Source organism: Streptomyces sp. Ag82_O1-12, from assembly GCF_900182715.1.
GTDB classification, from domain to species: Bacteria; Actinomycetota; Actinomycetes; order Streptomycetales; family Streptomycetaceae; genus Streptomyces; species Streptomyces massasporeus.
In genome coordinates, this window is sequence record NZ_FXUW01000001.1 from 5407483 (window position 1) to 5464705 (window position 57223).

Genomic DNA, 57223 nt, shown 5'->3' on the forward strand with positions numbered 1-57223 from the left:
GCCAGCAGCCACCACTTCACCAGGACCAGCCCGCGGGACAGCCGCTCGGGGTAGACGACATCGAAGTGCGCCGGGTAGTCGGGCACGTCGGCGAGGGTGAACGGCGGGTACCGGTCGGTGCCGAGGGCCGTGTGCGCGTAGTAGCTGACGCGCCAGTTCCAGCGCAGCACGCCGACGTTGTAGTCGAACAGGGACCGCGGGTACCGGGCGGTGAACAGGATCGCGAAGAAGGCGATCACGGTCACGACGACGAACCCGATCCACAGGAACACCAGCACGATGTAGTGCGGGATGGCGAGCAGCCATTTCACCAGCCACATCCACCGGGACAGGCGGGGATCGACGGACGCCTCCAGACGCACGGGTGACGTGGCGACAGGAATCATGAGGCGGCTCTCCTTTCGCCTGCAGACTCGCAAGCGAGGAGCGGCCCCGCGACCTGGGCGGGGCCGTTGGTGCGCCGGACGCCGCCTGCGCGCCCCGCGGCTGTGCCGTTACGACGGGACGGCGGCTCCCGCGTCGGATTCGTCGGTCCCCGCCTCGCCCGCCGGATCGACGAGCTGCTCACGCACGTAGTTCCAGACCACCGCGATCAGCGCCGCCACGGGCACGGCGAGCAGGCTGCCCACGATGCCTGCCAGGCTGCCGCCCAGGGTCACCGCGAGCAGCACCACCGCCGCGTGCAGGCCGAGCCCGCGGCTTTGGATCATGGGCTGGAAGACGTTGCCCTCGAGCTGCTGCACCACGACGATGATGGCCAGCACGATCAGCGCGTCCGTCAGACCGTTGTACACGAGCGCGATGAGCACCGCGACGAAGCCGGCGAACAGGGCGCCGATGATCGGCACGAACGCCGAGACGAAGGTCAGCACCGCCAGCGGCAGCACCAGCGGCACACCCAGGATCCACAGGCCCAGGCCGATCAGGACGGCGTCGAGCAGACCGACGGCCGCCTGGGACCGTACGAAGGCACCCAGAGTGGCCCAGCCGCGATCGAACACGGTCGGGACGTCGGTGGCGAGCCGGCCGGGCAGCTGACGGGACAGCCACGGCAGGAACCGCGGGCCGTCCTTGAGGAAGAAGAACATCAGGAAGAGCGCGAGGACGGCGGTGACGACGCCGTTCACCACGGTGCTCACGCCCGTGACGACAGCGCCCACCATGCTGCCGATGCCTTCCTGGGCGCGGGAGACCGCGCTGTCGAAGGCCTTGTTGATCTGCGCGTCCCCGATGTTCAGCGGCGGCCCGGCGGCCCACTCGCGCAGCCGCTGGATGCCCTCCACGACACCGTCCGTCAGCTCCCCGGACTGGGATGCCACCGGTACGGCGATCAATGCCACCACACCGGCGGCGACCAGCAGGAACAGCACGGTCACGGCCGAGGCGGCCAGCGCGGGCGGCCACCCGCGCCGGCGCAGAAACCGGGCCGCGGGCCAGGTCAGCGTCGTCAGCAGCAGCCCGACCACCAGCGGCCACACCACGGACCACATCCGGCCCAGCAACCACAACGTCACGGCGGACATGGCGAACACCAGCAGCAACTCGGCGGAAACCCGCGCGGATATCCGCAGCGCGGCACGGGACCTGTCAGAACTCAGGGGCGCAGTCACGCAGGCACCCTACGGGCTGACGGGGCGCCCGCAGCAGCCCCGTACCTCAGGAGCGGGCTCTCACCCCGCGGCCGGGGCCACGCCGACCGGGCAGGACACTCCCGTCCCGCCGATGCCGCAGTAGCCCGCGGGGTTCTTGTCCAGGTACTGCTGGTGATAGCCCTCCGCCGGGTAGAAGGGGCGGCCCTCAGTCGTGACGATCTCCGTGGTGACGGTGCCGTAGCCGGAGGACGTCAGGACCTTTTGGTACGCCTCGCGGGAGGCCTTGGCGGTGGTCTCCTGCGCGGGGGTGTGGGTGTAGACGGCCGAGCGGTACTGCGTGCCCACGTCGTTGCCCTGGCGGAAGCCCTGCGTCGGGTCGTGCGACTCCCAGAACGTCTTCAGGAGGCGCTCGTACGAGATCCGCTCCGGGTCGAAGACCACCCGTACGACCTCGGTGTGGCCGGTCAGGCCCGAGCAGACCTCCTCGTACGTGGGGTTCTCGGTGTGGCCGCCCTGGTAGCCGACGAGGGTCGTCCACACACCGGCCGGGAGCTGCCAGAACGTGCGCTCCGCGCCCCAGAAGCAGCCCAGGCCGAAGTCGGCGGTCTCCAGGCCCTCGGGGTACGGGCCGAGCAGCGGGTTGCCGAGGACGGTGTGGCGGTCGGGGACCGTGAACGCCGGCTCCGGGCGCCCGGGCAGCGCCTGCTCGGCGGTCGGCAGCTGGGGCGTGCGGTTGTGCGGGAACATGCGGTCTCCAATCGGTGCGACGCCCCCCTCAACGCGCCGCCACCGCCCGGAATTCCGGCGGGGTCCGGGCGGGCAGGGGCCGGGTTCGGGCCCCGGTCGGGGCTCAGTGCGGCAGGCTCGCCGGGCTGCCGCCGTTCGCCTCGTAGCCCGCCACCGCCAGCGCCCGGTACACCGCGAACTCCGCCGCCGGATCGGCCGACAGGGTCCAGGGCAGGGCGCCCACGTGGCCGTCGATGTGTATCAGCTGGTTCATGGCCTCCGACCAGCGCTCGCCCCGGACCAGGAAGAAGACCAGCATGTGCCGCACATGCGCCAGCATCGGGTCGTCGGCGCGGGCCGAGTGCACCGCGTGCAGGGCGCCGTGCACCGCCTTCGTGACGACCTCGCTCTGCCAGAAGTTCGCCACGAGGGTCACCTCGGGGAGGTGCTCGAACACCGCGAAGAGGGGCATCGCCGAGAGGAGGGAGCCCCGGGGCGCCCGGGCCGCGGCGGCCTCGGCGAACGCGTACGCCTCGGCACGGGAGCCGTGCCACTTCTCGCACCAGTAGTGCAGCGCGGACAGGTGCGCCCCCATGTGGGCCGGGGCGCGGTCCAAAATCTTCAGCCAGACCTGCTCGAAGTCCTTCTGGGAGTAGCCGAGCCCGCGGGCCACCGACAGCTCGACGATGTACGGGATCGGGTCACCGGGGGCGAGCAGCGCCGCCTCGCCGCACGCCGTCCTCGCCTCCTCCATGATGATCCGGAACTCGTCCGTCCCCGGCGTCGCCGTCCGCCACGCCTGCTGCACCAGGAACTCGGCGTGCACCGCCGCACCGCCCGCGTCCTTGGGTGCCTCGGCCCGCCACACGCGCAGCCACTGCCCGCCCGGCGCCTCGCTCACCCCGCCGGGCCGCCGCGACAGCTCCAGCGAGGCCGCGCCCGCGAAGGCCTGCACGCGCTGCCAGCGCCGCTCGCCCTCCGTCTCCGTGCCCGCCAGGAGCTGCTGTGCGGCGCGGTGGTCCTGCGTGCGCTGCACCACGTCCAGGACGTCCAGCAGGTCCTCATCGGCGCCCGGCATGCGGATGTCGAGCTCCTCCTCGCGGACGAAGCCGTAGTTCGCCGGGTCCGCCGCGTCCGGGTGGTCGGGGGAGACCAGCCCGATCGCACCACCGCGCCTGCGCCGCAGGAAGGGGAGCAGCACGAAGCCCAGCATGACCAGCGCGATCAGGACCCACAGAATCTCCATGCAACAAGCGAACCAGACCGCGCCGACAATTGGCCAACCTGCTCCCGGAACCTGTGGAAAACGCGGGGCCCGAGCCGTCCCGCGGCCTGTGGAAAACCCTGGCTCGCCCCCCGTACCCCGGCACGCGTCGCGTCGGCGCACTACCCTCGGTGCTCATGAGCGACAGGCACATCAGTCAGCACTTCGAGACGCTCGCGATCCACGCGGGCAACACCGCCGACCCCCTGACGGGCGCGGTCGTCCCGCCGATCTACCAGGTCTCGACCTACAAGCAGGACGGCGTCGGCGGACTGCGCGGCGGCTACGAGTACAGCCGCAGCGCCAATCCCACCAGGACCGCGCTGGAGGAGAACCTCGCCGCCCTGGAGGGCGGCCGCCGCGGGCTCGCGTTCGCGTCCGGGCTGGCGGCCGAGGACTGCCTGCTGCGTACGCTGCTCGCCCCCGGGGACCACGTGGTCATCCCGAACGACGCGTACGGTGGCACGTTCCGCCTGTTCGCCAAGGTCGTCGCCCGCTGGGGCGTGGAGTGGTCGGTCGCCGACACGAGCGACCCCGCCGCCGTGCGGGCCGCCCTCACCCCGAAGACCAAGGTCGTCTGGGTGGAGACCCCCTCCAACCCGCTGCTCGGTATCACCGACATCGCCGCGGTCGCCCAGGTCGCCCGGGACGCCGGCGCCCGCCTCGTCGTCGACAACACCTTCGCCACGCCCTACCTCCAGCAGCCACTGTCGCTGGGCGCGGACGTCGTCGTGCACTCGCTGACCAAGTACATGGGCGGCCACTCCGACGTCGTCGGCGGCGCCCTGGTCACCGCCGACGCCGGCCTCGGCGAGGAACTGGCCTTCCACCAGAACGCGATGGGCGCGGTCGCCGGGCCCTTCGACTCCTGGCTGGTGCTGCGCGGCACCAAGACGCTCTCCGTGCGCATGGACCGGCACAGCGAGAACGCCGTCAAGGTCGCCGACATGCTCACGCGGCACGCGCTCGTGACGAGCGTGCTGTACCCGGGCCTGCCGGAGCACCCCGGGCACGAGGTCGCCGCCAAGCAGATGAAGTCGTTCGGCGGCATGGTCTCCTTCCGCGTCGCGGGCGGCGAGGAAGCGGCCGTCGAGGTGTGCAACCGCGCCAAGATCTTCACGCTGGGCGAGTCCCTGGGCGGCGTCGAGTCGCTGATCGAGCACCCCGGCCGCATGACGCACGCCTCCGTGGCCGGTTCGGCCCTGGAGGTACCGGCCGACCTGGTGCGTCTGTCCGTCGGCATCGAGAACGCCGAGGACCTGCTGGAGGACCTGCAGCAGGCGCTCGGCTAGAGCCGGTTCCCCTCGCGGGGTCACCAGCCGGTGAGGGGTGGAGTCGTGTCGGACGGCGGCTCCACCCACGGGCGGGCGGTCAGCGCCCACACGGTGAACGCCACGGCCGCCGCGAGCAGCAGCAGCCACATCAGGCGGCGGGCGAGCGTCCTGCGCCGCAGCATGCGTCCGCCGCGGCGCACCGCCTCGGTGTGGATCTCGGGCGGCACGGGCCGCGGCGCCTGCTCCAGGAGCCGCCGTACGGCCGCCTCGCGGTCGTTCCCGCTCATGCCGCTCTCCGATCGCCGGACGGGCTCATGACCGCACCGCCTTCGCGGCCGTCACCGCGGGCGCCGGGTCCCGCGGCCGGTGCAGCAGGATCGACGTCGCCCGGTGGCGGATCGCCCGTACGCGCTCGGGGGACAGGCCCAGCAGGGCCGCCGTCTGCTCCTCGGCGACGCCCTCGTGGAGCCCGAGGACCAGGATCAGCCGTTCCTGGGGGGTGAGCGGGGCCAGGGGGCTCGCGGGATGCGGCCGGGAGCGGCCGAGCGCGCCGTAGTGGTGCCATGTGCCGCGCGCGAATCGGGTGGCCAGGTACTGGCGGGTGCGGTCGTACGGGTCCTCGCCGTGCAGCCGGTCCCAGCTCGCGTAGGTGTGCGCCAGCGACAGCGTCAGCAGGCGCCGCGCGCGAGGGTTGTCGTCGGGCGCCTCGGCGGTGAGCAGTGTGGCGGCGTGCAGCAGCCGCCCGGCCGCGCCCGCGACGAACGCCTCGAACTCCCGGGCGCGACGGGTTGCCCGGGACGCATGCCGCTCCAGCACCGCGCCTCCCGCCTGACGGCGACCCTGAGGATGCGGGCAACCCGGCCGCGCGCGACCGGGGCCCGATCTCATATCAGGCCAGGTACGGCCCCGAGGTCAAGAGCCGCGCACGGCTCGGTCGGCGCCACGCACGCGTGGAGCCCGGGCCGTGGCACCGGATTCCCCGCGGTACGGCGTTCAGGACTCCGGCTGTGCCTCAGGCCCGGGCACCCCCTGCGCCGCCATCCGGGAGGACAGCGCGGTGTTGAAGCGGGTGAGGAGGTCGCAGAACGCCTCGCGCTCGTCGGGCTCCCAGTCGCGGGTCAGCTCGGCCATCAACTGGCGCCGGGAGGAGCGCACTTCCTCCAGCCGGGCCTGCCCGCGCGGGGACAGCTGCAGCACCACCGCGCGTCCGTCCTCGGGGTGGGAGGTGCGCTTGACCAGTCCGGTGTCGACGAGGGGAGCCACCTGCCGGGTGACCGTCGACGAGTCGATCCCCATGCTCGCGGCGAGCGCCTTGACGCCCATCGGACCTTCTTTGTCGAGGCGGTTGAGCAGCAGGTACGCGGCGCGGTCCATGGAGTTGCGCACCTGCCCGACTCCGCCGAGCCGGGTCTGTTCGGCACGGCGGGCGAACAGCGCCACCTCGTGCTGCAGCGTGTCGAGAAGACCGGTGTCACCGACGGTCGTCATGTCCATCGACATTTCAGGTGTTGTGGGCATCGCCGGGGGCTCACTTCGTGGAGGGCTGGCAGATTGGGGGACAGGGTACGCGGCTAGAAGGCAGGCCGTACCGGCGCTGTGCAAAGCGGGTCTCGGAGGTTGGTCACAACGGTCGTTCCCGCCTGTGAACTGCGATGCTGGAGTCATGAGCTACAGCACGGCTGACTCCTTTCGGCCCGTCACCCTCGACGACGTGCGCGGAGCGCAGAAGATGCTCGCGGGTGTGGCGCGGGTGACCGCGATGGAGGGCAGCAGGCACCTGTCCCAGACAGTCGGTGCGCCGGTGCATCTCAAGTGCGAGAACCTCCAGCGGACGGGCTCGTTCAAGCTGCGCGGCGCCTATGTCCGGATCGCCGGTCTGCTGCCGGAGGAGCGCGCCGCCGGTGTCGTCGCCGCGAGCGCCGGCAACCACGCGCAGGGCGTCGCCCTCGCGTCCGCCCTGCTCGGCGTGCGTTCCACGGTGTTCATGCCGAAGGGCGCCCCGCTGCCCAAGGTCAGCGCCACCCGGGACTACGGGGCCGAGGTGCGGCTGCACGGCCAGGTGGTCGACGAGACGCTGGCCGCCGCGCAGGAGTACGCGGCCGAGACGGGCGCGGTGTTCATCCACCCCTTCGACCACCCCGACATCATCGCGGGCCAGGGGACGGTGGGCCTGGAGATCCTGGAGCAGTGCCCGGAGGTGCGCACGATCCTCGTCGGCATCGGCGGGGGCGGGCTGGCCGCCGGGATCGCGGTGGCGGTGAAGTCGCTGCGGCCGGATGTGCGGGTGGTGGGCGTGCAGGCGGCGGGCGCGGCGGCCTACCCGCCCTCGCTGGCGGCGGGCCGGCCGGTGTCGGTCGAGAACCCGGCGACGATGGCCGACGGCATCAAGGTCGGGCGGCCCGGTGACGTGCCGTTCGGGATCGTCGGCGAGCTGGTCGACGAGGTGCGCACGGTCAGCGAGGACGAGCTGTCCGCCGCGCTGCTGCTGTGCCTGGAGCGGGCCAAGCTGGTCGTCGAGCCGGCCGGCGCGAGCCCGGTCGCGGCGCTGATGAGTGCGCCCGGCGCCTTCGAGGGGCCGGTCGTGGCGGTGCTGTCCGGCGGCAACGTCGACCCGGTGCTGATGGAGCGGGTGCTGCGGCACGGCATGGCCGCGCAGGGCCGCTACCTGGCGGTCCGGCTGCGGCTGACGGACCGGCCCGGTGCTCTTGCCACTCTTCTGGGCGTGTTGTCAGTGGTCGACGCTAACGTCCTCGATGTGAGCCACGTCCGAACCGACCCGCGGCTCGGGCTCACGGAGGCGGAGGTCGAGCTGCACCTGGAGACGAAGGGCCCGGCGCACTGCGCCGAGGTGGGTCAGGCGCTGCGCGAGGCGGGTTACACGGTCATCGGCTGAGCGGGCTCCCGTCCCGGTCAGGAGCCTGTCCCCGGCCCGTTCAAGATCCTTTCGTCTCACTGAGCGCAACGCGGAAAAACTCATTGTGAGACGCGATACATCGCGTTATGGTGTGTCGGTGAGAAGCCTCACCGGACGTCTGTCCGGTCATCCCCGAAGACGTGGAGACTCATATGCCAGGCGCCATCTACGCCGAAGGTCTGGTCAAGACCTTCGGTGACGTAAAGGCCTTGGACGGCGTCGACCTCGACGTGCCCGAGGGCACGGTCCTCGGTCTGCTCGGGCCGAACGGCGCGGGCAAGACCACCACCGTCCGCTGCCTGACCACCCTGCTGCGACCCGACAGCGGGCGGGCCGTCGTCGCGGGCATCGACGTGCTCAAGCAGCCCGACGCGGTCCGCCGCTCCATCGGGCTGTCCGGCCAGTTCGCGGCCGTCGACGAATACCTGACCGGCCGGGAGAACCTCCAGATGGTCGGCCAGCTGTACCAGATGCGGGCCAAGGCGGCGAAGCAGCGCGCGGCCGAACTGCTGGAGCAGTTCCACCTCGCGGACGCCGCCGACCGCCCCACCAAGACCTACTCGGGCGGCATGCGCCGCCGCCTCGACCTCGCGGCGGCCCTGGTCGTCTCTCCGCCCGTGATGTTCATGGACGAGCCGACGACCGGCCTCGACCCCCGCAACCGCCAGCAGCTGTGGGAGGTCATCAAGCAACTGGTCTCCGGCGGCACCACGCTGCTGCTCACCACGCAGTACCTGGAGGAGGCCGACCACCTGGCGCACGACATCGCGGTGGTCGACCACGGCAAGGTCATCGCCCAGGGCACCTCCGACCAGCTCAAGGCCCGCACCGGCGGCGAGCGCGTCGAGGTCGTGGTGCACCAGCGCGAGCACATCCAGGCCGCCGCCGAGGTCCTCGCCGGCTTCGGCAAGGGCGAGACCACGGTCGAGGAGCACATGCGCAAGCTCACCGCCCCCGTGACCGGCGGCGCCAAGCTCCTCGCCGAGGTCATCCGCGAACTGGACACCCGGGGCATCGAGATCGACGACATCGGCCTGCGCAGGCCCACCCTCGACGACGTCTTCCTGTCCCTGACGGGACACGTGGCCGAGATCAAGGACCAGGAGAACGACAAGGAGGCCGCCCAGTGAGCGCCGTCACCGACACCGTGCGGGTCGCGCCCACCGCGAACCCGGTCAGCCAGTCGATCCGGGACTCGATGGTCGTCGCCAAACGCAACCTGATCCGCATGTCCCGGATCCCCGAAATGATCATCTACGGGCTGATCCAGCCGATCATGTTCGTGGTGCTGTTCACCTACGTCTTCGGCGGCTCCATGCAGATCGGCAACAGCACCAGCGCCGCCGACTACAAGAACTTCCTGATGGCGGGCATCTTCGCGCAGACCGTCACCTTCGCCACCGCCAGCTCCGGCGCCGGCATCGCCGACGACATGCACAAGGGCCTCATCGACCGCTTCCGCTCCCTGCCCATGGCGCGCGGCGCGGTGCTCACCGGCCGCACCCTCGCCGACTCCGTGCAGACGGCCCTGACCCTGGTGGTCCTCGCCGCGGTCGCCGTGCTGGTCGGCTGGCGCGTCGGGTCGGACGGCAGCACCAACGCCGCCAAGGTCCTCGCCGCCTTCGGCCTGCTGCTCCTGCTCGGCTACGCGTTCACCTGGATCGGCGCCCTGATCGGCATGTCCGTGCGGACCCCCGAGGCGGCCACGTCCAGCGGCCTGATCTGGCTCTTCCCCGTCACGTTCATCTCCAACGCGTTCGTCGACACCAGCCACATGACCCCGTGGCTGCGCCACATCGCCGAGTGGAACCCGTTCAGCGCCACGGTCCAGGCCTGCCGTGTGCTGTTCGCCAACCCGGGCCAGTCCCCGTCGGACGCCTGGCCCATGCAGCACCCCGTCTGGGCCTCGCTGATCTACTCGATCCTGATCGTGGTGGTCTTCCGGACTCTGGCGGTGCGCAAGTACCGCTCGGCGACGGCATGAGAATGCCCCCGGTGCCGCTGCGGCGCCGGGGGCAGACCAGGGTTCGGAAAGGGCGGGTCAGCCCTCGTACGGCTCGGCCTTGAGGATCTTCACCAGGGCCTTCTTGCCGTTCGGCAGTTCGTACTCCGCGTCCTCGCCGACCTTGTGGCCGATCACGCCGGTGCCCAGCGGGGACTGCGGCGAGTACGTCTCGATGTCGGAGCTCGCGTATTCGCGGGACGCGAGCAGGAACGTCAGCGTGTCGTCCTCGTCGCCGTCGAACGCGATCGTGACGACCATGCCGGGCGCCACCGCGCCGTTCGCGGCGGGAGCCTCGCCGACCTTGGCGTTCTCGAGGAGCTGGGTGAGCTGGCGCACACGGAGCTCCTGCTTGCCCTGCTCCTCCTTGGCCGCGTGGTACCCGCCGTTCTCACGCAGGTCGCCCTCTTCGCGCGCCGCGGCGATCTTCGCGGAGATCTCCGCTCGCGCGGGACCAGTAAGGTGCTCAAGCTCAGCCTTGAGCTTGTTGTACGCCTCCTGGGTCAGCCAGGTGACGTTCTCGCTGGTCTGGGTCACAGGTGCTCCTCGTAGGTACTGGGAATACAAAGCATCGCCCTACCCAGAAGAATGTTCCTTCACGGAAGGGCGAAACCACGAGCCTAACAATTCGGGGGCCCAAGGGGGAGGACATAAGCCACCAGAATCACGTCAACGCAGGTCAGGCAGGACGTATTCCAGGTGATGCCCGGATTGTTGTCAGCCGGTGTGGCAGCCCAGCAGCTCGGCCGTCGTCCCCGGGGAGGTCGTGCGGAGCGTGACGACCTTGTCGATGCGGGTCCCGTTCCCGTCGAAGCGGAAGTCGGCCCGGCCCACCTCGGCCCCGTTCTCGGCCTGCGAGCGCACGGTGCAGTAGCCGTCGGCACCGGCGTCCTTGCGGACCTCCAGATGCACCTGCACGGACTCCTTGCCCGGCTCGAAGCTGATCACCTCGGCGCTGATCTCGTTCTTGGCGACGTAGTGGTAGCCGAACCAGCCGACGAGACCCAGCAGGGCCACCGCGAGGACGGTGCCCACGACCTTGAGTGTGCGGTCGGCGCGCTCGTCCGAGGAGCGGCCGTATCGGCCCTCGGGCGGTCGCGTGCTCGCCGTACTCATGATCGTCCTCCTGGCAGGGCCGGGACGAAGGTCCCGGAAGGGGCTCCGGGGCCGGGCCCCGGAATTATTCGCCCCCCGATTCGGTCACTATAGAAGCCGCTGATTGCGCCGACGCACACAGGGCGCCGACTTACTGAGGATTGAGTCTTGACTGACCAGTTGCGACTGATGGCCGTTCACGCACACCCCGACGACGAGTCGAGCAAGGGCGCGGCGACCATGGCGAAGTACGTGTCCGAGGGGGTGGACGTGCTGGTCGTGACCTGCACGGGCGGGGAACGCGGCTCCATCCTCAATCCGAAGCTCCAGGGCGACGCGTACATCGAGGAGCACATCCACGAGGTGCGCAAGAAGGAGATGGACGAGGCCCGGGAGATCCTGGGCGTCAAGCAGGAATGGCTCGGCTTCGTCGACTCGGGCCTGCCCGAGGGCGACCCGCTGCCGCCGCTGCCGGAGGGCTGCTTCGCCCTGGAGGACGTGGATCACGCGGCCGGTGAGCTGGTGCGCAAGATCCGCGCCTTCCGTCCGCAGGTGATCACCACCTACGACGAGAACGGCGGCTACCCGCACCCCGACCACATCATGACCCACAAGATCTCGATGGTGGCGTTCGAGTCGGCGGCTGACACCGAGAAGTACCCGGAGGCGGAGTACGGCCCCGCCTACCAGCCGCAGAAGCTCTACTACAACCAGGGCTTCAACCGCCCGCGCACCGAGGCCCTGCACCAGGCGATGCTCGACCGCGGCCTGGAGTCCCCCTACGGGGACTGGCTCAAGCGCTGGGAGGAGTTCGGCATGAAGCAGCGCACGCTCACCACGCACATCCCCTGCGCCGAGTTCTACGAGATCCGCGACAAGGCGCTGATCGCCCACGCCACGCAGATCGACCCGGACGGCGGCTGGTTCAAGGTGCCCATGGAGATCCAGAAGGAGGTCTGGCCGACGGAGGAGTACGAGCTGGCGAAGGCCCTCGTCGATACCTCCCTCCCCGAGGACGACCTCTTCGCGGGCATCCGCGACAATGCCTGACATGAGCGCAAGCGCAAGCCTGGCAATGACGCACCTCGTCTCCTTCGCCAAGGAGGTCGACGAGGACAAGGTCACCCCCGGCGTCCTCGGCTTCATCGTCTTCGCGGCGATGGCCCTGGCGGTGTGGGCCCTGATGAAGTCCATGAGCCGGCACATGAACCGGGTCGACTTCACGCAGGTCCCGGACCCGAAGGCCGACCAGCCGGAGCAGTCCCCGGCGGACGCGGACGCGACCGCCGCGGAAGCGGAGCCCTCCGGCCAGGGCGCCAAGAAGCAAGGCTGACGTCCCCCAGGGGGGACACCACCCGTCGGTGGCCGGCACCGATCGCCGCCGACGGGTGCGGGGTGCGCATCGCGGAGCACCTCGACGGTCGCCCTGCCCGTCCTCGGGGAGCGTCGCCGGAAGGACCGCCCCGCGCGCCGCGGGGGTCACGCCTTCGGTTCCGTCCGTCGCCTCGCACCCGTCGAGGAGTGCCGCCGACGGGCACCTCGCGCAGAAGCGGCGCAGGAGCTCCTCGCGCTCGCGCGGAGCACCCTCGGGAGTACCCGGGGCGCCCCCTCGCCGGCGCGTCCGCCGGGGGTCCACCCGTCCCGGGGCTTTCGCTTTCCGCTCCAGCGGCACGCCCATCGCCTCGCGCGCATCGAGGCGTGCCGCCCAGGAGCGCGTCGCCGGCAGCGTGAAGCACCCGGAAGCCCGGCGCGTCCCTCGCACGCCCATCGCCTCGCGCGCATCGAAGAGTGCCGCCAAGAGCGCGTCGCCCGTAGCGTGAAGCACCCCCGGGGGGCCCGGCGCGTCCCTCGCCGGCGGCACCCGGCCGTCGGGAGGCGTGCCGCCGACAGGGGCGGCCGCCCGCCCCGCGCCTACGCCTTCGACTCCACCGCCACCCCCATCACCTCGCGCGCGTGCCGGTTCGGGACCATGCCGAGGCGCCAGGCCTGCCAGCCTGCCTCCAGGGTGACGCCCCGTTCCAGGAGGAGCTGGTACGCGTCGAGGTAGTCGTCCAGTTTCCGGTCGCGCAGGTCGTGGCTCGCGCGGGACAGCTGGGTCAGTTCCTCCTGCGCCACCGCCGTACCCACCTCCATGCCGCCCGGGGCCGCGTAGGGCAGGAGCGTGCAGCGCAGGAAGCGGGCCCAGTCCTCGCCGCGGCGGTCGCCGTAGGAGGCGAACAGCTCGACCGCCTCGTCGCACAGGGCCAGGGCCTGCTGGGTACGGGCGTTGCCCGCGTCCACGATCACCAGCTCCAGGCACGTCCAGGCCTCGCCGTGGGCGACACCGATGCGCTGGAAGTCGGCGCGGGCGTCGACCAGCAGCTGCCGGGCGAAGCCCGAGTTGCGCAGGGAACCCGTCTGGGCCGCCCGCTGGTCGCGGGTGACGCGGGCCGAGTGGTGGCGGGCGCAGGCCAGACCGTAGACGTCCCGCATGCGGGAGAACATCGTGCGGGCGCGCTCCAGCTCGCGCACGGCGGAATCGAGATCGCCCGTCTCCTCCAGGGCCTGGCCCAGGTAGTACAGCGTCCACGCCTCACCGCGCGCGTCCTCGTTGTCGCGGTGCCGGGCGGCGGCCCCGCGCAGCTCCTCCACCGCCGGTGACGCGTCCCCCGCGACCAGCAGCGCCCGGGCCAGCTGGGTCAGCGCCCAGGCCTCGCCCCGGGCGTCGCGGGTGCGGCCGTACAGCTCCAGGGCCGCCCGCAGTTCCGCCTCGGCCCGCGGCACGTCGCCCATGCGCAGGCCCAGCTGACCGAGCTGGAAGTGCGCCCACGCCTGGCCGTGCACGGACTCGCCCGCGCGGTGCAGCACCAGCGACTCGGTCAGCAGGTGCAGCGCCTCCGTCACCCGGGCCCGGTCCCGCTCCACCGCCGCCAGCGCGTGCATCGTCCACGCCCGGTCCGTCGCCAGCTCGGGCGAGGACTGCAATGCCATGGCCTCGCGGAGCTTCGCCGACGCCTCCGTCAGATTGCCCTGGTGGTGCAGGGTGATGCCGAGGGAGCACAGCGCACGGGCGGCACCCGCGTCGTGGTGGGCCTCCCGGTAGAGGTCGACGACCGAGGCGAGGGTGGTGCGGGCCTTGTCGAGTTCGCCGAGCTGGCGCGCCGCGATGCCGGTGCGCCACTGCACGGAGCGGACCAGCAGGCCCTCGTCCACCGCCTGCGCCAGCTCATTGATCTCGCCCAGGCGGTAGAGGTCGCCGCGCAGCAGGCAGTAGTCGCACAGCGCGCCCAGCAGGTTCAGCACCGCCGCCTGGTCCACGCCCTCGGCGTGCCGCAGCGCCGCCGTGATGAAGCTCGACTCGTCGTCCAGCCAGCGCAGCGCCTCGTCGAGCGAGGTGAAGCCGTACGGGCTGAAGCGATTGGTGCGGGTCGACATGTTGCCGTCGACCATCCGCAGCACCGAGTCCGCCAGCTCGGCGTAGTTCACGATCAGCCGCTCCTGCGCCGCTGTCCGCTCGGCCGGGTCCTCCTCGTCGAGGAGGCGGGCCTGGGCGAAGGAACGGACCAGGTCGTGCAGCCGGTAGCGGTCGCCCCGGACATGGTCGATCAGACCGGCACGGGTGAGGACCTCCAGTTGGCGCTTGGCCTCCGCCTCGTCCGTGGCCAGCAGCGCGGCGGCCGCGGCGGCCCCCAGCGAGGCCCGCCCGGCCAGGGCAAGCCGGCGCAGCAGCCGCCGTACGGTCTCCGTCTGGTCGGTGTAGCGCAGCCACAGGGCGCGCTCCACCGGCTCGACCGGGCCGTACGCCTCCAGGTCCGTGGCCAGGGCGCGAGGCGAGCGCGGGCCCAGGCACGAGCCGGCGATGCGCAGCGCCAGCGGCAGTCCGCCGCACAGCTCCCGGACCCGGTCCGCGGACTCCGCGTCGTACGGCCCGGAACGATCCTGCGCCGCCGCGCCCAGCAGCTCCTCCGCACCCGCGGCGTCCAGCGGCGCGACCGCCAGCTGGTGCACCCGGGCGGGCAGGCCCGCCAGCTCCAGCGGCCCCCGCGCGGTCACCAGCACCAGGCTGTCGGACCGCTCCGGGACCAGGGCGCGGATCTGCTCCGCGTCCGAGGCGTCGTCGAGGACGACCGTGACCGGCAGACCCGTCAGATGCTGGTGGTACAGCTCACTCAGCCGCTTGACCTGCTGGTCGGGGGAGGAGCGCTCGCGGAACAGCAACTGCTCGCGGGGCGCGCCGAGCCGGTTCAGCAGATGCAGCAGAGCGTCGCGGGTGGACAGCGGCGACTCGCCCGGCCCGTCGGCGCGCAGGTCGACGACGCAGGCACCCCGGAAGTAGTCCTTCAGCTCGTGCGTGGCGTGCACCGCGAGCGTCGTACGGCCGCTGCCGGGCGTGCCGTGCAGCACGACCACGGTCGGCTGCGTCTCCGTGCTCGCCCGGGCCGACTGCACCCACTGGCGGATCTGCGCCAGCTCGTGCCGCCGCCCGGCGAACGGCTCGGTCGGCCCGGGGAGCTGCGCGAAGGACTGCTCCAGGACATTGCGCCCGCGCGCCGCCGCGCTCTTGTCCGCGCCCCGCAGCCGCGGCGCCGTCTTCTTCGGCCCGGTCGAGGCCGCGAGCACCCGCTGCTGGTCCAGGAACGGCCGGATGCCCCGCACCTCCAGCGCCGTCAGCCACTGGAGCCTCAGCTGTTCGGGCCCGCCGGGCTGGCTCACGGCGCCGGCTCGACGACTCGCGGCCGGCACGTGCGACCCGACCACCTTCACCACCGTCGCCGCGGCCCCCACGACACCCACGGTCACACCCGCCCCGAGAGCGGTCCCGGTCCCCGTGCCCAGCGCCATGTCGGCGACCACGGCCGCGACCGCCGCCACGCCGGCCACCAGCAGCGGTGTCCCGGCACCCTCCCGGGCGTAACGCTGCCCGAAGGTCAGCTGCCCGGCGGCCGCCTCGTCCAGGGCGCGCGTGTAGGCCTCGTACTCCTCGCGCGCGCTCTGTGCCATCGTGTCGAGCCCCCCGCGCGCCCGTGCGAGCAGCACTTTCCCGTCACTGCGCCCGCCCGAGCGGCGCACCTCCTCTTCGACGGCCCGCGCCAACAGCCGCTCGGCCTCCACCCGATGACTGTCCCGCATGTCAGGTCCCCCTCCGGCCACAACTCCTGTGCCTACGAGTGTCCTTGGTGGGAGGCGTGAGCGCGAGGGGGCGACGATCAACGGATGCGGTCCGGTGACCTACGCGTCACTCGCTCGTTGGTGCGAGTGGTGGGCTGACTGTCGAACGGGGGGAATAATGACTGGTCACGCGCAGGGGCAAGGGGACGGCAGGATCCGAGTCGTGTCCTACGCCCGTACGTCCGAAGCCTTCCGGCAACGGGACGGCCATGGTGTGCGTCATCAGCTGCGGATCAACGAGCGGACAGCCGGGGAACACGGTTGCCTGATCGTCGCCGCGTACACCGACAACGGTCGCAGTGCTCGAAGGGAAATGCGCCAAGGCCTGGTTTCGACGCCCTGGTTGCCGCGCTGTCGGCCGGATGCACGGCCGGTGGTCAAGCGATCCAAGGTGTCGTTTGCGTCGCGGACGATCGGCTGTATCGCCGCCCGGAGGACCTTGCCCGGTTCTTCGCCGCGCTGACCAGCAGGCCGGGGCGCGTCTACGTGGATCCGCAGGGCATGCGAGACCCGTACTCCCAGGAGGAAATGATGCGGGCTGTGCGGTCGTTGGAGACCGCGATGACCGAGACGCGCGTGAGAAGCCGGTGTGTATCGGACTGGCACTGGGCACGTGCGGTGGAGGGGGCGCCACACAGCGGACCGAGGCCCTTCGGCTGGCAGGAGGACAGGCTCACGCTTCATCCGGTCGAGGCGGCACTGATCCGCAGAGCTGTGGCCGACCGTGTCGGGGGGAAGGCGGTGCGCGCCATCGCACGGGAATGGTGTGATCTCGGAGTGACTGGGACGCGGGGCGGAAGCCCCAACGCCCAGACGGTCACACAGATCATGACGGCGCCCCGAGTGTGTGGTTACCGAGCCAACAGAGGCGAGTTGCTGCTTCTGCCGGAGACGGGGGAACCAGTTCTCGGCCGGTGGGAGCCCGTGGTGACGCCGGAGCAGTGGAGGGCGGCGTGTGCCACGTTCTCTCCCGGAAACCTCTACATGCACCGCGGTAGCGCTGCTCCTAGACGCACCATGAGAACCACCGCTCCCAGCCGTCTCGCCAGTGGCTTCCTGCGCTGTGGTGCACGGCTTCCGAACGGAGAGATCTGCGGAGGCCCCCTGTGTGCCCAGAAGGGGAGAAGCCGGCGGAGTCCCTACGCGTATGCATGCCGCTCCTGCAGGCGGTGCAGCATCAGCGGGCCGCTGGCCGACGAAGCCCTCGAGCGCCTGCTGTTCCAAGAGGCTCCGCCCCATGTGCGGCCGTCGGAGATCACGCGGCGACGCTGGCAGGAAGGGATGACGGATGCGGAGAAGCGAGAGACGATCGCGTCGGTCGTGATCCACTACGTCGTGCGCCCCGGCGTCAAAGGGAGTCACACATGGGACCACAGCCGCCTCGAGCCGGTCTGGCGTGACACCGGCAGCGGAGAGGGGCGAGGGGCGGGTTCCCTGGTCGGGTGGCCGCTGTGAGGCAGGATGGGAGTATGCCGAACCGACTGGCTCATGAGACATCCCCGTACCTGCTCCAGCACGCCGACAACCCGGTCGATTGGTGGCCCTGGTCGGGAGGGGCCTTCGAGGAGGCGCGTCGTCGAGGCGTTCCGGTGCACCTGAGTGTCGGGTACTCGAGTTGTCATTGGTGCCACGTCCTTGCGAAGGAGAGCTTCGAGGACGAGGTGACGGCCGCTTACATGAACGAACACTTCGTCAACATCAAGGTCGACCGCGAGGAGCGCCCCGACGTCGACGCCGTCTACATGGAGGCCGTGCAGGCGGCGACCGGGCAGGGCGGCTGGCCCATGACCGTGTTCCTCACCCCGGACGCCGAGCCGTTCTACTTCGGCACTTACTTCCCGCCCGCTCCCCGCCAGGGCATGCCGTCGTTCCGGCAGGTGCTCCAGGGCGTGCACGAGGCGTGGGGCGAGCGGCGGGACGAGGTGACCGAGGTCGCCGGGAAGATCGTCCGGGATCTGGCCGGGCGGGAGATCTCCTACGGCGACGCGCGGACCCCCGGTGAGGAGGAGCTCGCGCAGGCCCTGCTCGGGCTGACGCGGGAGTACGACCCGCAGCGCGGCGGTTTCGGCGGGGCGCCGAAGTTCCCGCCGTCCATGGTGCTGGAGTTCCTGCTGCGCCACCACGCCCGCACCGGCGCCGAGGGCGCCCTGCAGATGGCGCGGGACACCTGCGAGCGGATGGCCCGGGGCGGGATGTACGACCAGCTCGGGGGCGGCTTCGCCCGCTACTCCGTCGACCGTGACTGGGTCGTTCCGCACTTCGAGAAGATGCTGTACGACAACGCCCTGCTGTGCCGGGTGTACGCCCACCTCTGGCGCTCCACCGGCTCGGAGCTCGCGCGGCGCGTCGCCCTGGAGACGGCCGACTTCATGGTGCGTGAACTGCGCACGAACGAGGGCGGGTTCGCCTCCGCGCTGGACGCCGACAGCGACGACGGGACGGGCAAGCACGTCGAGGGCGCGTACTACGTGTGGACGCCCGAGCAGCTGCGGGAGGTGCTCGGTGAGCAGGACGCCGAGCTCGCGGCCCAGCACTTCGGTGTGACCGAGGAGGGCACGTTCGAGGAGGGCGCGTCCGTTCTCCAACTCCCCGTGCGCGATGGTGTGTCCGACGCGGAGAAGATCGCCTCGATCTCGGAGCGGCTGCTCGCGGCGCGGGCCGAGCGGCCCGCGCCCGGCCGGGACGACAAGGTCGTCGCCGCCTGGAACGGCCTCGCGATCGCCGCGCTCGCCGAGACCGGCGCCTACTTCGACCGGCCCGACCTGGTCGAGGCCGCCGTCGCCGCGGCCGACCTCCTGGTCCGGCTGCATCTGGACGAGCAGGCCCGGCTCACCCGCACCAGCAAGGACGGCCACGCCGGCGCCAACGCGGGTGTCCTGGAGGACTACGCGGATGTGGCGGAGGGCTTCCTCGCGCTCGCGTCCGTCACCGGGGAGGGTGTCTGGCTGGAGTTCGCCGGGTTCCTCCTCGATCACGTCCTGGCCCGCTTCACGGACCCGGAGTCGGGCTCGCTGTACGACACCGCGGCCGACGCGGAGCGGCTGATCCGCCGCCCGCAGGACCCGACCGACAACGCGGCCCCGTCAGGCTGGACGGCTGCCGCGAACGCCCTGCTGAGTTATGCCGCGCACACCGGCTCCGAGCCTCACCGCACCGCCGCCGAACGGGCGCTGGGGGTCGTGAAGGCGCTGGGGCCTCGGGTGCCCCGCTTCATCGGCTGGGGACTGGCCGCGGCGGAGGCCGTGCTGGACGGTCCGCGCGAGGTCGCCGTCGTGGGTACGGCGCTGGATGACGAGGGCACAAGGACCCTGCACCGCACGGCACTTCTGGGAACCGCGCCCGGTGCGGTGGTCGCCGTGGGCGCCCCGGGGAGCGAGGAGTTCCCGCTGCTCGCGGACCGTCCGCTGGTCGGCGGTGAACCGGCCGCGTACGTCTGCCGTAACTTCACGTGCGACGCCCCGACAACCGAGCCTGACCGGCTGCGTACGGTCTTGAGTGGCTGAAGTCACGTATCAACGGAAACATGGTCTTTATCTGAACAGCCCCCAGGTTTCACAGTTCCCCCCTAATCTCTGCACAGTGACGTGGCGGACGAGGCCGCATCGGCCCGCCGTCGCGACTGGGGGTTCTGGGATCTGGGGGGATCTGCTTGCTGACGTCTGTCTTCATCGCTGCCGTTTCACTTGCCTTGTTCTGGATGGCGGCGTTCACCCTGTGGTGGCAGATGCACGCCTGGCGTACGCCGGAAGTGCTCGCCTCCACGCGGTTCAGCAGTCCGGACGGGGACGAGCACGTCTCCTTCTCGCTGCTGCTGCCGGCGCGGCACGAACAGGCGGTGCTGGACCACACGATCCAGCGACTGCTGGAGTCGAGCCACACCGACTTCGAGATCATCGTGATCGTCGGGCACGACGACCCGGAGACCACCGCGGTGGCCGAGTCGGCCGCCGCGCGTGACCCACGGGTTCGGGTCGTCGTCGACACCCACGAGAAGAAGAACAAGCCGAAGGCCATGAACACGGCGCTGCCCTACTGCCGTGGCGACGTCGTCGGGGTGTTCGACGCGGAGGACCAGGTCCACCCCGAGCTCCTCGCGCACGTCGACCACGCCTTCCGCACCACGGGCGCGGACGTTGTCCAGGGCGGGGTGCAGCTGATCAACTTCCACTCCAGCTGGTACAGCCTGCGCAACTGCCTGGAGTACTTCTTCTGGTTCCGCTCGCGGCTCCACCTGCATGCGCAGAAAGGTTTCATTCCGCTGGGCGGCAACACCGTCTTCGTCCGCACGGACGTCCTGCGGGAAGCCGACGGCTGGGACCCGAACTGCCTCGCCGAGGACTGCGACCTGGGCGTGCGCCTGTCCAGCGTCGGCAAGAAGGTCGTCGTCGCCTACGACTCGGACATGGTGACCCGGGAGGAGACCCCCGGCTCGCTGATGTCCCTGCTGAAGCAGCGCACCCGCTGGAACCAGGGCTTCCTCCAGGTGTACCGGAAGAAGGACTGGAAGCAACTGCCCACCCTCGGGCAGCGCCTCCTCGCCCGCTACACCCTGATGACGCCGTTCATGCAGGCCTTCACCGGCCTGATCATCCCGCTCAACGTGGCGATCGCCCTGTTCCTGGACGTGCCCGTCGGCATCGCCTTCATCACCTTCCTGCCGGCCGTCACGGCCCTGGTCACCTTCGTCTTCGAGATCGTCGGACTGCACGACTTCGGCAAGCAGTACGGGCTGCGCGTCCGCTTCGCGCACTACCTGAAGCTGATCGTGGGCGGCCCCTTCTACCAGGTCCTGCTCGCCGGCGCGGCCGTGCGGGCCGTGTGGCGTGAGCAGCGCGGACGCAACGACTGGGAGCTGACGTCCCACGTCGGAGCGCACCTCGACGAGACGGCCACGCCCCGCCAGGACGTCCCCCTGACCCGAGAGGACGTTCCCGCGTGACCTCCACCCTTCCCGCGGTGACCACCGAGACGGTCCCCGCGCAGCACCGTCCTGCGCCCCGCACCGGTGCGCACCGCCGCGTCGAGCCGCCGAGCCGGCTGCGCTCCTCCCGGCCCGACCTGCTCCTGTGCGGTGTCCTCCTCGTGGCGATCCTCGTCGTGCAGGGCTGGAACATCGCCGACTACCCGGCCCTCAGCGACGACGAGGGCACCTATCTCGCCCAGGCCTGGTCGGTCCAGCAGGGCAACGGCCTCGCCCACTACACCTACTGGTACGACCATCCGCCGCTCGGCTGGATCCAGATCGCCGTGCTGACCTGGATCCCCGCGCTGATCAGCCCCGAGTCGATGACGGTGGGCACCATGCGCGCCGCGATGCTCGTGATCAGCGGCATCAGCGCGGTCCTGATCTTCGTGCTGGGCCGGCGCCTCGCGCTGCCCCGCTGGGCGGCCGCGCTCGGCATGGTGTTCTTCGGGCTGTCGCCGCTGTCGATCGTGCTCCAGCGGGAGATCTTCCTCGACAACCTCGCCGTGATGTGGACGCTGCTGGCCTTCACGCTGGCGGCCTCCCCGAGCCGTCACCTCTGGCACCACTTCGGGGCGGGCATCGCTGCCGCCACGGCCGTGCTCACCAAGGAGACGATGCTCGTCGTCCTGCCCGCGCTGTTCCTCACCATGTGGCGCCACAGCCACCGGGACACCCGCAAGTTCGCCCTCACCGGAGCCGTCACGGCGTGCACCCTGATCGGCTTCGCGTATCCGCTGTTCGCCCTGCTCAAGGGCGAGTTGATGCCGGGCGCCGGGCACGTGTCCCTCTGGGACGGCGTCAAGTACCAGATGACCAGACCTGGTTCGGGCTTCGTCCTCGACCAGGGCTCCGGCTCCTGGGGCGTGCTCCAGTCGTGGCTGTACTACGACCGGATCCTGCCCCTCGGCGGCCTCGCGGGCGCCCTGCTGCTGCTCGTCACCTGGCGCTGGTCGGTCACCGCCCGCGCCCTGGCCGGACCGGCCCTGGCCGTGGCGATCTTCGCCGCGCTGGCCCTGCGCCCGAACGGCTACCTGCCCGCGATGTACGTCATCCAGGCCCTGCCGTTCCTCGCGCTGGTCCTCGCCGGAGGCACCGCCTCCGTCGCCCACGCGGTGCTGAGCCGCTGGCGCTCCGAGGCGGAGAAACGGTACGTCAGCGTGGGCCGGTACTCGCTCGCCACCGTCCTCGCCCTGGCCGCCGGCGCCTACGTCGTCCCGCACTGGTACGACGGCGCCCGCACGGCCGTCACCACCGACGCCAACGCCCCCTACAAGGCCGCGTCGACGTGGCTGGCCACGGAGGTCGAGAACCCGGAGCGCACCCGGGTGCTGGTCGACGACGCGCTCTGGCTGGACCTGGTGCACCAGGGCTACCGGCCGGGCCTCGGCGTCATCTGGTTCTACAAGGCCGACCTCGACCCGGCGGTGACGAAGACGATGCCGCGCGGCTGGAAGGACCTCGACTACGTCGTCGCCTCGCCGACCGTGCGGCGCGACGCGGCCGACCTGCCCAACGTCAAGGCCGCCATGGAGCACTCGGACCCGGTCGCCACCTTCGGCACCGGCGAGGACCGCATCGAGATCCGCCAGATCAAGACGCCCGCCGGAGGCACGCGATGAGCCAGGAGTACACCGTCCCCGGTGAGATCGTCGAGACCGAGACCACCGAGGTCCCCGAGCCCGGCGCCGTCACCATCGTCGTACCGACCTTCAACGAGTCGGCGAACGTCCGGCAGTTGCTGCACCAGATCACCGAGGCCGTCCCGGCGAGGTTGCCGTGCGAGGTCCTCTTCGTGGACGACTCCACCGACGACACCCCGCAGGTCATCGAGAAGGCGGCGCAGGACTGCCCGTTCCCGGTGACCGTGCTGCACCGCGAGGAGCCGGTGGGCGGGCTCGGCGGCGCGGTCGTCGAGGGGCTGAAGGCCGCCACGTCCGACTGGATCGTCGTCATGGACGGCGACTGCCAGCACCCGCCGTCCCTGGTGCCCGACCTGGTCGCCACCGGTGAGCGGGCGAACGCCGGGCTGGTCGTCGCCTCCCGGTACATCAAGGGCGGCAGCCGGGCCGGACTCGCGGGCAGCTACCGCGTGCTCGTCTCGCGCGGGGCGACCTGGCTGACCAAGGCGCTGTTCCCGCGCCGGCTGCACGGCATCAGCGACTCGATGAGCGGCTTCTTCGCGATCCGCCGCAGCGCGGTCACGGCGGAGGTCCTCCAGCCGCTCGGCTACAAGATCCTCCTCGAACTCGCCGTCCGCAGCCGTCCGCGCCGGGTCACCGAGGTGCCGTTCGTCTTCCAGGACCGGTTCGCCGGGGAGTCCAAGTCGACCGCGCAGGAAGGCTTCCGCTTCCTGCGCCATCTGGCCGGGCTGCGCACCGCCTCCCCGGTCGCGCGCATGGCCGGGTTCGGCCTGATCGGGCTGACCGGCTTCCTGCCGAACCTGGTCGGCCTGTGGGCGCTGACCGCCGCCGGCCTGCACTACGTACCGGCGGAGATCCTCGCCAACCAGCTCGGCGTCGCCTGGAACTTCCTGCTCATGGAGCATCTGCTGTTCCGCGAGCGGCGCCGGCACCGGCGCTGGTGGGACCGGGCCGGGCGGTTCGCGCTGCTCGCCAACGCCGATCTGGTGCTGCGCATCCCGCTGATCGCGGTGTTCGTGCACCAGCTCCACCTGGGCGTGCTGTCGGCCACCGCGCTCGCGCTGGTGACGACGTTCGTCCTGCGCTTCGCCGGGACCGAAGCGCTGGTCTACCTGCCGCGCCGGGGCCGGGAGAAGCCCGCGCGCGACGGCCGTACAGCAAGGAGAGCCGTGTGAGACCTCGTCGCAGAACGACCGCACTCCTGTCCGTGGCAGCCCTCACCTCGGGGCTGCTCCTGACCGCCCCCCAGCCCGCCTCCGCCGCCAACCTCATCAAGAACCCGGGTTTCGAGACCGCCGGCGCCGACGGCATGCCGTACTGCTGGGAGAAGTCCGGCTGGGGCGACAACGACTTCACGTTCACCACCACGGCCGACGCGCACACCGGCTCCAAGGCGATGAAGGTCGAGCTGACCCGCCGGGTCGAGGGCGACCGCAAGGCGCTGATCACCGAGTCCGCCGCGTGCGCGCCGGTGGTGACGCCGGGCAAGCAGTACGACCTCGGCCTCTGGTACAGGACGACGACCCCGGACGCGGCGATCACCCTGTTCCGGCACGACACCACGGCCGGCTGGCAGTACTGGACCGACCTCAAGACGCTGGACCTGGCCGGGAACTGGACCGAGGCCACCGTCCGCACGCCCGAGGTCCCGGCCGGCACCGACCGCATCTCCTGGGGCGTCTCCGTCTACGGCACGGGCTCCGCCACCACCGACGACTACACCATGGACCAGGTGCCCGACCCGGTCCTGCCGCCCGAGTGCACCGGCACCGCCCAGCAGTGCGCCAACGGCACGTGGGACGTGCTGCCCACGCGGAACCCGGTCCGCTCCATGCACTCGGTCGTCCTGCACAACGGCAAGGTGCTGCTGATCGCGGGCTCCGGAAACGACGAGTCGATGTTCGAGGCCGGCACCTTCACCTCGGCGGTCTACGACCCGGCGAACGGCTCGTACAAGATCATCCCCACGCCGAAGGACATGTTCTGCGCCGGGCATGTGCAGCTCCAGGACGGGCGCGTGCTCGTGATGAGCGGCAACAAGGCCTACCCGGTGCCCGGCGGGCACGGCTACGAGGGCTACAAGGACTCGTACATCTTCGACCCGCAGACCGAGACCTACGCCAAGACCAACGACATGAACGACGGCCACTGGTACCCGTCGGCGACGATCCTCGGCAACGGTGACGTCATCTCCTTCGGCGGACTGCGCGAGGACTCCACCGGCTCGGTCACCGCCGAGCTGTTCTCCGAGGCCGAGCAGCGGTGGCAGCCGCTGTGGAAGGTCAACCAGACCTGGTCGTACTGGGGCCTGTACCCGTCGATGATCCTGATGCAGGACGGCCGCCTCTTCTACTCGGGCAGCCATGTCTTCGGCAACAACATCCCGGGCACGGGCTCGGCGATCTACGACTACGGCGCCAACACCACCACCCAGGTGCCGGGCCTGCGGAACAAGGACGAGCGCGACCAGTCGGCGAGCGTGCTCCTGCCTCCGGCGCAGGACCAGAGGGTCCTCACCCTCGGCGGCGGCAACATCGACTCCAACCCGGACGCGAACCGGCTGACCGACATCATCGACCTCAAGCAGCCGAACCCGTCCTACGTCGCCGGTCCGCCGATCCCGCAGGGCACCGTCGACCTCGGCAACGGACCGGTCCCGCAGACCGGGAACCAGGGCAAGATGTACGTCTCCGCCGTGCTGATGCCCGACGGCAAGGTGCTGGAGACGGGCGGCGCGCTGCACAACCGCGCCAACCCGGTCTACGAGACGTCGATCTTCGACCCCGCGTCGGAGACCTTCGACCCGGTGGCCGTCGACCCCGAGGCGCGCGGCTACCACTCCTCGGCCTTCCTGCTCCCCGACGGCCGTGTGATGACGACCGGCGACAACCCGGGCAACGGCTCCTGGAACCACGACGTGTCGGTCTACAGCCCGCCGTACCTGTTCAAGGGCCCCCGCCCGCAGATCACCTCCGTCATCGACACCGAGTGGAACTACGGCGACACCCAGCGGATCACCGTCGACCGGCCCATCGCCAAGGCCGAGCTGATCCGCCCCGCCGCCGTCACGCACTCCTCGGACCCGAACCAGCGGTTCGTGGACCTGCCGCTGTCGGTCGACGGCGACAACGTCGACCTGAACGTCACGAGCAACCCCAACCTGGCCCCGCCCGGCTGGTACATGCTCTTCGCCGTCGACGCGAACGGCGTGCCCTCGGTGGCGAAGTGGGTGCACCTCCAGGGCCCGCAGGCGCTCAAGGCGACGGACGCCTCGGCCCATGTCCACGACTTCGCGGACGAGCCCACGGGCAAGGTGGCCAAGCCCGGCAAGAAGCGGACGTCACAGAAGGTGAGCCCGACCATCTCCGGCTGCGACCGCCACTACGGCTCGATCAACGTCTGCGTGCCGACGGACTTCCCCGCGGAGGTGAGGAAGACGACGGCGGCACGCTGTGAGTGGCTCAAGGCGAACGACTACGGCCGCCTGAAGGTCAACGGCAAGGACGACCCGCTGGGCCTGGACCGCAACAGGGACGGGATCGCCTGCGGCAAGCAGGATCTGACCAGGCGCTGACGCCCCTCCTGGGGGCGCGGGGGAACCGCGCGACCAGCCACGACGGCAACGGTGGCTGCCCGGAGCGCGATGGCCTGCGCCGCGATCGCCTCCGACCGCACGCCCTCAGGGGCGCGGGGAACTGCGCGACCAGCCACGACGGCGCGCGGTTCCCCACGGCGCTCAATCCTCAACGGTGGCTGCCCGGAGCGCGATGGCCTGCGCCGCGATCGCCTCCGACTGCACGCCCTCAGGGGCGCGGGGAACTGCGCGACCAGCCACGACGGCGCGCGGTTCCCCACGGCGCTCAACCCTCAACGGCGCTCAATCCTCAACGGCGCTCAACCCTCGACGGTGCTCCGGGTGAAAGCGACCGCCTGTTCCACGATCGCCTCCAACTGCTCGTGATGCGCACCCCTCCAATAGGCCCGGCCGCACGCCGCGCACTGCGCGAACACGTCGTACGTCGCATGCGTCCCGTGCTTCAGCTGATCGGCGACCTCGTCCTTGGTCGCCTCACGCAGCACCCCGTTGCAGGCCGTGCACCGCGTCCAGGGAAGCAACTCGGGCCGGAACCGCTCCAGCACGTCACGCAGCTGCTCCTCGGGCCGCGTGCTGTAGACGAACGCCCCCGCCCACAGCTCCCGGCGCCGCAGCAGCCCCCGGTCGCGGCTCAGCATCACCCGCCGCTCGGCGGCCGAACGCGCCGCGAGGGCCGGGTCGCCGATGTCGGTGGACTCGTAGGCCGTGTCCACGCCGAGGAGGCGCAGCCGGCGGGCCAGCGTGCCGAGGTGGACGTCGAGGAGAAAGCGCAGGGGAGCGCCCGGGACCCGCTGGGGGCGCGCGACGGTCCGTACGGCCACCGCCTCGCCGGCCACCGGGACGTGCGCGAAGGGCACCTCGCGGCCGTCCACGAGGAGCACGCCGACCTCGGTCAGCGGCACGCCCAGCGACTCGATGACGTGGCCGAGGCTGGAGACGCCGTCGGTGGTGGCCCGCACGGTGCCCTCCGCTCGGGCCCGGGGCACGAACACATGCAGCTCGGGGGCGAACTCGACCTGGATCTCGGGACCGTTCACCCGGTCAGGATGCCATGGCGCGGGGCGCCGGCCTCAGGGTTTTCCGGCCGGCAGGCCGTGTTCCAGGACGTCCAGGGCGCGGTCGACGAGGTCGCGGATGTCGTCGCGGTGGCCGGTCTCGGCCCAGTAGTGGGAGACCTCCGTCAGTCCGCCCATCACGGACATGGTGAAGACGCGCAGTTCCAGACTGTCGGGGTCGAGTCCGGAGCGCTCGGCCAGGGCGTCGCGCAGCAGTCGGCCGGTGGCCGCGGCGTTCTCCAGCATGCGGGCCCGGACCGCGGGCACCTCGACCCCGAGCCGGGTCCGCAACCGGGTGACGGCGGGCTCCTCGGCCAGGGCCTGGTCGAGGGCCGTGCGCATCACGTGCCGCAAGGTGTCGGCCCAGGGCTCGTCCGCCGGCCGGGCGCGCAGTTCCGCCGTCATCACCGGGTCCCACGCGTCGGTGACGACGATGTCCTCCTTGGCCGGGAAATACCGGAAGACGGTCGACGGCGAGACCTCGGCACGGTCGGCGATCTGCTCGATCGTCGTGGCGTCGTAGCCCTGCTCCTCGATCAGCGCGTAGGTCGCGGTGCGGATCGCCCGGCGGGTCTTGGTCTTCTTCCGCTCCCGGAGCCCCGGTGAGGGCTGGTCGGCGAGGGTGGTGCGTGGGGCCGTCATGGAGGTCATTGTCGGCCATCGCAAGTGGTCCGGGCATGCGAAGGGCCACGGCCGGGAGCCGTGGCCCGAGGGGGGTGGGAGGGGGCTATCCGTGCTGGTACGCCACCAGCGAGATCCCCACGTAGTGGGCGATGAAGGCCGCCAGGGTGAGGGAGTGGAACACCTCGTGGAAACCGAACCAGCGCGGTGACGGGTTCGGCCGCTTGATCCCGTAGACCACGCCGCCCGCGCTGTAGAGCAGGCCGCCGACGACGACCAGGACGAGGACGGCGACGCCGCCGGTCCGCATGAAGTCGGGCAGGTAGAAGACGGCCGCCCAGCCCATCGCGATGTAGCAGGGCGTGTAGAGCCAGCGCGGGGCGCCGACCCAGAAGACGCGGAAGAGGATGCCGGCCACGGCCGCGGCCCAGATGCCCCACAGCAGCCACTGCCCCTTGGCTCCCGGCAGGAGCAGCATGGCCAGCGGCGTGTAGGTGCCCGCGATGATCAGGAAGATGTTGGCGTGATCCAGCCTGCGCAGGACGCCGTCCATGCGGGGGCTCCAGTCGCCCCGGTGGTACAGCGCGCTCACGCCGAAGAGCAGGCATGCCGTCAGGGCGAAGATGCCGCAGGCGATGCGTCCTCTGGTGGAGTCGGCGAGGGCTGTGAGCACCAGACCCGCGATGAGTGCGGCCGGGAACATGCCGAGGTGCAGCCAGCCGCGCAGCTTCGGCTTCACCGGGTGCGGCAGGGAGAGCGCCTTCGGACCGTGGCCGTCGGCCGCCGAGTCCGTGGGCGCGTCGGGGACGAACGCAGTCATGGGCGAATGGTAGCTACGGAACCGTAAGTGACGTATCAGTGCCGCGGATCGCCGGGCGAAGAGTGGCCATCCTCTCATCACGATCCGACGATGGTTACGCAAACGGACGGTCAGATGAACGCAACGTGCACGCAAAGCGAGTGCGAGAAACCGTGGCGAGCCTCACGTCGCTCACCTGTGCGCTCCTCTGGACAGATGGGCGCGTACGTCGGATGATCAAATGAGTGCGGTCGGCACCGGATGAGCGCCAAGATCCACCCAGAAGCATCCGGGTCGCAGCCCCCACGGGGCCTCCACATCACAAAAAATCCCTCATTTAGGAGCAATCGTGGCGCGCGACATCGCGGCTCCCACCGTCCCCACCACCCATCAGGGACTGATCTCGTGGGTCAACGAGATCGCCGAACTGACGCAGCCGGACAACGTGGTCTGGTGTGACGGCTCCGAGGCCGAGTACGAGCGCCTGTGCGGGGAGCTCGTCGAGAAGGGCACCTTCCGCAAACTCGACCCGATCAAGCGCCCCCACTCCTACTACGCCGCCTCCGACCCCACCGACGTCGCACGCGTGGAGGACCGGACGTTCATCTGCTCCGAGAAGGAGGCGGACGCCGGCCCGACCAACCACTGGAAGGCCCCCGCCGAGATGCGGGAGATCTTCCAGGGCGCCGGCGGCCAGGGCGGCCTGTTCCGCGGCTCGATGCGCGGCCGGACCATGTACGTCGTGCCCTTCTGCATGGGTCCGCTCGGCTCGCCGCTGTCCGCGCTCGGTGTGGAGATCACCGACTCGGCGTACGTCGCCGTCTCGATGCGCACGATGACGCGCATGGGCCAGGCCGTCCTGGACGAGCTCGGCTCCGACGGCTTCTTCGTCAAGGCCGTCCACACCCTGGGCGCCCCGCTGGAGCCCGGCCAGGCGGACGTCCCCTGGCCCTGCAACCAGACCAAGTACATCTCGCACTTCCCCGAGGACCGCGAGATCTGGTCCTACGGCTCGGGCTACGGCGGCAACGCCCTGCTCGGCAAGAAGTGCTACGCCCTGCGCATCGCCTCCGTCATGGCCCGTGACGAGGGCTGGCTCGCCGAGCACATGCTGGTCCTCAAGCTGACCCCGCCGCGCGGCGAGGCCAAGTACGTCGCGGCGGCCTTCCCGAGCGCCTGCGGCAAGACCAACCTGGCCATGCTGGAGCCGACCGTCCCGGGCTGGACGGTCGAGACCATCGGCGACGACATCGCCTGGATGCGCTTCGGCGAGGACGGCCGCCTGTACGCCATCAACCCCGAGGCCGGCTTCTTCGGTGTCGCCCCCGGCACCGGCGAGCACACCAACGCCAACGCGATGAAGACGCTCTGGGGCAACTCGGTCTTCACCAACGTCGCCCTCACCGACGACAACGACATCTGGTGGGAGGGCATGACGGAGGAGACTCCGGCCCACCTGACGGACTGGAAGGGCAACGACTGGACCCCCGAGTCCGGCGTCCCGGCCGCCCACCCCAACGCCCGCTTCACCGTCCCGGCCTCGCAGTGCCCGATCATCGCGCCCGAGTGGGAGGACCCCAAGGGCGTGCCGATCTCGGCGATCCTCTTCGGCGGCCGCCGCGCCACCGCCGTGCCGCTGGTGACGGAGTCCTTCGACTGGAACCACGGCGTGTTCCTCGGCGCCAACGTGGCCTCCGAGAAGACCGCCGCCGCCGAGGGCAAGGTCGGCGAGCTGCGCCGCGACCCGTTCGCGATGCTGCCGTTCTGCGGCTACAACATGGGCGACTACATGGCCCACTGGGTCGACGTGGCCAAGGACAAGGACCAGTCCAAGCTGCCGAAGATCTACTACGTCAACTGGTTCCGCAAGGACGACGAGGGCAAGTTCGTCTGGCCCGGCTTCGGTGAGAACAGCCGCGTCCTGAAGTGGATCGTGGAGCGCCTGGACGGCACCGCCGAGGGCGTCGAGACCCCGATCGGTGTTCTGCCGACCAAGGACGCCCTCGACACCGACGGCCTGGAACTGGCCGACTCCGACCTGGAGTTCCTGCTCACGGTCGACAAGGAGGTCTGGCGCGAGGAGGCCGCCCTGGTCCCCGAGCACCTCAACACCTTCGGCGACCACACGCCGAAGGAGCTGTGGGACCAGTACCGCGCGCTGGTGCAGCGCCTGGGCTGAGTCCCACCCGCAGACTCCGCGGCCGGCTGAACCGAGAGTGCCCTGACCAGCAACATCGTCACGGCCGGCCGCGGAACCGACTGGCGGGGCCCGCACAACGGCGTGTGGGGTTCGGGGCCGGTCACCGCGCCCTCCGTCCGCCCCGACGGAAACCAGCGGCGACCGGCCCCCTCCCGCCCGCTTCGGCGCGGCCCGCCCCGCGGGCTCACGAACGTGCCGATGAATGACCGAGCGCTCCGGCCGACCGCCTACGTCGACCGGGGCGCTCGGGCGTTTCCGGAGTGCCGACGGCGGTGACGGCGACGGCTTCGGCGTCGGTGAACAGCTCGCACCACACCGTCTTGTGACCGGCCTCCTGCTCCACGCCCCACCGCACGGCCAGCGCGTCCAGCAGCGCCAGCCCCCGGCCGGATTCCGCCTCGGCCCCGACCGCCGCGACCAGGACGGGCAAGGCCCGGGGATCGGGATCGGTGACCCCGAGCCGGACGCGCCCGCCCTCCTCCGGCCACACCCGCACCGTCACGGGGACGCCTTCCCCGACGTGCCGGATCACGTTCGTGACGAGCTCGCTCGCGCAGAGCTGCACGTCGATCCCGTACGAGCGCAGCGCCCGCCGCACGCCGGACACCGCAGCCGGGGCCGCGAGCAGCTCCAGCGTCAGCACCGGCCGCCTCACGCCGCACCCTTGCGGAGGGCGGCGGCCAGGGCCTGCGCGGTGAGGAGGTTGCAGTTGCCGAGCGCGATCAGCGGCCGCGTGGGGCAGCGTGAGGCGAAGGCCGGGAGATCGATGCCGAGGGACGGCAGGGTGATGCCGTGTGCGGCGAGCGCGGCTCGCAACTCCAGGACGCAGGCGTCGGCTTCGTCGGGGCTGTGCATGGGGTTCACACCTTCCAGTGCGCTGAGTGACGAACGCCTCACACTCTGACGCCGACCGCCGTAGCGTGACAGCCCTTCGGTTTCCCGCTCCTGAACTGCGGCTGCGCGGTGAAGGGGCTGGTAGCGGGCGGTAACGGCACACCAAGGACGGTGAACGATGGGTCAGCGCAAGGACATCGACGGATCGACGGGCGTCCCGACCTTCTACGGCAGCGAGTTGCGCTGGAAGCGGGAGGAGGCGGGCCTGACCCTCCAGCAACTCGTCGAGGGCAGCTTCTACGGCCCGAGCCACCTCAGCGAGATCGAGCGCGGCACACGCCGGATGCCGGCGGAACTCGCCGAGCACGTGGACAGGGTGCTCGGCACGGACGGCTTCTTCCGGCGGCGCTGCGAGGACGTGCGACGGGCGAAACGGCGGGGACACGCGAGCTACTTCGAGCGGGTGCTGGAGGCGGAGCAGCACGCCAAGTCCATCGAGGAGTGGTGTCCGACCTTGATCCCCGGCTTGCTTCAGACGGACGCCTACGCCCGGGCGCTTGTCCAGGCAGCCATGCCGCTGGCTCAGGAAGAGGAGGTGGAGGAGAAGGTCAGCGCCCGACTGGCACGGGCGCGCCTATTCGAGGACAACCACAAGACGCCCATGTACTGGGCGATCCTCTCCGAGGTGCTGCTGCGGCAACCGGTTCTTCCCCCGGAGCAGACCGCCGAGCAGCTGGAGCACATCGCTGCGCTCGCGCGTCGCCGTCGGATCGTTCCCCAGGTGCTTCCGTGGAACTGTGGGCCGCATCCACTCATGATGGGGATGGCCAAGGTCATGACCTTCTTCGACGCCCCAGCGTTGGTCTACTTGGAGTCTCAGCACAGCGGGGACACAATCGACGATTCGGCTCTCGTAGAGGAGTACCGCCGGTCGTACGATCTGCTCAGGGCCGCCGCACTGCCACCCGAGGCGTCCCTCGCCCTGATTCAACAAACGGCTGAGGATGTACGAAATGGCAAGCAGCGCGATTGACTTGAGCACTGCCGTCTGGCGCAAGAGCAGCTACAGCAACGGAACGGGCGGCGACTGCGTGGAGGTAGCCGAGGCCTTCCCCGGCGCGGCCCGCTGGCGCAAGAGCACCTACAGCAACGGCGACGGCGGCAACTGCCTCGAAGTCTGTGACGCCCACACCGCCGTCGTCCCCGTCCGTGACTCCAAGGTCCCCCATGGCCCGGTCCTCACCATCACGGCCCCGGCCTGGACGTCCTTCGTCACGTCCCTCACGTCGGCTGTCACCGGCGTGTGCGGAGACCCTGCACCAGGCAGATGACGGCCATCAGGCCGGAGAGGATCGCGACGAGGGGGAGAGGGCCGCTGTCCGATCCCGGGGTGAGCAGGCACAGGACGCAAGCGACAGCGCACAGGGCCGCAACGGCGAACGCGGCGGCGCGGGACATCGCGTTCACCTCCTCGTTCTCCGGCGGGCCATGGCCATGACGGTCAGAGCCGGCCCGCCAAGAGCGGCAAGTACTCCAGCGCCCATGAGTCCGGACCAACGTGATCTTCGGGGGGGTCGTAGTGCCGTAGTTGGCTGCTCTTTACCGCACCATCGCGAGAGGTGCCCGTCCCCCGGCGCGAAGCAGAAGGACGGGCTGGTTGCTTGTCGCTGTAAGTCAATCGAGAATGTTCAGGATAATTCCGATCACTCCCAATATGATGCCGGTCCAGATGAGAATGGCGAGAATTGATTTCTTGGTCATTGGCGTGCATCCACGGTGTAGGTCGAGCGGTCGAGGGCGAAGACGAGCGCGATCAACACCGCGCCGACGGCCGCCTGGCCGCGCCAGGACCACGTCACGATGTGCTCACTGCGTCTGCGGTCGGGTTCGGCCAGACGCTCGGGAATCGTCTTCTCGAACTCCACCAGCTTGCCGAAGCCCACTCCGCAGCCGATGCCGGCACCTGTCATGCCACCCGCAGTACCCGTGCCTACGACCGTCGCCACGTCCGCGGCAAAGTGTGTTCTTCGGGCACGCCAAAGTGACGTGCTTCCCGCACGTGAATGCATCAGCTTCCCCACGGAAGACAGACAGACAGTCAGAACCGGTGATCACACTGGTCACCGGAGACACACAAGCTGTCATAAGAAGCACACAACTGGGCGCGGCGTGCCCCTGAGACAGACCGCTGCCCGTGGTGATCGATGAGTTTCCCTACCTGGTACGGAACGCCCCAGCCCTCCCTTCCCAGTTGCAGGCCGCCATCGGGGTGCGCTCCGAACGCAACCGCAAGGAGAGGCCCCGGATCCTGCTGTGCGGCAGCGCGATGTCCTTCATGGGCGGGCTCCTCTCCGGGGCTTCCCCGCTCTACGGCCGGGCGGGCCTCGATCTCGAGGTTCACTCCCTCGGCTTCCGCGAGGCCGCCGAGTTCTGGGGCATCCGGGACCCGCGGCTGGCAGTGCTCGTCCACGCGATCGTCGGCGGTACCCCGGCGTACCGACGGGAGTTCGTCGACGACGACGTGCCGGACGGGCCCGACGACTTCGACGCCTGGGTCTGCCGGACCGTACTCAACCCGGCCCGTCCCATCCACGGCGAGGCGCCTTACCTGCTGGCCGCCGAACCGGACCTGCGCAACCGGTCGCTGTACCACTCGGTCCTGGCCGCGGTGGCGGGCGGCAACCGCACCAGCGGTGGCATCGCGAGCGCGGTGGGCCGCAAGGCCACGGACATCTCGCTGCCGCTGTCCGTCCTGAAAAGCTGCGGCCTGCTCACCGCCGAGCCCGACGCCTTCCGCACCAACCGGACGACCTATCACGTCGCCGAGCCGCTGATCACCTTTCACCATGCCGTCGTCCGCCCCGAGACGGCTCTGCTGAGTCGCCGCCGAGGTCCAGCCAGGATGTGGGAACACAGCAGGTCCACGTTCCTCAGCAAGGTCGTCGGTCCGCACTTCGAGCGCTTGTGCCGTGAGTGGGTCGAGTGGCACGCGGATCCCGCGACGTTTGGGGGCATGCCGATCCAGGTCGCCTCCGGGACCGTGGCCGACCCGGTGAACCGGAGCTCACTTGAGGCCGACGTCGTGGTACACGGAGCCATCGGCCAGGATCAGGGCATCCTGCTGTCCGTGGGAGAGGTGAAATGGCACAAGGTCATGCATCTCGGGCACCTGCAACGCCTGCGTCGCATCCTGCAGTTGCTGGAGGCAAAGGGCGTCGACATCCGTCACGCCAGACCCGCCTGCTACGGCGGCGCCGGCTTCGACCCGGAATTGCGGGCGGCCGAGAGTCGGGGTGAGGTGGTCCTCGTCGACCTGCAACGGCTGTACCACGGTTCCTGACATCCCGGCATGCCGCGCGGTTCCGGGGAGGGCCGTCAAACGAGGGATGTGTGGCGCCCGGTCCGCGCGTCGCTGCGGGTGCGCGCGGACCGGGGCCGTCAGGGGGAGCCCCGCAGGGCTCAGTGGGACGCCAGGGCGCGCGGCTCCAGGGCCGCCGTGTGGGCGTCCATCCGCTCGGCGGCCAGGATCGCCGCCGCCGTGTCGGCGCGGGAGGCGGCGACGACCAGCGCGCGGCCCGCCAGGGCGTGTGCCCGCCGGTGCAGGGCCGCGGTGCCGCGATCACGGCGGTCGCTCATCGGGGCGCGCACCGGAGTGCGCCCGCCGCGCAGCCTGCTCACCTGCTCCGCGAGCCGCTCCGCGGCCGTGTCCAGATCGGCCGAGGCCTGCGCGGCACGCAGCTCGTCCGTGACGGCGAGCAGGGCGGCGAGATGGCCCGCGAGCTGGATGTCCAGCTCTTCCTCACGGGAGCGGTGCGGAAAGTCGGGGTTGGGGCCGTCCACCGTGCTGTGGACCGAGTTGGTGCGGATCGGTTCGTACATGGGAAGGCCTCCTGAATTCTTACAGGAAACCATCCTAGCTTAGATTTCGTCTAAAGTTGACTTGCTCACAAAACAGGACTGCCTGCACACGAAGCGTGAGCAGGCAGTCGGGGGCGAGTCGGGGGTGCGCGGTCAGGGCTGGCTGTAGCCGTCCAGGAAGTGCCCGATCCGCCCCATCGCGTCGGTCAGGTCGCCGACCGTCGGCAGGGTCACCACCCGGAAGTGATCCGGCTCCGGCCAGTTGAAGCCGGTGCCCTGGACGACCATGATCTTCTCGCGCCGGAGCAGGTCCAGGACCATGCGGCGGTCGTCCTTGATCTTGAAGACCTTGGGGTCGAGGCGCGGGAAGAGGTACAGCGCACCCTTGGGCTTCACGCAGGACACCCCGGGGATCTGGGTCAGCAGCTCGTACGCCGTGTCCCGCTGCTCGCGCAGCCGCCCGCCCGGCAGCACCAGGTCGTTGATCGTCTGGCGCCCGCTGAGTGCCGCGACGACCCCGTGCTGCCCCGGCATGTTCGCGCACAGGCGCATGTTCGCCAGGATCGTCAGGCCCTCGATGTAGGAGTCGGCGTGGGCGCGCGGCCCGGAGATCGACATCCAGCCGACCCGGTAGCCGGCCACCCGGTAGGCCTTCGACATGCCGTTGAAGGTGAGGGTGAGCAGGTCCGGGGCGATGGAGGCGGTCGGGGTGTGCGTGGCGCCGTCGTAGAGGATCTTGTCGTAGATCTCGTCGGAGCAGACGAGCAGGTTGTGCCGGCGGGCGATGTCGGTCAGGCCCTTGATCATCGCCTCGTCGTAGACGGCCCCCGTCGGGTTGTTGGGGTTGATGATCACGAGCGCCTTGGTGCGGTCGGTGACCTTGCGCTCGATGTCGGCGAGGTCCGGCATCCAGTCGGCCTGCTCGTCGCAGCGGTAGTGCACCGCGGTGCCGCCGGACAGGGAGACGGCGGCGGTCCACAGCGGGTAGTCGGGCGCGGGGACCAGGACCTCGTCGCCGTCGTCCAGCAGGCCCTGCATCGCCATCACGATCAACTCGGAGACGCCGTTGCCGATGAAGACGTGCTCGACGTCCGTCTCGATGCCGAGGGTCTGGTTGTGCATCACGACGGCCCGGCGCGCGGCCAGCAGGCCCTTGGCGTCGCCGTAGCCGTGCGCCGACGACACGTTGCGGAGGACGTCCTCCAGGATCTCCGGCGGGCACTCGAAGCCGAACGCGGCCGGGTTGCCGGTGTTCAGCTTGAGGATGCGGTGCCCTGCTGCTTCCAGGCGCATCGCCTCCTCGAGAACCGGGCCCCGGATCTCGTAACAGACATTGGCGAGCTTGGTCGACTGGATCACCTGCATGTCTGGGAGCTTACGGCCCGGTAATGCCTCTCGGGTCGTGTTTTCCGCCACGTGAGACGCGGGGATTTGGGGCGATATCGCCGCACGCTGCCCCACCAGCGCCTTCGGTCCCTGGAATGCGCCGCGATGTCCCAGCTATTCGATTACGCCGAGGGAGGGACGGGCGGCGAGCCGCGGGACCCGCCGAACGACCTGCCGCGGGAGGCCGCCCCTCCGGCGTACGACGCCTACGCGGATCCGGCGGCGGCACGTGGATGGCAGGACGTGTACGGCCCGACGGTCCCGGCGGCCGCCGGGAGCATCCCGCATGGGGCGGCGGCACGATCACTGTCCCGGCGGGCCGCCCAAGCCCCACCCCCACCCCCACCGCTTCGCCCCCCCGGCAGGTCCGACGGGAAACCCGGCGTGGTCCCGGCGGCGCCAAGGGACCCAAGTGACCTGCCCGTGAGGGCGGTTGAGTAGGGTCGTTCAGGACGCCGGGATTCCGGTTGTGGAACAGGTTCTTGTGCCGCCCCCTTGCGACGATCACAATGCACATGACAACAGTGCGGGCGGCCGGAAGATTTCCGGTCGCCTCCGTCGCAAGAGGGGACCCCCCATGAGAAAACCTCTCGCCGCCGCGTTCTGCGCCCTGGCGATAGCCGGGGCCGGCGCGGCCCCCGCGACCGCTGCCGATGCCGCCCCCACGGGCGTCGGCAAGGCCGCGGACACGGGCAAGGTCACATCCGCCGTCTCGGGTGTGGTCACGTCCGTGGAGCAGACGCTGTCCGGGCTCGGCAGCCCGAAGGCCAAGGCCGTGAACTTCGCCGGCACCGTCGCGCTCAGCAACTGCTCCGGCTCCGTCGTCCGCATGCCGGACTCCGAGGCCGACGACCCGGCGCTCGTGATGACCAACGGCCACTGCCTGGAGTCCGGCTTCCCCGGCCCCGGCGAGGTCCTCGTCGACAAGGCGTCCAGCCGCACCTTCAGCCTGCTCAACGCCTCCGGCTCGCGCGTCGCGACCCTGCGCGCCGCCAAGCTCGCCTACGGCACGATGACCGACACGGACGTCGCGCTGTACCAGCTCACCACCACGTACGCGCAGATCAAGAGCTCGTACAACATCAACCCGCTGACGCTGAACGACAGCCACCCGGTCGCAGGCACCGCCATCGGCATCCCCTCCGGCTACTGGAAGCGGATCTACAGCTGCAACGTCGACGGATTCGTCCCCACCCTGAAGGAGGGCGACTGGACCTGGAAGGACTCGGTCCGTTACACCTCCGCCTGCAACACCATCGGCGGCACGTCCGGTTCGCCCGTCGTCGACCAGGCCACCAACAAGGTCGTCGCCATCAACAACACCGGCAACGAGGACGGTGAGCGCTGCACGGTGAACAACCCGTGCGAGGTCGACGCGAACGGCAAGGTGACCGTCCGCAAGGGCATCAACTACGCCCAGGAGACCTACGGGATCCCCGCCTGCTTCGGGATCGACAACAAGCTCGACCTGAGCGCGAGCGGCTGCACCCTGCCCAAGCCGTAAGGCAGGGTGCCGGCCGGGCGGTCACGCGGGAGGAGTCCTGCGGACCGCCCGGCCCGCCAGCGCGTCCGTGCGCCGGCCGTCCTCGATCACGAACCGGCCGTCGACCAGGACGTGCGGAATGCCCGTCGGGAGCGTGCGCGGCTCCGCGAAGGTGGAGCCCGCCGCGACCGTCGCCGGGTCGAAGAGCACCAGGTCGGCCCGGTAGCCCTCGCGGACCAGACCCCGGTCGGGCAGCCGGAGCCGCGCGGCCGGGCGCGAGGTGAGGTGCGCGACGCACTCCTCCAGTGACAGCACCCCCAACTCCCGTACGTAGTGCCCGAGGTAGTGCGGGAACGTGCCGTAGGCGCGCGGGTGCGGCTTGGCGCCCTGGAGGATGCCGTCCGAGCCGCCGGTGTGCACCCGGTGGCGCATGATCGCCCGGACGTTCTCCTCGTGCCCGACGTGCTGGAGGATCGTCGGGGCCAGCCGGTCGGCCAGCAGCAGCCCGCGCGCGGTCACCCAGGGCGCCTCGCGCCGCCGGTCCGCCGACTCCTGGACCGTCCGGCCGACGAAATCGGCCAGGACCGGATCGCCCACGCCCGAGATCTCGATCGTGTCCCACTCGACGGGCACGCCGTGGCAGCCGTCCGAGCCGGTGACCTCCAGATGGTGACGGACGCGCTCCGCCGTCTCCTCGTCGGCCAACCGCCTGAGGGTCTCCTCCGGGCCGCCCTCGCTCGCCCAGCTCGGCAGCACGGCCGCCAGCGTCGTACAGCCCGGGGTGTACGGGTAGGTGTCGAGGCTGATGTCGGATCCGGCCGCCAGCGCCTCGTCCAGCAGGGCCAGCAGTTCCGGGGCGCGGCCCCTGTTCACGCCGAAGTTCATGGTGGCGTGGGCGAGATGCAGGGAGCAGCCCGCCTCCCGGGTCAGCGCCACCATCTCCTCGTAGGCCTGGAGCGCCCCGGCGCCGTAGGAGCGATGGTGCGGGCAGTAGTAGCCGCCGTACGACGCCACCACCCGGCACAGCTCGGTCAGTTCGGCGCCTCGCGCGTACATGCCCGGCGTGTACGTCAGCCCCGAGGACATGCCGACCGCGCCCTGCTCCAGGCCCTCCGCGACCAGCCGGCGCATCCGGTCCAGCTCGTCCGGGCTCGCCTCGCGGTCCTCCCAGCCGACGACGAGCGCCCGGACCGTGCCCTGCGGGATCAGATAGGCCGCGTTCACGGCGATCCCGCGGTCCAGCCGGTCCAGGTACTCGCCGACCGTGCGCCAGTCGAAGTCGATGTCGTCACCCGGGCCGTTCCACCCGGCGATCGCCCGCCGCACCTCGCCCAGCGTGCGGTCGTCGACCGGCGCGTACGACAGGCCGTCCTGGCCGATGACCTCCAGCGTGACGCCCTGCGCGGCCTTGGCGCTGTGGTCGGGGTCGCGCAGCAGCGCCAGGTCGCTGTGCGCGTGCATGTCGACGAAGCCGGGGGACAGGACGAGTCCCTCGGCGTCCAGCTCCCGGCGTGCCTTCGGCCGCTGGCATCCTGCCGCCGCGGCCTCCTTGACGATCGATGTGATCCGGCCGCCGTCGACCACGACATCGGCCCGGTACGCGTCCGCGCCGGAGCCGTCGACGACGTCGGCGTCCCGGATGACCAGCTCTTCCATCGCGCCCGGCCTCCTAGAAGAACGTGCGGACGTAGTCGACGACCGTGCCGTCCGCCTCCGCGACCGGGATCAGCTGCCACTTGTCGAACGAGGTGCACGGGTGGGACAGCCCGAGCCCCACCCAGTCGCCGACCTCCAGATCCGCCTCCGGCGTGGTGGCGAGCCAGGCGTGCTGGTCCGACAGAGCCGTCACCGACACGCCCGTCGCCGGGCGCTCGGCGCCGCCCCGGCGGATCACCTGGGCGAAGGGCAGGTCGAGGTCGTAGGCCGCGTCCCGCTTGCCCGCGTTGACGAAGGCCTGCTCGGCCGACGGCCGCGACACCACCTGCGTCCACAGGCGGAACGCCGGCTCCAGGGCGCCCTCCTCGGGGACCCGGTTGAACGGGGTCAGCTTGCGGTAGTGGCCGTCGTCGTGCGAGACGTACGCGCCCGAGCGCAGCAACTTCAGCACGGGCAGGGACAGTTCGGGAATCTCCGCGAAGACCTCGGCGACCGCGTCGAACCAGGCGCTGCCGCCCGCGCTGACCACGATCTCCTCCAGCCCGGCGAACCGCCCGGCCTTGTCGAAGTCGGCGGCGAGCGCGACCAGCCGCCGCAGCCACGCCGTCACGCGCTCGGTGTCGGCCTTCGGCACCTCGCCCTCGTAGCCCGCGACGCCGACCAGCCGCAGCGTCCGCGTGCCCGCCACCGCGTCGGCGACCGCCGCGCACTCGGTCTCGGTACGGACGCCGGTGCGGGCGCCCTCACCGGCGGCGAGCTCGACGACGACGTCCACCGGGCGGGTGGCGTCGGCGTCCCGCAGCGCGGCGTCCATCAGCTCGACGCCGCGCACGGAGTCGACGTAACAGATCAGTTCGAAGTCCGGGTCGGCGTCCAGCTCGGCCGCGATCCAGCGCAGGGCCGCCGCGTCGACCAGCTCGTTCGCCAGGAACACGCGCCGGGTCCCGAACGCCCGCGCCACCCGCACCTGGTGCGGGACGGCCAGCGTGATGCCCCACGCCCCGTGCTCGATCTGCCGCTGGAACAGCTGCGGCGCCATGGAGGTCTTGCCGTGCGGCGCGAAGGCCAGGCCGTGCCGGGCCGCGTACGTCTCCATGAGCTTCAGGTTGTGCTCCAGGCGCTCGGCGGACAGCGCGAGCACGGGCGTGGCGAAGCCGCCGGTGAAGAGATTGCGGCGCTGACCGGCCAGCTCGGCGACGGTCAGCCCGTCGGCGTCCGGCGGGAGGCCCTTGAAGCGGTGATCGACGCGCTCGGCGGCGAGCCGGGCGAGGGACTGGGCAGTGTCAGCCGTCATGGAGCCTCCCTGATCTGCGGTGTTGCAACCTCTGCAACCTTCATTGCGCATGTCGCTGAACGCTGTCTAACATCTCGGCCACCCCCGGTCAATGAAACCGCCACCGGCCGCACCGCCACCCCGACACCCGACGCCTCGACGAGGAGCTACGAGCATCGTGACCCCCACCGGACCCTGCAACGCCCCCGACGTCGTGGACGTCGTCGCGCTCGGCGAGTCCATGGTCACGTTCCTGCCGTCCCGCCCGGGCCGCCTCGCCGACGTGCCGTCGTTCGAGCGGGGCATCGGCGGGGCCGAGTCCAACGTGGCGTGCGTGCTGTCGGCGGCGGGGCACTCCGCGCGGTGGGTCAGCGCGGTCGGCGCCGACGGCTTCGGCGACCACCTCGTCGAGGAGATCGGCTCCTACGGCGTCGACGTCGCGTCCGTGCGGCGCGACCCGGCGCGGCCGACCGGCATCTACTTCCGCACGGCGGGGGACCGGGCCACCGACGCCCACGAGGTGGCCTACTACCGGGCCGGATCGGCCGCCTCGGCGATGTCCGCCGGCACCGTGGACCTGACGGCCGCCCGGGCCGCGCGGGTGCTGCACCTGTCGGGGATCACCGCGGCGCTCTCCGGCAGCTGCCTGGACCTGCTGTGGGAACTGACCGAGCCGGGCCCGCGGCGGCCGCTCGTCTCCTTCGACATCAACTACCGGCCGGGCCTGTGGTCCGACCCCGACGGGCCCCGGGTCCTGCTGGACCTCGCCCGCCGCGCCGACCTCGTCTTCGTCGGCTCCGACGAGGCCCTCGACGCCTGGGGACTGCACGGCGCGTCCGCCGTCCGGGACGCGCTGCCCGAACCCGCTCTCGTGGTCGTCAAGATGGGTTCGGGCGGCGCCGTCGCCCTCGACAAGGACCCCGGCGACGCGGAGGACGCGAACGGCACGGCCACCCTTGTGCGCGCCCCGCGCGTGGACGTCGTCGCCGAGGTCGGCGCGGGCGACGCCTTCGCCGCCGGGTTCCTCTCCGCAACCCTGCGCGCACTGCCCGTACGGGACCGGCTGCGGCACGGGCACCTCATGGCCGCCGCCGCGCTCACCGTGCCCGGCGACCTCGCCGCACCGCCCGCGCGGGAGCACGCCGACCGGCTCGTCGCCCTGGACGACGCGGCATGGGGGAGACTGCGACTCGGCCCGGGCTGGACCGATGAGACACAGCGGGCCGCCGAGGAGGTACGAACGCCATGAGCCAGACCGTCGACCGCGCGCTGAGCATCCTGCCGCTGCTCGCCGAGGGCCCCGCCGACCTGGGGCAGGTCGCCGACCGCCTCGACGTGCACAAGTCCACGGCCCTGCGGCTGCTGCGCACCCTGCACGAGCACGGGCTGGTCTACCGCCAGTCCGACCAGCGCTACCGCCTCGGCGCCCGCCTCTTCGCGCTCGCCCAGGAGGCGATGGAGAACCTCGACGTCCGCGAGATCGCCCATCCCCACCTGGTCCGCCTCAACGAGAACTGCGGCCACACCGTGCACCTCGCCGTGTACGAGGAGAACGAGGTCCTCTACATCGACAAGGTCGAGAGCCGCTACCCGGTGCGGATGTACTCCCGCATCGGCAAGCCCGTCGCCATCACCGTCGCCGCGGTCGCGAAGCTGCTGCTCGCCGACCTGCCCGAGCATGAGCGGCGCGGGATCGCCGAGAAGCTCGACTACCCCACCTACACGTCCCGTTCGACACCCAACGCCGGCGCTTTCCTGCGGGAGCTGGAGAAGGTGCGCGAACAGGGCTGGGCCACCGACCTCGGCGGCCACGAGGAGTCCATCAACTGCGTCGCGGCGCCCATCCGCGGCGCCGACGGCCGGGTCGTCGCCGCGATGTCGGTCTCCGCGCCGAACGTCGTCGTCACCGCCGACGAACTCCTCACCCTCCTGCCGCTGGTCCGCCGTACGGCGGACGCCATCAGCGGGGAGTACTCCGGCAGAACACCAGTGAAGGGCACCGTATGACGGACAAGATCGCACTCACCCCCAAGACCCACACCACCCCGCCGGCGAAGTTCTCGCACGGCGTGAAGAAGGGCAACATCCTCCAGGTCGCCGGCCAGGTCGGCTTCCTGCCCGCCGAGGAGGGCAAGGCGCCCACGCCCGCCGGGCCGACCCTGCGCGAGCAGACCCTCCAGACCCTGGCCAACGTCAAGGCCATCCTGGAGGAGGGCGGCGCCTCCTGGGACGACGCGATGATGATCCGCGTCTACCTGACGGACGTTGCCCATTTCCCCGAGTTCAACGCGATCTACGACGCGTACTTCGAGGAGCAGGGCCTGACCCAGCCGCCCGCCGCGCGCACGACCGTCTACGTCGGGCTCCCCGCGGGTCTCCTCGTCGAGATCGACGCCCTGGCCGTCCTCGGCTGACCCCACCCCCACCCCGCCTTACCGAGGCGCGGCGCCACCGATGCGCCGCGCCGCGCTCCCCCCTACCCCGAAACCGCATGCCTTTACGTAGAGGACCCCCGAATGTCCCGTCCGCTCGCCGCGTCCGCCCCTGCCGAGACCCCACCCCACACGGGAGGACTGCTCCTCCTCGTCGACGGCACGGCCGGACTCCTGCTCACCGCCGCGCTCGGCATCGTGCTGCTGCTGTTCCTCATCATCAGGATGAGACTCCAGCCGTTCGTCGCCCTGCTCGCGGTCTCCATAGCCGTCGGCCTCGCCGCCGGCCTGTCGGTCACCGAACTCTTCGGCACGGTGCAGAAGTCGGACGCCGTCTCCACCATCGAGTCCGGCATGGGCGGCATCCTCGGCCATGTCGCGATCATCATCGGCCTGGGCACGATGCTCGGCGCGATCCTCGAAGTCAGCGGCGGCGCCGAGGTGTTGGCCAGGCGCCTGCTCGGTCTGTTCGGTGAGAAGCGCGCCCCGCTCGCCATGGGCCTCACGGGCCTGATCTTCGGCATCCCCGTCTTCTTCGACGTCGGCATCTTCGTCCTGGCCCCGATCGTCTACGCCGCCGCCAAGCGGTCCGGCAAGTCGATCCTGCTCTACTGCCTGCCGCTGCTCGCGGGCCTGTCGGTCACCCACGCGTTCCTGCCACCGCACCCCGGCCCGGTCGCCGCGGCCGGTCTGCTGAACGTCGACCTCGGCTGGGTCGTCCTCATGGGCATCGTCTGCGGCCTGCCGGCCGTGGTGGCCGCCTGGGGGTACGCGGCGTGGGTCGGCCGCCGCATCTTCGTCCCCGTGCCGCAGGACATGGTCGAGGCGGCTGAGGAGGCCAAGCAGGCCGTCGTCGACGAGCAGCGGGCCGCCGGGGTCGCGCCCAGCGAGCGGCCGGTCTCCCTCGGCACGGTCCTCGGCATCATCGGCACCCCCCTGGTCCTCATCCTCGCGGCGACCTTCTCCTCGATCGCCCTGGAACCCTCCACCCTCCGCTCGGTGATCGAGTTCTTCGGCAGCCCCTTCGTGGCGCTGACGATCGCCTTGTTCCTCGCGTACTACCTGCTCGGCATCCGCCGCGGCTGGTCCCGCAAGTCCCTGGAGACGGTGTCCACCGCGTCCCTCAAGCCGGTCGGCAACATCCTGCTGGTGGTCGGCGCGGGCGGCGTCTTCGGCGCCGTCCTCAAGGCCAGCGGCGTCGCCCAGGCCCTCTCGGACACCTTCAACGACGTGGGCCTGCCGGTGCTCGTCCTCTCCTACCTGATCTCCGTGGTCCTGCGCGTGGCCCAGGGCTCGGCGACGGTGGCGATCGTGACGACGGCGGGCATCGTGGCCCCGCTGCTGTCCGAGGGCGACCACTCCCAGGCCTTCGTCGCCCTGGTCATCATGGCCATCTCGGCCGGCTCCATTTTCGCCTCGCACGTCAACGACGGGGGCTTCTGGATGGTCGCCAAGTACTTCGGCATCAGCGAGCGGGACACCCTCAAGACCTGGACGGTGCTGGAAAGTGTGCTGTCCGTGGCGGGGTTCGCGGTGGCGGCGGTATTGAGCCTCTTCGTGTAGGCGTCTGATAACGAAGTCGGGGTCGACTGTGTGCCGCACAGGATTCTCGACCATACTCCTCCCCTGTGGAGCAGCGCATAGGTTCGAGCAGCCAGCCCCTGGAAGGTGCCGGATTCGACCCGGCCTTCATCCCCGGGCTCACGTCACCCGCGTCCCAACGGACGGAGGAGGACGGGCCGGAGAAGGAGCCTGAGGTCGCGGACGCCGCGGACGCCGCGGACGCCGAGGAGGCCGACACGGCCGCCGCCGAGCCGGAAGAGGCGGCGGAGGCGGCGAAGGTGCCCCCCTCCGAGCAGGAGGAGGACACCGAGAGCGACGGTCCCGTCTTCGAGGCGTCCGACCGCCGCGCCAGGATGGTCGCCGACCACAGAGGCGTCCGCCTGTCCCTGGACGACCAGGACTGCGAGTTCCGCTGGGACGAGATCGGCGCGGTGGAGACGGAGACGGCCCGCTTCGGCAAGCGGTACACCGTCACCGTCCACACCCCCGACCGGCGCTGGTACCCGATCGAGATCGAGGCGCCGGCCAGGAGCCACTTCAAGGAGTGGGACGAGCAGCTGGACGCGGTCCTGGACGCCTACTTCGAGACGGAGACGGCGAGCGAGACCGAGGTAGAGACAGAGGCGGACGCGGACTAACCGCAGTACTGGCTCTCCTTGCCGATCGACCGGTACATACAGTCCGCGTTCTCCAGCAGTTGCAGCACCGCGTCGCGGTTACGGGCGGTCTCCCGCTCGATCACCTCGTCGGGCGGGTAGAACCCCCCGCCCCCGGACCGCGGATACATCTCGAAGGTGTACGAGAAGATCTTGTACGTCCCCCAGAGGTAGTCGTCGATCGACCCGTCGGTGATGTACAGGTCGCTGGACTGCTCCGCCGTGTACCCGTTGCTCGCGGCCATCTTCCGCCCGACCGCCTTGAACGCGGCGTTGTCGTCCGCGGTCATCCCGGTCGTCGTGTCGGAGTACGTGTAGCCGAACGGCCACAGCACCAGCTCGCTGTACGTGTGGAAGTCGACCCCCGCCTTGATCTGCTGCGTGCCGCCGACGACCCGGCTGCGCACGAAGTCGGAGACGACCTTCACCTCGGGCGCGGACTCGGCGGAGGCCCCGCGGTACGTCTCTGACGACGTCGAGCCCGAGGAGCCGCCGCAGCAGCCCCAGCGGTAGTTCCAGTTGCGGTTGAGGTCCGTACCGACGTACGACGAACCGGAGTTGGGCTGCCGGTTCTTGCGCCAGGAGCGGTAGGAGCCGGTGGCGATGTCGTACTCGCCGCCGTCCGGGTTGAGGTCCGGGACGATCCAGATCTCGCGGTTGTTCACCATGCCGGTGACGCGCGAGTCGGAACCGTAGCCGGAGGTCAGCTCGCGCAGCAGGTAGAGCGCCATCTCGACGGTCAGATGCTCGCGGGCGTGCTGGTGGTGCGTGAACAGCACCTCCGGCTCGGACTCGTCGGTACCGACGTTGTCACTGATCTTGATGGCGGTGATGTTCCGGCCCTGGTACGACGTGCCGATCACGCGCTGGCTCGCGATGGACGGGTTGGCCGAGACGATCGAGTTGATCTCGCTCGTCATCTCCGCGTAGTTGTGGTACTTCGAGTCGCCCGAGGGGAAGTCGAAGAGCCGGACGTCGTCCACGCCTGCGGAGCGGTCGGGGACCGCGCCCAGCCGGGTGACCTCGTAGCCCAGCGTGCGCAGCTTCTTGATCTGGTCCGCGCGGCCGGAGACCACGACACCGTGGCCGTGGACCTCGTCGACGGTCACGCCCGTGCGCTGAAGTGCCGTGCGGTTCTTGGCCGTCGAGCGCAGATGGACCTCGTACTGCCGGACGTCGTCGGCCGAGGCGGCCGCTTTGCGGGCGCTGTCGGCGGTGGCGTCGCTCGACGTCGCGGACAGGGGCGCCGCGAGGGCGAGGGCGAGGAGGCCGGCGAGGGCGGCGGTGCGTCTGCCGGTGCGGGCACCGGAGCCTCGTATGCGAAGTCGCATGAAATCTCCTTGTGGGAGGTGGGGTTGTTCCGTGCGACGTACGTGGTGCGGGTGGCGCATATCGTTCTGCTAATGGCATGAGCAGGTCAAGACTGAAAGTGGCCGCGCAGTGTACGCGCGCGGTGCCGCGGTCGAGGGGTCCCGCCGGAAGTACACCCACAGGGGTGGCCCTGGCGTGCATATATGTACGCAACGGGGGAGGGTGAGGGTCCGCGCAAGGGGAGCCGGAGTGTCCGGATCCCCGGACCCCCACCCCTTCAGAGGACTGGCTGATCATGGGCGGATCAGCGCCACGGCGGGACCACCACCTGCCGGCCGAGACGACCAGCTTCGTCGACCGGCGTGGCGAACTGACCCAGGGCCGCGAACTGCTGGCCCGCGCACGGCTGGTGACGCTGACCGGACCGGGCGGCGTCGGCAAGACCCGGCTCGCCGCGCGCATCGCGGCCCGTGTGCGGCGGGCCTTCCCGGACGGCGTGCGCTTCGTGCACCTGTCCGGACTGCACGATCCGGCCCTCGTCCCGCTCGCCGCCGCCGACGCGCTGGGCCTCCACGACCGTTCTGCCCAGCCGGCCCTTGACGCCCTCGTCGAGCAGGTACGGGAGAGGCGGCTGCTCCTCGTCGTCGACAACTGCGAGCACCTGGCGGGTGCGTGCGCCCGGCTCGCCGCGGCCCTGCTGCACGGCACCGAGGGCGTCCGGATCCTCGCCACCAGCCGGCACCGGCTCGGACTCACCGAGGAGCACCTGCTGGAGGTACGGCCGCTGCCGGTGCCCGACCCGGACGCCGACCTGTCCGTCGCCGACGGCTACCCGGCCCTCACGCTCTTCGCCGACCGGGCCGCGGCCGTCGTGCCCGGCTTCCGCCTCACCCCCGCCAACCGCGCCTCCGTCGCCCGCCTGTGCCACCGCCTGGACGGTCTGCCCCTCGCCATCGAACTCGCCGCCGTCCGCATGCGCGTCCTCGACGTCGACCAGCTGCTCGACCGCCTCGACGACCGCTACCGCTTCCTCACCACCGGCAGCCCCGCGGCCCTGCCCCGCCACCAGACCCTGCGGGCGGCGGTCGCCTGGAGCCACGACCTGTGCACACTCCCCGAACAGACGGTGTGGGCCCGGCTGTCGGTCCTGGCGGGCAGCTTCGACCTGGAGACGGCGGAGGCGGTGTGCGCGGACGCGACGCCGGAGTCGGTCGCCCGGCCCCCGGAAGACGGGGGGTATCTCGTTCCGCACCCCCATCCGGACCCGCACCCCCATCCGGACCCGGCCGCCCTGCCCGCCCAGCCCACGGACGGCCCCGGTACGCCCGCCCAGCCCACGGACGGCCCCGGTACGCCCGCCCAGCCCACGGACGGCCCCGGTACACCCGTCCGGCCATGGGGCGGCTTCGGCGTGCGCGTCCGGCCCGCCGACAGGTCCGGCTCACGCGGTCACCCCGCGGCGGCACCTGCCGGGGTCACCATCACCCTGCTCCCACCCCCGGGCCTGCGCACCGACGATGTCCTGGAAGCCGTCGCCGGGCTCGTGGACAAGTCCGTGCTGTGTCGGGAGCCCGGGCCCGGCGGGGTGCGGTACCGGCTGCTCGACACCCTGCGGCAGTACGGGCTGGAGCAGTTGAGGCGGGTCGCGGGGGAGGAGGAGGCCGCCTGGCGGCGGCAGTGCGACTGGATGCTGCGGCGGGCCGAGGAGTGCGAGCGCGGCTGGTTCGGGCCCGGGCAGCCGGAGACCGTCGCCCGGTTGCGCGCCGACCGGGACAACCTGCGCGCCGCCCTCGACTTCAGTCTCTCCGCCCCCGGCGAGACCCTCGCGGGATTGCGCCTCGCCGGCACGCTCTGGTTCTACTGGCACGCCTGCGGCGCCTCCCGGGAGGGCCTGTACTGGCTCGACCGGGCCCTGGCCGCCGCCCCCGAACCGACCCGGGAACGGGCCCGCGGCCTGTGGGTCGCCGGGCTGCTGGCCGCCGCCACCCGGGACTTCCCCCGGGGCCGCCGCCACGCCACCGAGGCCCTCGCCCTCGCCCGTGCTCTCGGCGACGCCGCCGAGGCCGCCCACGCCGAGTACGTCATCGGGGTCATCCGGCTGTTCGGCGACGACCTGCCCGGAGCGCTGCGGCACTTCGAGACCACCGTCGCCCGCGGCCCCGTACCCGGCCAGCACCTCAGCCTCGTCGGCCTCGACCAGGTCGAACTCGCCTGCGCGCTGGGCTTCCTGGGCGAGGCCGAGCGGGCCGTCGAGGTCTGCGAACAGGCCCTCGGGCTGTGCGAGCGGCACGGCGAGCAATGGGTCAGGTCCTATGTGCTGCGCATACTCGCCCTCGCGCACTCCGTGCGCCGCGACTGGCCCCGGGCCGAACGCCACGGCCGCGAGGCCCTGCGGCTGAAACTCGCCGTCCACGACGTCATCGGCATCGCTCTTACCCTCGACCTGCTCGCGTCGATCGCCGCCGAACGCGGCGCCCACGAGCACGCCGCCGTGCTGCTGGGCGGCGCCGACCGCGTCTGGGCCGACATCGACACCGGCCGCTGGGGCTCCCACACCCTCAACTCCGTACGCCGGGACAGCGAGGAGCGAGTGGCCCCGGCCCTCGGACGCGAAGCGTTCGCGCGGGCCCACCGGCGGGGCCACGCGCTCCCTCTCGCGGAACTCGTCGGCCACGCCCTCCAGGAGCCGGGCCGCCCCCACCCCGCTGAGGCCGGCGCCGCCCCGCCGCCGCGCGACGACACCACGGTCCGTCTGACCCGCCGCGAGACCGAGGTCGCCCGGCTCGTCGCCGAAGGGCTGGCCAACCAGCAGATCGCGGACCGTCTGGTGATCGCCCGCCGCACCGCCGAAGGCCATGTGGAACGCATCCTCAGCAAGCTCGGCTTCAGCAACCGCAGCCAGATCGCCGCCTGGATGACGGCACAGCGCTGACCCGCCCGCACTCCCGCCCCCCACCCCACCCACCCGAGGGGATCACGTGACCACCGGAGAACCCAGCCCGTTCGACCACCGCATGGCCGTCTTCGACTCCGACGACGGCTTCGTGACCGCCGCCCTGCCCTTCCTCGGCGAAGGCCTCGGCGCCTCCGGCGAGCCGCCGCCGGTGGCCATCGCCGCCCCGCACAACCTGGACCTCCTGCGCGACGCCCTCGGCTCCGACGCGAAGGACGTCACCTGCGTCCCGCACACCGACTGGTACACCGGCTCCGCCGCCAACGCCGTCGCCCAGGCCGCCGCGTACCTCGCCGCGCACGCCGGCCCCGGCGGCCGGCTCCACCTCGTCATGGAGCCGGTGTGGAGCGGGCGCGCCGGCCGCTCGGCTCGCGAGACCACGGAGTGGATCCGTTACGAGGCACTCGCCAACCTCCTCTTCGCACCCATGGCCACGACCGCCCTGTGCGCGTACGACACCCGCACCGCCGGGCCCGCCGTCGTCGCCGCGGCCCGCCGCACCCACCCCGACACGGAGGTCTACGAGGACCCGCTGCGGCTCGCCGCCGAACTCGACGCCGTGCCCCTGCCGTTGCCCCCGGCCGGTGCGCTGTCCCTCGCGGAGCCGCACGCCGCGACCGTGCAGAGCTGGGTGGTGGGGCGGGGACTGCCCGCCGCGGACGCCGAGTTGTTCGCCGCCGCCGTGACGGAGACCGCGGCGGCCCTCGCGCCCCTCGGCGGTGAACTCCTGCTGTGGGGCGAGGCACCCGCCTGCGTCGCCGAACTGCGCTCGGCACGCCGGCTCGACGATCCGCTCGCCGGTTTCGTCCCGCCGGCCGACGGCCCGGACCCGGGCCCGGGGCTGTGGTACGCGCGTCAGGTCTGCGCGTACGTGGACATCCGCGACGACGCCGGGGGAGCGACGGTCCGTCTCCAGTACGCATAGCCCCCTACCTGCACAAGCAGGTAGGGGATCGGGTAGTCCTCCCCCTGTGCCGGACCACCCCCGGGGATCACCCTGGACCCATGCTGCAACTCTCCGGGCGGCACCTCCCGGACCCCGACGCCCACTACGGCCCGTTCCCGCAACCACCTCTGGGAGCAGGCCATCTGAGTGTCGAGTACGCACCGCGGCCCTCCGCCGTCCGCGAGGCACGCGCGGAGGTCCGCAGGCAGTTGGAGGGATGGGGGCTCGGCGAGGACGGTGAGGTCGCGGACGTGGCCGAACTGCTCGTCGGCGAACTGGCCACCAACGCCGTGGTGCATGCCGGGACCCGCTTCCGTCTCACCCTCTTCGCCGCGCACGGCCTGCTGCGCTGCGAGGTCGCCGACGCCGAACGCCGCGTGCCGCGGGTGCTGGACGCGGGCACCGGGGAGAGCGGCCGCGGACTGTTCCTGGTGGACGCGCTCGCCCAGCGCTGGGGCTGCCACCGGGACGGGCCGGGCAAGACCGTGTGGTTCGAGCTCGGCACCTGCGGATCGAACGGCTGCGGTCGGCGACAGCCGTGACGCTCCGCTGGGTGCGGCCATCCCGGCGGCTCGCCCGGCCGCCGGGGGGCCGTTCCCGTCCGCGGGTCCGGTGGGGGCTGGTCGCGCCCACGCGGCGGAGCCGCACATCGACACAACCCCGCGCTCCCAGGACGATTCCGCTCCGGCCCTCTTGTCGGGTCCCGGTCTTTACGGTTTCTTGATCTGTATGGCCGACACCACGGAGCACACGGGTACGCAGCAACCCCGACCGCGGAAGGCGAGTTGGAAACACATCGGTCCGGGCATCGTCGTCGCGGCGACCGGTGTCGGCGCCGGTGACCTCGTCGCCACGCTGATCGCGGGCAGCAACTTCGGCTACACCCTCCTGTGGGCCGCGATCATCGGCTGCCTGGTGAAGATCTCCCTGGCCGAGGCGGCGGGCCGCTGGCATCTGTCCACGGGCCGCACCCTGTTCGACGGCTGGGCGAGCCTCGGCCGCTGGACCACCTGGTTCTTCGCGGTCTACGTCGTGGTGTGGGGCTTCGTCTACGGCGCCGCGGCCATGTCGTCGAGCGCGCTGCCCTTGCAGGCCCTGTTCCCGGACGTGATGGGCCTCAAGTGGTGGGGCATCGCCTGCGGTCTGGTCGGTCTGGTCTTCGTCTGGTTCAACAAGTACGCGGTGTTCGAGAAGGTCATGACGATCCTGGTGGGCGTCATGTTCGTGGTGACGGTGTACCTGGCGATCCGGGTCACGCCCAACATCGCCGACGCCTTCGCCGGCCTCTTGCCGGTGCTGCCGGACGAGAAGGACTCGATCCTCAACACGCTGGGCCTGATCGGCGGTGTCGGCGGCACGATCACCCTCGCCGCGTACGGCTACTGGGTCAACGCCAAGGGCTGGACCGACACGAGCTGGATGAAGGTCATGCGGCTGGACAACCGCGTCGCCTACGCCACGACCGGCATCTTCGTCATCGCCATGCTGTTCGTCGGCGCGGAATTGCTCCACTCGGCGAACATCGCCATCGCGAGCGGCGACAAGGGCCTGATCCAGCTGGGCGACATCCTGGAGAAGGAGTACGGCTCGGCCACGGCGAAGTTCTTCCTGATCGGCTTCTTCGCCACGTCCTTCACCTCGCTGATCGGCGTCTGGCACGGCGTGAGCCTGATGTTCGCCGACTTCGTGGCCCGCCTGTCGGGGACGGGCCAGGCCAAGGGCGAGGAAGTCGCCTCCGGGACCCGCGAACGCTCCTGGCCGTTCCGCGCCTACCTGCTCTGGCTGACCTTCCCGCCGATGATCCTGCTCTTCGAGGGCCAGCCCTTCCGCCTGATCATCATCTACGGCGTCCTGGGCGCGGCGTTCCTGCCCTTCCTGGCAGCCACCCTGATCTGGCTCCTCAACTCCTCCCGCACGCCCCGCGAATGGCGCAACGGGCACCTGAGCAACGCCATGCTCGCCATCGCCGGCCTGTTGTTCCTGATCCTGTGCGTGAAGCAGATCTGGGACCAGCCGTGGGGCGACTTCTTCTGAGGCGGGAGAATGGCCGGATGACCCAGCAGCCGCCACCCGGCCCGGGCTTCGGCCCGCCCCCGCCGCAGTACGCGCCGGCGCCGCCCCCGCAGGCACCCGCACCGTCTCCGTACGCGCCCGCACAGCCGTACGCCCAGGCTCCCCAGCAGCAGCAGCAGCAGCAGCAGCCGATGGCGGCAGGCCCCGACTTCCTTGCCGTCGACAAGCGCAACGCGGTCGTCGTCGACGCGTCCGGCGTGGCCTTCGAGACCTCCGGCCTCACGGTCGAGTTCCGCTGGCCGGAGATCCGCGGCGTCCACTACCGGGCGAGCCCGGACGGCAAGGCGCTGATGGTCGCCGTGGTCCACATGGACGGCAGGTTCTACGAGTGCGTCGTGGAGGCCAGGCCCAGGACGCGGCTCCAGGAGTGGTTCCCGCAGCTGGCCTGGGTCCTCGGCCACTACCGCCCGGTGGGATAGGGGCCGCCGCTACGGCAGCCCGTGCACATGCGGGCCCACCGCGTTGGACCACGCGTTGCCGGCCGTCGCGTCCCAGTTGGTCGACCAGGTCATCGCGCCGCGCAGGCCGGGGTAGGTCCGGGGCGGCTTGAAGGATCCGCAGCCCGTGCCCTTGGCCAGGCAGTCCAGGGCGTTGTTCACCACGGCCGGTGAGACGTAGCCGCTGCCCGCGCCCCGGGTGGAGGCGGGCAGGCCGAGCCCGACCTGGGACGGGGCCAGGCCGCCCTCCAGCTGGATGCAGGCCAGCGCCGTGAGGAAGTCCACCGAGCCCTGGCTGTAGACCTTGCCGTCGCAGCCCAGCATGGAACCGCTGTTGTAGTACTGCATGTTGACGACCGTGAGGATGTCCTTGATGTTCAGGGCCGTCTGGAAGTAGGAGCTCGACGTCGACTGCATGTCGATGGTCTGTGGCGCCATCGTGATGATCAGCGACGAGCCCGCCTTCGCGGAGAGCGCCCGCAGCGCCTGCGTCATGTAGGTCGCGTCGAGGCCGTTCTCCAGGTCGATGTCGACGCCGTCGAAGCCGTACGTCCGCATCACGGAGTACACGCTGTTCGCGAAGTTCGTCGCGGACGCCGCGTCCTTCACCGCCACCGTGCCGCGCTCGCCGCCGACCGAGACGATGACCTTCTTCCCGGCCGCCTGCTTGGCCCGGATGTCGGCCTTGAACTGGTCGACGGTGTAGCCGCCGAGACCGGCCGAGTCGAGGTTGAAGGCCACCGCGCCCGGCGTCGAGGTCGCGTCCGCGAAGGCGACCGCGATGATGTCGTACTGCGCCTGGACGTCGGCGAGTTTCTGGACCGTCGCGCCGTTGTCGAAGTTCTGCCAGTAGCCGGTCACCGCGTGCTCGGGCAGCGCCGGGCCGGGGCCGTTCGGCTTGTTCGTGGTGCCCGTCACCGCCGCCGACTTCGGCGACTCACCGGCCCCGTTCGTCGCCGTGACCTGGAAGGAGTACGACGTCGAGGCCGCGAGCCCGGTCACGGTCGCCGAGGTGCCGGAGACCGCGGTCACCTTCGTGCCGTCGCGGTACACGGTGTAACCCGTCGCGCCGGAGACGGCGTTCCAGGCCAGCGACACCGACGAGGACGTCGTACCGGAGACGTTCAGGCCGCCCGGCGCGGAGGGGATCGTCGGGCCCGGGTCCGTGCCCCCTCCGCCGTCGGGGCCGAACACCGACACGTCGTCCGCGTAGTACGCCGACTGCCCGTACCAGCCGTGCGTGTACACCGTCACCGAGGTCGTCGAGGAGCCCGTGGTGAAGGAAGTCGACAGCTGCTTCCAGGACGAGGAGTCGGGCGTCCAGGTGGACGCGTCCGTCGTGCCCGTGCCGGTGACGCCGAGGTAGGCGTACCCGCCCCGGACCCAGGCGCCCAGCGTGTACGTCGAGTTCGGCTTCACCCGCACCGTCTGGGCGCAGCGGGCGTTGTCCTGCCCCGACGGGGTCGCCCGGAGCGCGGTCGCGCCGGTGCGCACCGGGGAGGAGACCGTCGTACCGCTGCCCGCCGAGCAGGTCCAGTCGCTCAGGCCCGACTCGAAGCCGGCGTTCCTGGCGTTGTTGACGTCGGCGGCGCTGGCCTGGCCGACGGTCGTGACAGTGAGGGCCAGGGCAGCCGTGACGGCACCCGACCAGAAACGCAGGGATCGTCTGTGTGGGGACATGACAAGAAAATGGTCCAGACCAAAGCGGCTGTCAAGAGGTCCAGACCAACCTGTCGAGCAGCAGTCCCACCGCGCATCCCCCCAGCAGCACCACGGCCGACATCCAGAACGCCGCGCCCGCCAGGTCCAGCACGCTCGGCCGCAGGGCCAGCAGCAGCACCTGCGCCGCCGCCGGAACCGCGCACGCCGCGATCAGGTGCCGCACCGGCATGTCCCGCCACGGCTCCGGATGCACTCGCGCCGCCGCCCAGGTGGCCAGCACGACACACACCAGGTTCGGCAGATGCACCAGCGCCAGCGCGGCACCGAACGAACCGACGCCCTCCGGACCGACCAGCGGATCGTGGATCACGGTCATCTGGAGGTACTCGGTGAGGACAAGCACCACGATGCCGACGGCCCAGCAGCGCACGAGCGTCATCGGTTGCCCCCGGTGATCTCGAAGCCGAGCAGGACCGCGAAACCGGCCGCGGCCATGCCGCAGCCCGCGGCCAGGGCCAGCGACTGGAGCACCGGGGACCAGCTGCCCCGGCCCGCCACCGTCGCCGTGCCCTCCGGGTCACGGGGGTCGTAGGTGACGGTGACCGGGCTGCCCTCCGCCGTCGACGCGCCCGCCAGGTCCTCGAACTCGACCCACGCGCCGTCGGCCGTACGGAAGGCGAAGAAGTGCCGCCGGGCGTCGGAGCGCTGGTACGGCTCCGTCTCCACCCGGACGCAACTGCCCTCGGCCCGGACGCCGCGCCGCAGCACCCGCGACACCGTCGCCAGCCGCCGCGCGTACGTCCACGACAGCGCGCCGAACAGCGCGACGAGCAGGGTGAGTACGACGTATCCGGCGCCCGGCACCTCCACGGCTAGTGCACCTCGACCGAGTCGATGATCCGAGCCAGATCCCCGTCCGGCAGGGCTCCCTGCTCGGCGTCGATCCGGATCGCGAACGTGGTGTCCTTCGAGTCCAGCCCGGCCAGGATCACGCCTTCGACCGGGGTGCCCCTGGCCGGTCCGCCGTCCTCGCCGGTCGCCTTGAAGGAGAAGTCGATCCGCTTCGCCTCGTCCGCGCCGGCCAGCTCCACGTCCTTCTGGCCCTTGACGTCCGCACCCATCTGGATGCCCGCCTCGGCGGCGATCGCGGCCTGCTCGGCGGAGTTCGCCTCGGTGAAGGCGAGCTGCACGGTGATGACGGAGACCTTCTTCCCGCCCTCCGTGCGCACCGCCGCCGCCGCGTTGTGCGTGCCGCGCTCGGCGGCGCTCTGTTCCGCATAGCCCTTCGGGTACGACACGTCGACGCCCTTCGTCTTCAGCGTCCCCCAGCCCCCGGGCACCGAGCCCGCGCCGGAGTCGGTGTCCCCGCAGCCGGTCAGGGCCAACGCGGTCGTCAGCAGGGCGGCGGCCAGGCAGGCACGGCGGGTCTTCATCGGCAGGGGCTCCCGTCTCGTCAGTTCGCACAGTAGCTGTAGGGAAGATAGGAGCGTCCGTCTCCGTGGGGCGCACCCAGGAACTGGGCGTCGGTCAGGGTCTCCGCCTTCTTCTCCGTGCTGATCGTCATGCCCAGACTCAGCCCCAGATTCAACTCGAAGCCGTACTCGGCCGCGTTCACCTCGCCGGTGTACGTCATCCGGCTCGACTTGCCCTCGTCGAACATCAGCTGCCCGAAGGGGTCGTCGGCGCCCGGCCGGGCCGTCGGGGCGTGGTCGGCGAACATGTACTGGAAGGGCGTGGCGACCTGCTCGTTGTTGCTGTCCAGCCAGCGCTCGGCGACCGCCCGGTCCTGGTCGCCGGCCGGGCCGGGGT

Annotated in this window: 54 protein-coding genes (2 of these 54 running past the window's edge); 28 read left to right on the forward strand and 26 right to left on the reverse strand. The window is 71.1% G+C overall.

Annotation, left to right across the window (positions count from 1 at the left end; translation table 11 throughout):
- From QOL88_RS24950 to QOL88_RS24965, 4 genes are all read right to left on the reverse strand, one after another.
- Positions 1-386, reverse strand: the 5' portion of a protein-coding gene (locus QOL88_RS24950) for a DUF4389 domain-containing protein (protein WP_097219706.1). 301 nt of this gene lie to the left of the window's left edge; 386 of the gene's 687 nt are visible here — the first part of the coding sequence; its start codon is at positions 384-386; its stop codon lies off the left edge, out of view.
- A 108-nt stretch (positions 387-494) separates the two neighbouring features.
- Entirely contained in the window at positions 495-1610 is a 1116-nt protein-coding gene (locus tag QOL88_RS24955; protein WP_097219709.1) for an AI-2E family transporter, read from the reverse strand.
- A gap of 60 nt (positions 1611-1670) precedes the next feature.
- Positions 1671-2339 (reverse strand): peptide-methionine (S)-S-oxide reductase MsrA, encoded by a 669-nt coding sequence (gene msrA, locus QOL88_RS24960; protein WP_097219712.1) that lies wholly within the window; start codon positions 2337-2339, stop codon positions 1671-1673.
- Positions 2340-2442: 103 nt separating this feature from the next.
- A complete protein-coding gene (locus tag QOL88_RS24965) occupies positions 2443-3564 on the reverse strand; it encodes a hypothetical protein (RefSeq protein ID WP_097219714.1) in 1122 nt (373 codons plus the stop codon).
- Positions 3565-3719: 155 nt separating this feature from the next.
- Between QOL88_RS24965 and QOL88_RS24970 the strand changes: the two genes are divergently transcribed.
- Positions 3720-4874: a cystathionine gamma-synthase gene (locus QOL88_RS24970; RefSeq protein ID WP_097219716.1), complete on the forward strand. Its 1155-nt coding sequence runs from the start codon at positions 3720-3722 to the stop codon at positions 4872-4874.
- Positions 4875-4894: 20 nt separating this feature from the next.
- Here the strand turns inward: QOL88_RS24970 and QOL88_RS24975 are convergent, their stop codons facing one another.
- The 3 genes from QOL88_RS24975 to QOL88_RS24985 form a co-directional block, all read right to left on the reverse strand.
- A complete protein-coding gene (locus tag QOL88_RS24975) occupies positions 4895-5143 on the reverse strand; it encodes a hypothetical protein (RefSeq protein WP_097219719.1) in 249 nt (82 codons plus the stop codon).
- Positions 5144-5168: 25 nt separating this feature from the next.
- On the reverse strand, positions 5169-5672 hold the full coding sequence (locus QOL88_RS24980) for a sigma factor-like helix-turn-helix DNA-binding protein (RefSeq protein WP_097219722.1): 504 nt from the start codon (positions 5670-5672) through the stop codon (positions 5169-5171).
- A 177-nt stretch (positions 5673-5849) separates the two neighbouring features.
- Positions 5850-6356 (reverse strand): MarR family winged helix-turn-helix transcriptional regulator, encoded by a 507-nt coding sequence (locus QOL88_RS24985; protein WP_097219724.1) that lies wholly within the window; start codon positions 6354-6356, stop codon positions 5850-5852.
- Between the two features lie 163 nt (positions 6357-6519).
- On the opposite strand from QOL88_RS24985, the gene ilvA reads away from it, so the two are divergent.
- The 3 genes from ilvA to QOL88_RS25000 all read left to right on the forward strand — a co-directional run bounded on the left by ilvA (position 6520) and on the right by QOL88_RS25000 (position 9754).
- Positions 6520-7749, forward strand: a complete 1230-nt coding sequence (ilvA, locus tag QOL88_RS24990; protein ID WP_097219727.1) for a threonine ammonia-lyase — start codon at positions 6520-6522, stop codon at positions 7747-7749.
- A gap of 173 nt (positions 7750-7922) precedes the next feature.
- Positions 7923-8900: an ATP-binding cassette domain-containing protein gene (locus tag QOL88_RS24995; RefSeq protein ID WP_097219729.1), complete on the forward strand. Its 978-nt coding sequence runs from the start codon at positions 7923-7925 to the stop codon at positions 8898-8900.
- On the forward strand, positions 8897-9754 hold the full coding sequence (locus QOL88_RS25000; protein WP_097219731.1) for an ABC transporter permease: 858 nt from the start codon (positions 8897-8899) through the stop codon (positions 9752-9754). Before QOL88_RS24995 ends, QOL88_RS25000 begins: the two co-directional genes overlap by 4 nt.
- A 57-nt stretch (positions 9755-9811) precedes the next feature.
- On the opposite strand, the gene greA is transcribed toward QOL88_RS25000, so the two are convergent.
- A complete protein-coding gene (gene greA, locus QOL88_RS25005; protein ID WP_062928785.1) occupies positions 9812-10309 on the reverse strand; it encodes a transcription elongation factor GreA in 498 nt (165 codons plus the stop codon).
- A gap of 180 nt (positions 10310-10489) precedes the next feature.
- A complete protein-coding gene (locus tag QOL88_RS25010) occupies positions 10490-10888 on the reverse strand; it encodes a DUF4307 domain-containing protein (RefSeq protein WP_097219734.1) in 399 nt (132 codons plus the stop codon).
- Positions 10889-11035: 147 nt separating this feature from the next.
- Between QOL88_RS25010 and mca the strand changes: the two genes are divergently transcribed.
- On the forward strand, positions 11036-11917 hold the full coding sequence (gene mca / locus QOL88_RS25015) for a mycothiol conjugate amidase Mca (RefSeq protein WP_033311300.1): 882 nt from the start codon (positions 11036-11038) through the stop codon (positions 11915-11917).
- Entirely contained in the window at positions 11910-12200 is a 291-nt protein-coding gene (locus QOL88_RS25020) for a hypothetical protein (RefSeq protein ID WP_097219737.1), read from the forward strand. The genes mca and QOL88_RS25020 overlap by 8 nt, the downstream gene beginning before the upstream one ends.
- A gap of 578 nt (positions 12201-12778) precedes the next feature.
- On the opposite strand, the gene QOL88_RS25025 is transcribed toward QOL88_RS25020, so the two are convergent.
- On the reverse strand, positions 12779-15976 hold the full coding sequence (locus QOL88_RS25025; protein ID WP_097219740.1) for a tetratricopeptide repeat protein: 3198 nt from the start codon (positions 15974-15976) through the stop codon (positions 12779-12781).
- 202 nt (positions 15977-16178) lie between these two features.
- On the opposite strand from QOL88_RS25025, the gene QOL88_RS25030 reads away from it, so the two are divergent.
- The 7 genes from QOL88_RS25030 to QOL88_RS25055 all read left to right on the forward strand — a co-directional run bounded on the left by QOL88_RS25030 (position 16179) and on the right by QOL88_RS25055 (position 26195).
- Entirely contained in the window at positions 16179-16478 is a 300-nt protein-coding gene (locus QOL88_RS25030) for a recombinase family protein (RefSeq protein ID WP_143668886.1), read from the forward strand.
- 98 nt (positions 16479-16576) lie between these two features.
- On the forward strand, positions 16577-17470 hold the full coding sequence (locus QOL88_RS38930; protein ID WP_179878951.1) for a recombinase family protein: 894 nt from the start codon (positions 16577-16579) through the stop codon (positions 17468-17470).
- A 14-nt stretch (positions 17471-17484) separates the two neighbouring features.
- Positions 17485-19518 carry a thioredoxin domain-containing protein gene (locus tag QOL88_RS25035; RefSeq protein WP_179878952.1) on the forward strand — a complete coding sequence of 678 codons (2034 nt, stop codon included), beginning with the start codon at positions 17485-17487 and terminating at the stop codon, positions 19516-19518.
- A gap of 146 nt (positions 19519-19664) precedes the next feature.
- On the forward strand, positions 19665-20954 hold the full coding sequence (locus tag QOL88_RS25040) for a glycosyltransferase (RefSeq protein ID WP_097219745.1): 1290 nt from the start codon (positions 19665-19667) through the stop codon (positions 20952-20954).
- Positions 20951-22600: an ArnT family glycosyltransferase gene (locus QOL88_RS25045; RefSeq protein ID WP_097219748.1), complete on the forward strand. Its 1650-nt coding sequence runs from the start codon at positions 20951-20953 to the stop codon at positions 22598-22600. The genes QOL88_RS25040 and QOL88_RS25045 overlap by 4 nt, the downstream gene beginning before the upstream one ends.
- Positions 22597-23796, forward strand: a complete 1200-nt coding sequence (locus tag QOL88_RS25050; protein WP_097219750.1) for a glycosyltransferase — start codon at positions 22597-22599, stop codon at positions 23794-23796. Before QOL88_RS25045 ends, QOL88_RS25050 begins: the two co-directional genes overlap by 4 nt.
- Complete coding sequence (locus tag QOL88_RS25055; protein ID WP_097219753.1) at positions 23793-26195, forward strand: galactose oxidase family protein; 2403 nt, start codon at positions 23793-23795, stop codon at positions 26193-26195. The genes QOL88_RS25050 and QOL88_RS25055 overlap by 4 nt, the downstream gene beginning before the upstream one ends.
- Before the next feature lie 320 nt (positions 26196-26515).
- Here the strand turns inward: QOL88_RS25055 and QOL88_RS25060 are convergent, their stop codons facing one another.
- The 3 genes from QOL88_RS25060 to trhA form a co-directional block, all read right to left on the reverse strand.
- Positions 26516-27253: a Mut7-C RNAse domain-containing protein gene (locus tag QOL88_RS25060; protein WP_097219755.1), complete on the reverse strand. Its 738-nt coding sequence runs from the start codon at positions 27251-27253 to the stop codon at positions 26516-26518.
- A gap of 33 nt (positions 27254-27286) precedes the next feature.
- Entirely contained in the window at positions 27287-27913 is a 627-nt protein-coding gene (locus QOL88_RS25065) for a TetR/AcrR family transcriptional regulator (RefSeq protein WP_097219758.1), read from the reverse strand.
- Positions 27914-27998: 85 nt separating this feature from the next.
- Positions 27999-28712 (reverse strand): PAQR family membrane homeostasis protein TrhA, encoded by a 714-nt coding sequence (trhA, locus tag QOL88_RS25070; protein ID WP_097219760.1) that lies wholly within the window; start codon positions 28710-28712, stop codon positions 27999-28001.
- Between the two features lie 328 nt (positions 28713-29040).
- Between trhA and QOL88_RS25075 the strand changes: the two genes are divergently transcribed.
- Entirely contained in the window at positions 29041-30870 is a 1830-nt protein-coding gene (locus tag QOL88_RS25075) for a phosphoenolpyruvate carboxykinase (GTP) (protein ID WP_097219762.1), read from the forward strand.
- Positions 30871-31075: 205 nt separating this feature from the next.
- Here the strand turns inward: QOL88_RS25075 and QOL88_RS25080 are convergent, their stop codons facing one another.
- Positions 31076-31546 carry an ATP-binding protein gene (locus QOL88_RS25080; RefSeq protein WP_257027889.1) on the reverse strand — a complete coding sequence of 157 codons (471 nt, stop codon included), beginning with the start codon at positions 31544-31546 and terminating at the stop codon, positions 31076-31078.
- Positions 31543-31746 (reverse strand): hypothetical protein, encoded by a 204-nt coding sequence (locus QOL88_RS25085; RefSeq protein ID WP_097219764.1) that lies wholly within the window; start codon positions 31744-31746, stop codon positions 31543-31545. The genes QOL88_RS25080 and QOL88_RS25085 overlap by 4 nt, the downstream gene beginning before the upstream one ends.
- Before the next feature lie 157 nt (positions 31747-31903).
- On the opposite strand from QOL88_RS25085, the gene QOL88_RS25090 reads away from it, so the two are divergent.
- On the forward strand, positions 31904-32758 hold the full coding sequence (locus tag QOL88_RS25090) for a helix-turn-helix domain-containing protein (protein WP_097219767.1): 855 nt from the start codon (positions 31904-31906) through the stop codon (positions 32756-32758).
- Positions 32739-33056, forward strand: coding sequence for a DUF397 domain-containing protein (locus QOL88_RS25095; RefSeq protein WP_097219770.1), 318 nt, complete (start codon positions 32739-32741; stop codon positions 33054-33056). Before QOL88_RS25090 ends, QOL88_RS25095 begins: the two co-directional genes overlap by 20 nt.
- 426 nt (positions 33057-33482) lie before the next feature.
- Here QOL88_RS25095 and QOL88_RS25100 read toward each other — a convergent pair whose 3' ends face one another.
- Positions 33483-33695 carry a hypothetical protein gene (locus tag QOL88_RS25100; protein WP_143668887.1) on the reverse strand — a complete coding sequence of 71 codons (213 nt, stop codon included), beginning with the start codon at positions 33693-33695 and terminating at the stop codon, positions 33483-33485.
- A gap of 224 nt (positions 33696-33919) precedes the next feature.
- Here QOL88_RS25100 and QOL88_RS25105 point away from each other — a divergent pair, with 224 nt between their 5' ends.
- Positions 33920-35065 (forward strand): AAA family ATPase, encoded by a 1146-nt coding sequence (locus tag QOL88_RS25105; protein WP_179878953.1) that lies wholly within the window; start codon positions 33920-33922, stop codon positions 35063-35065.
- A gap of 119 nt (positions 35066-35184) precedes the next feature.
- On the opposite strand, the gene QOL88_RS25110 is transcribed toward QOL88_RS25105, so the two are convergent.
- Both QOL88_RS25110 and QOL88_RS25115 read right to left on the reverse strand, forming a co-directional pair.
- On the reverse strand, positions 35185-35604 hold the full coding sequence (locus QOL88_RS25110; RefSeq protein ID WP_097219775.1) for an SCO4983 family protein: 420 nt from the start codon (positions 35602-35604) through the stop codon (positions 35185-35187).
- A 132-nt stretch (positions 35605-35736) separates the two neighbouring features.
- Positions 35737-36948, reverse strand: a complete 1212-nt coding sequence (locus QOL88_RS25115; protein ID WP_097219778.1) for a pyridoxal phosphate-dependent aminotransferase — start codon at positions 36946-36948, stop codon at positions 35737-35739.
- Positions 36949-37546: 598 nt separating this feature from the next.
- On the opposite strand from QOL88_RS25115, the gene QOL88_RS25120 reads away from it, so the two are divergent.
- Positions 37547-38473, forward strand: coding sequence for a S1 family peptidase (locus QOL88_RS25120; protein WP_097219781.1), 927 nt, complete (start codon positions 37547-37549; stop codon positions 38471-38473).
- A gap of 21 nt (positions 38474-38494) precedes the next feature.
- On the opposite strand, the gene QOL88_RS25125 is transcribed toward QOL88_RS25120, so the two are convergent.
- Positions 38495-40108 (reverse strand): N-acyl-D-amino-acid deacylase family protein, encoded by a 1614-nt coding sequence (locus tag QOL88_RS25125; protein ID WP_097219783.1) that lies wholly within the window; start codon positions 40106-40108, stop codon positions 38495-38497.
- Positions 40109-40121: 13 nt separating this feature from the next.
- Positions 40122-41402: an amino acid deaminase gene (locus QOL88_RS25130; RefSeq protein WP_097219785.1), complete on the reverse strand. Its 1281-nt coding sequence runs from the start codon at positions 41400-41402 to the stop codon at positions 40122-40124.
- 157 nt (positions 41403-41559) lie between these two features.
- On the opposite strand from QOL88_RS25130, the gene QOL88_RS25135 reads away from it, so the two are divergent.
- The 5 genes from QOL88_RS25135 to QOL88_RS25155 all read left to right on the forward strand — a co-directional run bounded on the left by QOL88_RS25135 (position 41560) and on the right by QOL88_RS25155 (position 46014).
- Positions 41560-42630, forward strand: a complete 1071-nt coding sequence (locus tag QOL88_RS25135) for a sugar kinase (RefSeq protein WP_257027890.1) — start codon at positions 41560-41562, stop codon at positions 42628-42630.
- Positions 42627-43388 (forward strand): IclR family transcriptional regulator, encoded by a 762-nt coding sequence (locus tag QOL88_RS25140; protein WP_097219791.1) that lies wholly within the window; start codon positions 42627-42629, stop codon positions 43386-43388. Before QOL88_RS25135 ends, QOL88_RS25140 begins: the two co-directional genes overlap by 4 nt.
- Positions 43385-43795 carry a RidA family protein gene (locus tag QOL88_RS25145; RefSeq protein ID WP_097219794.1) on the forward strand — a complete coding sequence of 137 codons (411 nt, stop codon included), beginning with the start codon at positions 43385-43387 and terminating at the stop codon, positions 43793-43795. The genes QOL88_RS25140 and QOL88_RS25145 overlap by 4 nt, the downstream gene beginning before the upstream one ends.
- A 102-nt stretch (positions 43796-43897) precedes the next feature.
- A complete protein-coding gene (locus QOL88_RS25150) occupies positions 43898-45376 on the forward strand; it encodes a GntP family permease (RefSeq protein WP_097219797.1) in 1479 nt (492 codons plus the stop codon).
- A gap of 65 nt (positions 45377-45441) precedes the next feature.
- Positions 45442-46014: a hypothetical protein gene (locus tag QOL88_RS25155; protein WP_097219800.1), complete on the forward strand. Its 573-nt coding sequence runs from the start codon at positions 45442-45444 to the stop codon at positions 46012-46014.
- Here the strand turns inward: QOL88_RS25155 and QOL88_RS25160 are convergent.
- Entirely contained in the window at positions 46011-47363 is a 1353-nt protein-coding gene (locus QOL88_RS25160) for a M14 family metallopeptidase (protein ID WP_097219804.1), read from the reverse strand. The genes QOL88_RS25155 and QOL88_RS25160 overlap by 4 nt on opposite strands.
- Positions 47364-47638: 275 nt before the next feature.
- Between QOL88_RS25160 and QOL88_RS25165 the strand changes: the two genes are divergently transcribed.
- The 5 genes from QOL88_RS25165 (at position 47639) to QOL88_RS25185 (ending at position 53734) form a co-directional block, all read left to right on the forward strand.
- On the forward strand, positions 47639-50275 hold the full coding sequence (locus QOL88_RS25165; RefSeq protein WP_097219806.1) for an ATP-binding protein: 2637 nt from the start codon (positions 47639-47641) through the stop codon (positions 50273-50275).
- Positions 50276-50321: 46 nt separating this feature from the next.
- Complete coding sequence (locus tag QOL88_RS25170) at positions 50322-51221, forward strand: anti-sigma factor RsbA family regulatory protein (RefSeq protein ID WP_097219809.1); 900 nt, start codon at positions 50322-50324, stop codon at positions 51219-51221.
- 80 nt (positions 51222-51301) lie between these two features.
- The gene (locus tag QOL88_RS25175; RefSeq protein WP_097219812.1) at positions 51302-51784 is read left to right on the forward strand and encodes an ATP-binding protein; all 483 of its coding nucleotides are present in this window, start codon (positions 51302-51304) and stop codon (positions 51782-51784) included.
- A 187-nt stretch (positions 51785-51971) separates the two neighbouring features.
- The gene (locus tag QOL88_RS25180; protein WP_097219815.1) at positions 51972-53276 is read left to right on the forward strand and encodes an Nramp family divalent metal transporter; all 1305 of its coding nucleotides are present in this window, start codon (positions 51972-51974) and stop codon (positions 53274-53276) included.
- Positions 53277-53293: 17 nt separating this feature from the next.
- Positions 53294-53734, forward strand: a complete 441-nt coding sequence (locus tag QOL88_RS25185; protein WP_097219817.1) for a hypothetical protein — start codon at positions 53294-53296, stop codon at positions 53732-53734.
- A 9-nt stretch (positions 53735-53743) separates the two neighbouring features.
- Here QOL88_RS25185 and QOL88_RS25190 read toward each other — a convergent pair whose 3' ends face one another.
- The 5 genes in view from QOL88_RS25190 to QOL88_RS25210 are tightly spaced (at most 31 nt apart) and all read right to left on the reverse strand, a layout consistent with a single transcriptional unit that may run on beyond the window.
- Complete coding sequence (locus QOL88_RS25190; protein WP_097219819.1) at positions 53744-55432, reverse strand: chitinase; 1689 nt, start codon at positions 55430-55432, stop codon at positions 53744-53746.
- Between the two features lie 31 nt (positions 55433-55463).
- Complete coding sequence (locus tag QOL88_RS25195) at positions 55464-55853, reverse strand: hypothetical protein (protein ID WP_179878954.1); 390 nt, start codon at positions 55851-55853, stop codon at positions 55464-55466.
- Positions 55850-56284, reverse strand: a complete 435-nt coding sequence (locus QOL88_RS25200; RefSeq protein WP_097219823.1) for a DUF3592 domain-containing protein — start codon at positions 56282-56284, stop codon at positions 55850-55852. Before QOL88_RS25200 ends, QOL88_RS25195 begins: the two co-directional genes overlap by 4 nt.
- Before the next feature lie 2 nt (positions 56285-56286).
- Positions 56287-56847: a hypothetical protein gene (locus QOL88_RS25205; protein WP_097219825.1), complete on the reverse strand. Its 561-nt coding sequence runs from the start codon at positions 56845-56847 to the stop codon at positions 56287-56289.
- Positions 56848-56867: 20 nt separating this feature from the next.
- Positions 56868-57223, reverse strand: the 3' portion of a protein-coding gene (locus tag QOL88_RS25210) for a hypothetical protein (RefSeq protein WP_097219827.1). Its footprint extends 1204 nt past the window's final position; only the last 356 of its 1560 coding nucleotides appear in the window; its start codon lies off the right edge, out of view; the stop codon is at positions 56868-56870.

Coding starts and splice junctions, on each gene's coding strand:
- QOL88_RS25130 (WP_097219785.1), bottom strand. CDS start 41,402: ATGACGGCTGACACTGCCCAGTCCCTCGCCCGGCTCGCCGCCGAGCGC.
- QOL88_RS25110 (WP_097219775.1), bottom strand. CDS start 35,604: ATGTACGAACCGATCCGCACCAACTCGGTCCACAGCACGGTGGACGGC.
- QOL88_RS24975 (WP_097219719.1), bottom strand. CDS start 5,143: ATGAGCGGGAACGACCGCGAGGCGGCCGTACGGCGGCTCCTGGAGCAG.
- QOL88_RS38930 (WP_179878951.1), top strand. CDS start 16,577: ATGACCGAGACGCGCGTGAGAAGCCGGTGTGTATCGGACTGGCACTGG.
- QOL88_RS24995 (WP_097219729.1), top strand. CDS start 7,923: ATGCCAGGCGCCATCTACGCCGAAGGTCTGGTCAAGACCTTCGGTGAC.
- QOL88_RS25150 (WP_097219797.1), top strand. CDS start 43,898: ATGTCCCGTCCGCTCGCCGCGTCCGCCCCTGCCGAGACCCCACCCCAC.
- QOL88_RS25140 (WP_097219791.1), top strand. CDS start 42,627: ATGAGCCAGACCGTCGACCGCGCGCTGAGCATCCTGCCGCTGCTCGCC.
- QOL88_RS25185 (WP_097219817.1), top strand. CDS start 53,294: ATGACCCAGCAGCCGCCACCCGGCCCGGGCTTCGGCCCGCCCCCGCCG.
- QOL88_RS25175 (WP_097219812.1), top strand. CDS start 51,302: ATGCTGCAACTCTCCGGGCGGCACCTCCCGGACCCCGACGCCCACTAC.
- QOL88_RS25050 (WP_097219750.1), top strand. CDS start 22,597: ATGAGCCAGGAGTACACCGTCCCCGGTGAGATCGTCGAGACCGAGACC.
- QOL88_RS25065 (WP_097219758.1), bottom strand. CDS start 27,913: ATGACGGCCCCACGCACCACCCTCGCCGACCAGCCCTCACCGGGGCTC.
- QOL88_RS24965 (WP_097219714.1), bottom strand. CDS start 3,564: ATGGAGATTCTGTGGGTCCTGATCGCGCTGGTCATGCTGGGCTTCGTG.
- QOL88_RS24985 (WP_097219724.1), bottom strand. CDS start 6,356: ATGTCGATGGACATGACGACCGTCGGTGACACCGGTCTTCTCGACACG.
- trhA (WP_097219760.1), bottom strand. CDS start 28,712: ATGACTGCGTTCGTCCCCGACGCGCCCACGGACTCGGCGGCCGACGGC.
- QOL88_RS25125 (WP_097219783.1), bottom strand. CDS start 40,108: ATGGAAGAGCTGGTCATCCGGGACGCCGACGTCGTCGACGGCTCCGGC.
- QOL88_RS25120 (WP_097219781.1), top strand. CDS start 37,547: ATGAGAAAACCTCTCGCCGCCGCGTTCTGCGCCCTGGCGATAGCCGGG.
- QOL88_RS25010 (WP_097219734.1), bottom strand. CDS start 10,888: ATGAGTACGGCGAGCACGCGACCGCCCGAGGGCCGATACGGCCGCTCC.
- QOL88_RS25205 (WP_097219825.1), bottom strand. CDS start 56,847: ATGAAGACCCGCCGTGCCTGCCTGGCCGCCGCCCTGCTGACGACCGCG.
- ilvA (WP_097219727.1), top strand. CDS start 6,520: ATGAGCTACAGCACGGCTGACTCCTTTCGGCCCGTCACCCTCGACGAC.
- QOL88_RS25085 (WP_097219764.1), bottom strand. CDS start 31,746: ATGCACAGCCCCGACGAAGCCGACGCCTGCGTCCTGGAGTTGCGAGCC.
- QOL88_RS25035 (WP_179878952.1), top strand. CDS start 17,485: ATGCCGAACCGACTGGCTCATGAGACATCCCCGTACCTGCTCCAGCAC.
- msrA (WP_097219712.1), bottom strand. CDS start 2,339: ATGTTCCCGCACAACCGCACGCCCCAGCTGCCGACCGCCGAGCAGGCG.
- QOL88_RS25160 (WP_097219804.1), bottom strand. CDS start 47,363: ATGCGACTTCGCATACGAGGCTCCGGTGCCCGCACCGGCAGACGCACC.
- QOL88_RS25090 (WP_097219767.1), top strand. CDS start 31,904: ATGGGTCAGCGCAAGGACATCGACGGATCGACGGGCGTCCCGACCTTC.
- QOL88_RS25025 (WP_097219740.1), bottom strand. CDS start 15,976: ATGCGGGACAGTCATCGGGTGGAGGCCGAGCGGCTGTTGGCGCGGGCC.
- QOL88_RS25100 (WP_143668887.1), bottom strand. CDS start 33,695: ATGACAGGTGCCGGCATCGGCTGCGGAGTGGGCTTCGGCAAGCTGGTG.
- QOL88_RS25020 (WP_097219737.1), top strand. CDS start 11,910: ATGCCTGACATGAGCGCAAGCGCAAGCCTGGCAATGACGCACCTCGTC.
- QOL88_RS25095 (WP_097219770.1), top strand. CDS start 32,739: ATGGCAAGCAGCGCGATTGACTTGAGCACTGCCGTCTGGCGCAAGAGC.
- QOL88_RS24970 (WP_097219716.1), top strand. CDS start 3,720: ATGAGCGACAGGCACATCAGTCAGCACTTCGAGACGCTCGCGATCCAC.
- QOL88_RS25115 (WP_097219778.1), bottom strand. CDS start 36,948: ATGCAGGTGATCCAGTCGACCAAGCTCGCCAATGTCTGTTACGAGATC.
- QOL88_RS25195 (WP_179878954.1), bottom strand. CDS start 55,853: ATGACGCTCGTGCGCTGCTGGGCCGTCGGCATCGTGGTGCTTGTCCTC.
- QOL88_RS25165 (WP_097219806.1), top strand. CDS start 47,639: ATGGGCGGATCAGCGCCACGGCGGGACCACCACCTGCCGGCCGAGACG.
- QOL88_RS25145 (WP_097219794.1), top strand. CDS start 43,385: ATGACGGACAAGATCGCACTCACCCCCAAGACCCACACCACCCCGCCG.
- QOL88_RS25190 (WP_097219819.1), bottom strand. CDS start 55,432: ATGTCCCCACACAGACGATCCCTGCGTTTCTGGTCGGGTGCCGTCACG.
- QOL88_RS25180 (WP_097219815.1), top strand. CDS start 51,972: ATGGCCGACACCACGGAGCACACGGGTACGCAGCAACCCCGACCGCGG.